The sequence below is a fragment of the Eubacterium ramulus genome (assembly GCF_045002895.1).
Taxonomy (GTDB): domain Bacteria; phylum Bacillota; class Clostridia; order Lachnospirales; family Lachnospiraceae; genus Eubacterium_I; species Eubacterium_I ramulus.
Genome location: NZ_CP173382.1, coordinates 115,343 through 173,013, shown reverse-complemented (window position 1 = coordinate 173,013; position 57,671 = coordinate 115,343). Strand labels below are relative to the sequence as shown.

The window sequence follows — 57,671 nt, the reverse complement described above, 5'->3', positions numbered from 1 at the left end:
TGTGGTTCCCATTACATATCCGCCCGGAAGTATTTTATTCGGAAATCCGCCAAGTCCTGCCCAGAGCTGAACTTCACGGCCGTTCATGTCGATGAGAAGTGCTCCTTTTGCGGATGGAAAAACGGTGTAGCCGTTGAATGTTTTGTCTTTATCATAAATTAATGTTCCTGTTGGAAAAATACTTGGATATCCCATGATGTTGTCTCCTGTTCTTATCTGAATTCTTTTAGTAAAGCGGACATTCGCAATCCGCTTTCGCTACTTGCTCATGAACGCAGTCGCTTTGCGACCTGTCAGTGGGAGTTTTTAACTCACACTGACATAAGCATCCCCCTTACCCACCGCTTAGTGCTCTACGCACTTGAAGCGGGGGAATGCTTATTCTGCGTTCAAATCAGTTCGGTCTATAACTTCTTAATATTCTCCGCAATGATTAATTTGTGTGTAAATCCTACGGATTTTTCTCTGATTTCTCCGTCCTTAAAATACAGCAATGTCGGTACGGAACTAATCTCATATTCCTCTGCCAGAGACAGCTGATCCGGAATCAATACTTTTCCGAAGTATACTTCATTTCCTGCTTCCTCGGAAAGTTCCGTAATGCCTGCCTCCAGCTTCTTACAGTGCTTACAGGTTGCAGAATAGAATTCTACAACGGCGATGCTGTGTTCTTTTATTGCTTTGTCAAAATTTTCTCTCGTCAGTTCGTTTACCATACGGTTGTTTCCTTTCTATTTCTCCACCCTATATTCGGACTGGGTTATTTTTACTTTCTGATGATATATTGTATTGCTGAATTCGCTGCATTTGCGCCGTCTGCTGCCGCTGTGATGATCTGTCTGAGTTCTTTTGTTCTCACATCACCTGCCACGAAAAATCCCGGAACCGATGTCACTCCGTCTTCGCCGGCTTTGATGTAACCACTCTCATCCAATGCCACCAGGTTTTTGACTGCTTCTGTCTGTGGGATCATTCCGATCGCCACGAAAACGCCCTGGATATTCAATGCAGTTCCCGTATCCAACAGAAGGATTTCTGCTTTTCCATTACCGGTGATCTCCTGCACCTTCGCATTTCGGATAATCTCCACATTTTCTTTCTGCTCCAGTTTTGCAAGTGTGGATGCATCCCCACGAAATTCTGCTCTGCGGTGGATCAGATATACTTTGTTACAGATTTCTGAAAGCAGTAACGCATCATCCAGTGCACTGTTGCCTCCACCGATCACTGCTACATCTTTGCCGTGATAAAAGGCTCCATCACAGGATGCACAGTAGGAAATTCCTCTGTTTTCGAATTTCTCACTTCCCGGAACTGCAAGTTTCCGATGAGCGGCTCCCGCAGTGTAGATCACTGTTTTGCTGCTTTGTACTTCACCGCTTTCCAATGTGATGTCAAAGCTTTCTTCCGTTTTCTGAATACCGGTCACTTCGGCTTCCAAAAATTTGATTCCAAGTGCTTCAGCATGTTCCCGGATCTTTTCCCCTAATTCATAACCGTTGATTCCGTAAAAACCGGGATAGTTGTCAATGCGGCTGCTCTCTGCCATCTGACCGGTTCCTTCATATTCTTTTTCCACGATCAGTACATTCAGATTTGCCCGTTTTGCATAAATCGCTGCGCTCATACCCGCCGGTCCACTTCCGATGATCAGAACATCTGTCATTTGTTTTTCCTCCCGTTTTTATATCTCCTATTATTCATACTCATTTAATAGGTTTTGCATGTCATTGATACTATCACATCAAATAGGGGCTGTCTAATACACAAAAAAAATAGCCAGCTATAGCTTTTGGCTATAACTGGTTTGAAGTAGCTTAAAATTATTCCAGGTACTGTCGCAGTGCTGTTACATATTCCTGACCAAGTTTGCTCAAAATCAGATTTTTTCTGGTCACATACCCAATCTCCATCTGATTTTCTTCCTGCGAATCGTCAAACTGTCCATCATTCCGAAACGGTACTGCACGATAATCACTGCCGTTTAATTCTTCACAGATCAGACCGGAACACAGCGTATATCCATTCAGTCCAATCATCAGATTCAGCATAGTTGCACGGTCATTTGCATGAATGATCTGACCGTATTCATTGGTAGGAAGCAATTCCTCCGCCAGATAAAAAGAACTGTTATCGCCCTGCTCAAAAGACAGGCAGGGATATTTTTCCAATTGCTCCATTGTCAAAAATGGTTCATCTGCCAACGGATGTCCTTTCCATAAATATACATAGGCTTTGCAGGAAATCAATGGATGAAACTCCAGATTTGCTGATTTAAACAGTTTTTCCATAGATTTCCGGTTAAATTCACTCAGATACAACACACCGATTTCACTTTTCATAGTGCTTACTTCCTGAATAACTTCCATTGTCTTTGTCTCGCGGATTGCCAGTTCATATTTTGACATATCCAGTTTTTTCGCCACATCAACAAATGCCTTTACTGCAAAAGAATAGTGCTGGGTGGATACCGCAAATTTCTTTTTATAAGAACCGCCCTCTCCATAACGCTGCAGCAGCTGTTCATACTCCCGGTAAAGTTCCCGGGCATACGTCAGAAATTCCACACCATCATTCGTCAATGTCACACCACGTCCGGTACGGAAGAAAATGGTAATTCCTACTTCTTTTTCCAGTTCTTTTAATGCATTGGTCAGCGATGGCTGTGAAACATACAACTGCTCTGCTGCCTTATTTAATGATTTTGTTTCCGCAATGGTCAATATATATTTTAATTGTACAAATGTCATGCTCATTCCCTCTTTTAAAAAATATCATCGCTTCCATATTGTGTAATACTCTTATGACGATGTTAAGGGTTAGTCTAGCACCTTTATATCATACTGTAAAGATAGGATTTTAGCATTACCTATGATGCCCATTTATCGCCCATATAATGTTGTCAACGCTCTGATCCGATCTGCTAATTCTTTTGTCAGACATCCCTGCTTCATCCGCCACCGCCAGTTATTCCCGAGCGTAGATGGTGTATTGATCCTTGCCTCACTTCCAAGCCCCAGATAATCCTGCAATGGAATAATGCACAGATCTGCCACACTCGCCAGAGCCAGACGGATAAAATCCCAGTGAATTTCCGATTTTGATGTATTTGCATTATTCATATATTTCTGAGATAATTTCAGATCTTCCGGATCTAAAACTTTATACCAGCCGCAAAGGGTATCATTATCATGCGTTCCTGTATACACTACACAGTTTTTCTCATAATTATGTGGCAGATAATCACTCTCTTCTCTGGAGTCAAAAGCAAACTGAATCACTTTCATTCCCGGAAAACCCGAATCATGCAATAGCCGGCGTACACTGTCTGTTAAAAATCCAAGGTCTTCTGCAATTACATTTACATTTCCCAGAGCATCTTTCAAAGCCTGCATCAGGCTCATGCCCGGTCCCGGCTCCCAGTGTCCGTGTTCTGCCGTCTCATCCCCCACCGGAATGCTGTAATATTCGTCAAATCCGCGAAAATGATCAATACGGATGCAGTCATACAAGTTCAGACACTGTGCGATTCTCCGAATCCACCACGCATAACCGGTCTGGCGATGATACTCCCAGCGGTACAACGGATTACCCCATAACTATCCGGTCGCAGAAAATGCATCCGGTGGGCATCCTGCCACTGCCACAGGATTTAACTCCTCATCAAATTGAAACAGCTGTGGTTCTGCCCAGGCATCTGCGCTGTCCAGAGCCACATAAATCGGAATGTCCCCGATAATCTGAATGCCCGCCTGCGCCGCATACGCATGCAATTTTTTCCATTGACAGAAAAACAGATACTGCTGAAACTGATAAAACTGTATTTCATCATGCTGCCCATGCCATACCTGGTCCAGAGCTGCAAAATCGCGTCTTTTATATTTTTCTTCCCATTGAAGCCAGCTTGCTCCTTTATGCATATTTTTTATTACCATAAACAATGCATAATTTCCAAGCCACCAGTCATTTTCCTGACAAAAAGCAAAAAAATCATCTGACGGTTGCTTTAGGAAACGATCACAGGCCATACGCAAAATTTTATATCGGTTCTGGTATAGCTTTGCATAATCAATGGATTCCGGATTCTTTCCAAAATCAAAACTGTCACACTCCGCTTTCGTCAGAAGCTGCTGCTCCACAAGCTGCTCCAGATCGATGAAATACGGATTTCCGGCAAAAGATGAAAAAGACTGATACGGGGAATCCCCATAACTTGTCTGTCCAAGGGGCAGTACCTGCCAGTTTTTTTGACCTGACTCTTTTAAAAAATCTACAAATTGATAAGCCTCTTTTGAAAAACATCCTATGCCATATTTGGATGGAAGAGAAAATACCGGCATCAGAATTCCACTTGTTCTCATAGTTTATATCCTCACATTCTACTCATTTATACTTATAAAAAGTCCTTTTTGCTGCACTGTTGTAACAAAAAGGACTTTTGAGCGTTTGTTAACCTTTGACTGCTCCTGCAGCTACGCCTTTGATAATATATTTCTGACAGGTCAGATAAAATACAATGATCGGTAAAATTGCAAGTACAAGCATTGCCATCATTGCGCCCATATCAATGGATCCATAGCCACCGCGCAGATACTGAACTGCCATTGGTATGGTCGGTTTCTCACTGTCAAGTACCAGTGTCGGAAGCAGGTAATCATTCCAGATCCACATTGCATTTAAGATCGCAACTGTGATCATGGTTGGACGGAGCATCGGAACTATTACTTTAAAATAAGTCTGAACCGGTGTACAACCATCGATCATTGCTGCTTCTTCCAGGGAAATCGGAATCGCCTTGATAAATCCACAGAACATAAATAGCGACAACCCGGCACCAAATCCCAGGTAAACCGGTATGATACCAAACATATTGCCAAGGTGAAGAAAATCTGTCACTTTAGACAGTGTAAACATAACCATCTGGAATGGAACGATCATTGCAAATACAAACAGATAATACAATACTGTGGATAATTTGCATGTAACTCTTGTGATCCACCATGCGGCCATGGATGTCAGCAGCACGATCACGATTACAGAGCAGATGGTAATAAAAGCAGATCTTCCGGCTGCTACCAGAAGTCCTGTTTTCTGAATACCATTCACATAATTGTACATTCCGGAAAAAGTATCCGAATTTGGCAATGCGAACGGTGCATCACTGATATAAAGTTTGTTTTTAAAAGAATTCATCAATACAAGGAAAATCGGGAACAGGAAAGCCACAGCTAAAAGTGTCATCACAATCGTGATCACAATACCGGTACCTTTTGATACTGCCGGATTTTCAATGATCTCATTTTTGTTTTGTTTTCTCTTTTTCAGCATTAGTTCTCAACCTCCTTACGTCTTGTAAAGTATAACTGTGTCAGTGAGATTGCTGCTACGATAATAAAGAAAATAACCGCTTTTGCCTGACCGACACCTTCCCAGCCGTTCCTGTTGTAGAATGTCGTATAAATATCGTATGCCAGCATTGCGGTTTTCTTTGCCGGTCCGCCTGCTGTTAATGCCAGGTTCTGATCGAACAGTTTGAAGCAGTTCGTAAGTGTCAGGAACAGACAGATGGTAACAGATGGCATTGTCATCGGAATAATAATCTTGTACAATGTCTGGAATTTATTGGCACCATCAATTTCAGCTGCCTCAATCAATTCTGTCGGTATATTTTGAATACCGGCAATGTAAATGATCATCATATATCCGATCAGCTGCCAGTTTGTCAGAATGACCATGCCCCAGAAACCATATTTCGGATCTGCTGTGATCGTTACATTAAAATGTGCCAGCACGCCGTTGATCAGTAATTGCCAGATATAGCCAAGTACAATTCCTCCGATAAGGTTTGGCATAAAGAAAATGGTTCGAAAAATATTGGTTCCTTTTAATCCCCGTGTCAGTCCATATGCCAGGGCAAAGGAAATCACATTAATTGTGATTACGGATACAACCGTAAATTTCACGGTAAATAACAGTGCATTCATAAAATCTTTGTTCGAAAATGCCTTTACATAGTTTGCAATTCCAACCCAGTGTGCATTTGTAACTGTCGTAAATTTACAGAATGAAAGCACGATTCCCATAATAAATGGGACAATAAAAAACAGGGTAAATGCAATCAATGTAGGTAATACAAAAAGAGCAAAATATTTTTTATATGTCTTTTGCATAAATCTCCCTCCCTACGGATACAAATGTTTTCTTCCTACAACAGAAGAGGAGACGGCCGATGACCGCCTCCTTCCCTTTGAGAATTCTATGTAATATGACTACTCAGCTGTTGCTTCTTTTTCAGATGCCCATTCAGCCACTGTATCGGATACTACAGCATCCCATTTTTTGTTACCGTTTGCATACTCAAGAAGAGATGCACCATAATCATCTTTGAATGTCTGGCTTGGGAATGTTGTAAAGTTCCACGGTACCGTTGTAAGGGAATCCTCCTTCATGTATCTTACTACTTCCTGTGCTAACGGGTCAGAAGAAATCTCATCATCGCCAAATGTGCTGAACGGTGTGATAAACTGAAGATTATTTGTTACCATCTCTTTTCCTTCATCAGAACTGAACACCCATTTCAGGAAATCCAGGGATGCTTTCTGATCTGCCTCAGATGCATTGCTGTTTACACACATGTAGTTTTCTGTACCGATGCACAGTCCCTGTGTCTCTTCGCCTTCTACGCCTGTATAGATCGGCATAAATTTCACGTTTTCTTCTTTTACTACGTTACCACTTACTTTGCTGATCTGAGACCATGCCCAGTTACCATTCTGAACCATAGCAGCTTTTCCTAATGCAAACTCTGCCATAGAATCATCTACTGTCTTGGAACCAACCATTGTAGGCTCAACCGTGGAGTTGTTCAGATACAGGTCAAAAATATTTTTAAAGTTCTCATTATATTTGAAAGAAATCTCGTCCTCATCTTTTACATCTGCATCTTTGTACTCATAGTAAATTGGAAGATTCATCAGATGTGTCTGCCATCTCCAGTCTTCACCTGGTGCAAAGGATGTGGAAGCAAATACACCATCAATGCCAAGATCAGCTTTGTGCGCTGTCATATCTTCTACAACAGCCTTTAATGTATCAAAGTTTTTGATATCATCCATGGATGTTGCTTTTGCGCCCGGAAGTGCAAAGTACTTATCCATGATTTCTTTGTTATAGATAATGCCGTAACCTTCTTCTGCAAACGGAATGCCGTATACGCCATCCCCTTCTGTGATCGCAAGGTCTTTATCTACCAGCATATTGTAAAATTCAGTATCTTTCAGATCTGCACAATACTCTTTCCAGGACTGATATCCAACCGGTCCGTTGATCTGGAATAACGTAGGTGCATCGCTTTTTGCCATCTCTGATTTCAATGTCTGCTCATACTGATTGGATGCTGCTGTCTTTACTTTTACCGGAATACCTGTCTCCTCCGTATATTTTGCTGCAATTTCTTCCCACTGATCTGCAATCTCCGGTTTGAAATTCAGATAATATACAGAACCTTCTGCACTGCTTCCTTCTTTCTCAGCTCCTGCGGAAGATGTATCTCCGCCTTTCGCTCCACCGCAGCCTGCTAACATACCGGTTACTGTCAATGCGGACAGACACACTGCTAAAAATTTTTTCATTTTCATAAAAAACCCCCTCTTTCTTTTTCATTATCGTATCAAGTGCGTACCTCTTTGATACTTATAATTTTATAGAAAGAGAGTCATATTTAATACAAAAGATTTTCCAGAATCATGTTCTTTTTCCACGATTCTGTAAAAATATCAAAATAAGAGGTTGGTTCTTCTCCTGTAATGATCTTCATAAAAGCCAGTGTCTCCATATCTGTCATATCCTGCGGTAACTCCCGATGTGAATACGGTACATAGTCTTCATTAACATAAGACACATCTGCCTCTTCAATCAGCCGTACTGCCTGAATCCGTGAAGCATAGGCAGCCCAGTAAACAGGATCTCTGTCTCCATCAAGGAATCTGCGGCAACTGTCATAATAAGCCGATTCCAGAGAATTCATGGAATCTGTCTGTCGCGGATAATGCAAAGCCAGCCAGATATGATCTGTTGTTGTAAACACAGCATTGCTGAAATCACAGTTTGCCACAAGCGGACGTGCCGTGATATCAACCCCACGTTTCTGGTACAGGTCAATTTCTTCGCTTCCATCGTGACGGTATCGCGCATTGTCAAAAAGTGCGGTCATAATCTTCATGACAATCTCTGGATGCTCATATCCTTTTCGCACCACGATACAGGGAGATGTTTTTCCATATATGTAAGAATGAACTTCTCCATACTCATCAGCGATCACATATGGTTTCCACTCTGCCCCCGGATTTGCCTCCACCGCTTCTATCAGCGGATTATTCGGTGCCCACCACCAGCCAAAAAAAGCTCCACAGCGGTTATCACGTATCAGTTCTCCGATTTCTCCCGGTGTCCGCATCATATAATCCTGATCCAGAATACCATTTTCATACCATCCATGAAGATATTCCAGTGCCTGCCTGGTCTCTTCCGTTAATGATCCATAGACATAACTGTCATCCCCATCCTGTAGCCATATACCCGGATATGCATGAAATGCGGCAAAAACAGGATCTACAGAAAAATTTGAAGAACCGTCTCCATACAGTGTTGCCGCACAGGGCAGCCCGATATTTCCATTTCCTCCCGGATCATTTTCCCGGAATGCCTGGATGATCTGCTCCACATCAGCAAGCGTCGAAGGTTCCGGAAGTCCCAATTCTTTCCGCCAGTCTTCCCTCACCCAGAACAGGTTGCATCCATAATAAACCTGCGTGGAAGGAAGTGCCATCAATTTTCCATCAATGGTCACAGATTCCAGTAATTCTTTTCCATAACTACTGTACATGGATTTGATCCTACTGGAAGTTGCCTCCTGATAGGAATCTGATAAATCTTCAATCATGCCATATTCTGCCAGTTCCTCTACCTCCTCCGGACCAGATACCAACATCACATCCGGCAGATTATTTTCAGCAATCATCCGCTGAATATACAGATAATAATTTTCATCCCCCGACACTTCCAGAACATCTTCATTTTGTACGTTAAGTGTTTTTTTCAAATATCGTGTATAGGCATTATCCTCATAAGTATCGCCATCCGGCATACCGGAATTGCCGGAAGCCGTCATTTTTGCCAGTGTATAGGTCACTGTCTCCGGATAGGGTATCAGTGGTGATCTCTCTGCCTTCTCCCAGGAGGTGGCTGCCTTTTCATTCGCTTCCTGTTCTGCCACACCACTGTCAATTTCAAATGATATCACACCGAGAAGTACACATATCATTCCGATGGCGATAGCCTGTGCTCCTCTTTTGCTATGACTCATTGCTTTCTCCCTTCTGTACCTTTGGGAAATGCAGTAATACCTCCGTACCTTTTCCCTGTTCACTTTTGATCTGAATGGTATAAGCTTCCCCGAAGCTCAGTTTCATTCTGTCGTTTACGTTTTTGACACCATATCCCGTCGCATGATATTCCAAAACATGTGCAAGCGTATCTGTATCCATTCCAACACCATTGTCACGGATACTGACATAAATCAGATCAGTCTGCGGATCCTCCCAGATACGGAACCAGATCTGATGATCCGGATCCTCCTTAATATCAAGGCCATGCTCTAACGCATTTTCTACGAACGGCTGGAAAATAAGTGAAGGAAGTTCATAATCCAGCAATTTTTCATCTACATCATAATGCACGTTAAAATCATTATCATGCATCCAGAGTTGCAGCTGTACATAAGCCTGAATATTCTGAAGTGCCAGCCGCAAACTGATCCAGGTTCTTCCTTTATTTAAAGTTGTCCGGTAAAATGCAGAAAGTGCAAGCGTCACCTGACTGATTTCCTCTTCGCCGGCTTCAATCGCTTTCCAGTTGATCATCGACAGGGAATTATACAGGAAATGTGGATTGATCTGAGCCTGCAGTGCTTTCATTTCAAATTCTTTCCGGGCAATCTGAGTTTCATAATTTTCCCGGATCAGTTCCTGGATCCGCCGCATCATATGATTATAGCTGTTGATCAGGATTCCCATCTCGTCCTCACGGTTGCTGTGAACCGTTGCCTGAATGTTCGTTTCATCCATAGACTGGATTTCTTCTGTCAGTTCTTCTAATGGTCTGGACAAATATTTTGCAAATCTTCTTCCCAGCAGAATAATGCAGATCAGACAGGCACTCACCTGCACAGCGATCATTAGAAATGCTCTTCCGGAAAATGGACTTATATTGGATTTCTTTTGAAAATAAATAACTGTCGCATCCATCTGATTCAGATCCTGCTGCACCCATAAATAATCCTTTTTATTCTCTCTAAAACTTACATACATTCCATTTTTATCTGTACATTTTTTCCCCGAAAAATTCCATATTTCATCGTTCTGCGTCTGCACATGAACACCATACTGTTCCACTGCAAGCTGGTTTAATGATTCAAATAATGTCGGAATATCCGTGCGTACTGCCACATAACTTTCAATTCCGGAATAACTTGGGATTTTGTATATTGAAATCAGGTCTAATGTGTTCTCGTCAAACACCCATTCCTTATCCCTGATTCCATCCCGATACCAGGACTCTTTATACAGATCCTTCAGCGGATGCGTTTCATTTCCGAAAGACTGCCGAATGCCCTCGGAGTAGATTGTAACAGATTCCATGATCAGATTCTGATACTTCAACGCGCCGATGGTATTAGATACTTCCTGATACAGTTCATAACGCTGTGTCTTCTTTGTCGGATCGCACTCCAGAAAATTGATGACATCCTGGTTGTATACAAAATAATTCATCATCTGCTGGCAGGTATACATCTGATAATCTACAATCCCACAAGCCTGCTGCAGTGTATTCATCATATCTTTTTCCCTGTACTTGAGCACGGTGCGATAGGAATTAATTCCAAGTGAAATGCCCAGTACCAAAACCGGGAGCATGCCGACCAGACACAGAATGGTCAGCATCTTTTTTCGAATGGATAGTTTATGAAAGAACTGTTTCAGTCTGCGCATCTGTCATTCCACCCTTTCGATACTGTTCCGGACTGCATCCACAATACTCACGGAAATTTTTACAAAAATAAGATACATTTGAAAAACCAGTTTCTTTACATATCTGCACAATCTTCATAGAGGTATCGGAAAGCAGTTTTTTTGCCTGTTCCATCCGGTAATTCCGAATAAAACGGCTGACCGTATCCCCGGTTTCTTTCTTAAATATATAACTGAAATATCCCGGTGACAAATACACCAGTTCGGATAATTTTTCTACACTGATATCCTCACTGTAATGTTCATAAATATAACTTTTTGCCTGTGCAACTTCATTTCTGGCACCATCCTTACTGGCTGCCAGACGTTCTTCCATATTCTGGATGAGTGTTTCCACAAGACTTATCACTTCCTGCACAGATTGCATTTCGTATACTTTCTGAACCGCTGTTTCCAGTTTTTTTCTATCCTGATGCTGATGCGTGAAAAATTCTTTTACCAGATTGGAAAACAAAAATCTCGTGTAAATCTGCGAATAGCTGCCCAGATCTCCCATACCATTTTTCAAAAGGTGAAAATGTTCCCACAGATGAGTCATATCATCCAGGCGGATATTTTCTATCATCCGGCTAATCGTTTCATCCAGGAACTGCTCACTCCCGGTATCTTCCGATACATGATCCGGTAAAAATACTCTTGTTTCCTTCTGATAAAATTTATTTTCTATCAGACTTTCAAGCATCTGAAAACGATCCGGCAGTTCACTTCGATCCGTAACCGGCTGACCGACTGCCACATAAAAACGATTTCCAAACGTGTGATTCATCCATTCAGCTAAATCTGTTGCAAAAACTTTCTGTTCACATACGCCAAAAAGGACACAGAGTTCCTGATTCTGTGCCAAATTTAAAAAAGATAATTTCTGCTTGCTATATTCTGTCAGTTTTTGAATAAAAACTTCTTCTGATTCTTCAAAAAAATTATCTTCACTCTCAATTAAAAACAAACCTCTGATCTGATCCCAACGGTCAATATTGATCTTTCCACTGATTTTATTTAACAGATCGGCATTTCCCTGACAAAGGTATCTGAAAAGAAAATAATTTTCCAGAGAATCCTGATTCCACTGACTGCGCTGCGCTTCGTTTCTCCGCTCGGTAATTTTCTCCACCAGAAGATTCAGTGTGTTTTCGAACTCGGCAGGATCCACCGGCTTCAGCACATAGTTTGAAACGCCGGAAGCCATTGCCTTTTTCGCATATTCAAATTCACCATATCCGGAAAAAATTACCATTTCCAGATCCGGCTGTAATTTGTGAGCCACAGAAACCAGCTCAATCCCATCCATAAACGGCATTTTTATATCTGTCAGCATAATATCCACTGTCCGATGCTGCAAAATTTCGCAGGCCGCCTTTCCGTTGGCGGCCTCCAAAATTTCCATCTCTTCACTGCGCCGGTTCAGCAGAAAACGAATCCCCTTCCGCTCCAGTTTTTCATCATCTACTACCAGAATTGTCAACATACATTAATCCCCCAATTTCCATATATCCCGATTGTATTCCCGGATGGTACGATCAGAAGAAAAGAACCCCGCATTACTGATATTCGCCAGCATTTTCTTTGCCCATGTTTTTCGGTCTGTATAATCTTCCAGTGCCCGCTCTTTTGTTCGGATATAATCTTCCAGATCCAGGAATGTCATAAACCAATCTTTCTTTTTCAGTTCACTGCTTAAACGCTCTAAATTTTCTTTCTTTCCAATTTCCATCATCTGTGGACCGGTGATAAATTCCACAGCCTTTTGAATCATCGGATTTTTTGTATAATAATCGGATGGTCTGTAATCACTTTTTTCATAATGTGCAATTACTTCATCACTCTTTGCACCAAAGATATAGATATTGTCATCTCCGACAAACTGATGGATTTCCACATTTGCACCATCTTCTGTCCCAAGTGTCACTGCTCCGTTCAGCATAAATTTCATGTTTCCGGTTCCGCTTGCCTCTTTGGATGCAAGTGAAATCTGTTCTGAAATATCACATGCCGGGATTAGTTTTTCTGCTAATGTAACGTTATAATTTTCTACCATAATCACATTCAGATACGGGCTCACTTCCGGATCCTGATTGATCAGTTCCTGCAGACAGAGGATCAGATGAATGATATCTTTGGCGATCACATAAGCCGGTGCCGCTTTTGCGCCAAAAATCACCGTAATCGGAGTCTTGGGCAATTTTCCGCTTTTTATTTCCAGATATTTATAAATCACATACAAAGCGTTCATCTGCTGTCGTTTATACTCATGAAGCCGTTTGATCTGAATGTCAAACACTGAATTCTCATTCAGTTCTATTCCCTGTGTCCGTTTCAGATACTCTGACAATTGATGTTTATTTTCTTTTTTTATCTGTAAAAGATGCTGCAGTGATTGTTCATCCGATGCAAACTTCTCCAGCTTCTTTAACTCTGCTGCATCTTTTTTGTATCCATCACCAATCCACTCCGTGATCTGATCTGCAAGCAATGGATTACAATGGAGCAGCCAGCGGCGAAACGTAATTCCGTTTGTCTTATTATTAAATTTCTCCGGATAAAGCTGATAAAAATGATGAAGTTCTGTCTTTTTCAGTATTTCTGTATGCAAAGCTGCAACGCCATTTACGCTGAATCCGTAATGGATATCGATGTGTGCCATATGAACCACATCGTTACGGTCAATGACAGCCACAGTTTCATCCGCATATTTTCGTCGTACTTTATCATCTAAAATTTCAATAATCGGCACCAGCTGTGGTACGATTTCCTGCAAATAATGCAATGGCCATTTTTCCAATGCTTCCGCTAAAATTGTATGGTTGGTATATGCACAGGTGCGGCTTACCACATCAATCGCATCATCCACAGAAAGTCCCCGCGCAATTAATAAACGGATCAGCTCCGGGATGATCATCGTCGGATGTGTATCATTAATCTGGATGACCGCATAATCCGGCAAATCATAGAGGTTACATCCCCGCGCTTCACATTCTTTCAAAATCAGCTGTGCGCCATTACTTACCATGAAATACTGCTGATAAATACGAAGCTTGCGGCCATCTTCATCACTGTCATCCGGATAGAGGAATAAGGTCAGATTTTTGGCAATTTCTTTTTTATCGAAAGAAATCCCATCCTGTACAATGCTCTCATCCACAGAATCTATATCAAAAAGCTGTAATTTATTGGTACGGTTACCATATCCGGTTACCAGAATTTCGTACATGACAGACTGCAATGTCATATTTCCAAAAGACACCGGAAAACCGACATCCGTACGTTTTAACCAGCCACTCCGGTCCATCCACGGATTTTTTGTTTCTTTCTGCATGTGATCTGCAAATTTCTGCTGAAATAATCCAAGATGATAATTCAGTCCAATACCGGCTCCGTTATAACCAAGTGTTGCAATCGAATCCAAGAAACAGGCTGCCAGCCGGCCAAGTCCTCCGTTTCCAAGAGATGGCTCTGCCTCTATTTCCTCGATTTCACAGATATCTTTTCCATTTGCAGCAAGCATTTTGCGGACATCCTCATATATTCCGAGATTGATCATATTATTAGACAAAAGTTTTCCGATCAAAAACTCTGCAGATACATAATATACTTTCTTTTTCCCTGCATTAGATTCCTTCTGTTCTGCCATATCCTGCACAACAGCCATCAGTGCCTGGTAAATCTCCTGATTACTGCTTTCTGAAATTGCTTTTCCTAATTTTTCCGATACTAACATTTCCAGTTTCATAATAAAATTCCTTCCCGACCTTATAGTCTATTCTTTCAAAAAAATCTGATACGCAGGAACCATTTGATTCATTGTATCATATTTTTTCCTGTTCGTGCGTTTCTGCTTATATTTTATACGGCATTGTTATTTTTTTCTTGCAGCATAATATCCTTTTATAGTACAATTCTATCAAAAACAGAATGGAGTCCAGCATGAAACAGCCAAAACCAGAACAATACCACGAAAAAAAGCGTCATACGGAAGATCAATTTCCGTATAACACTTATCTGTGCACGATACCGGATGATTTTGCGGAAGTACCTGTTCACTGGCATGAAGAAGCAGAACTTATCGTCATTCAGAAGGGATCTGGCACAGTTCTTGTAGACCTGACGCACTATCATGTCACAGCCGGAGATATCATTATTGTTCTTCCGGAACACCTGCATGCCATCAGGGAAATTTCAGGTCAGAAAATGGAATATGAAAATATCATTTTTCGTCCGGAATTACTTTCCTCCGATAACCACGACGTCTGTTTTGAAAAATTTTTGTATCCATTGTTCTCAGGGCAAATTCACACAGTCGTCCACATTCATCCACGTCTGTCCTACTATCCGAAAATTCACGATCTGATCCGGACAATGGATCAATTATGCAGTAAAAAACCTGCCGGATATCAACTTGCGCTCAAAGGCTCTCTGTTTCTTTTCATCTTCCAGCTTCTTTCTCTGGACGAAAAAAAAGAATTATCCAACATACAGCAACGGTCACTGGACAAGTTGAAATTCATCATCACTTTCACGAATGAACACCTGGAAGAATCTATTTCCATTCGCCAGATTGCCTCTGCCTGTTATTTCAGTGAATCACACTTCATGAAATTTTTTAAGACACATATGGGCATCAGCTATATCCATTATCTGAATGATGTCCGACTGGCACATGCCAGAAATCTGCTGGTTTCAACAAATCTGTCTATTCTGGAAATCGCACAGAAATCCGGTTTTGAAAATGCTTCTTATTTCAATCGGAAGTTCAAAGACAAATATGGCATTACTCCACGCCAGGCAAGATAAAAAAAATCGCTTAAGCCTCACGGTCTAAGCGATTTTTCTGTCAGGAAAGTTTTTTTACATCCCCATCTTTATCTTCCAGTATTGATCTATACTCATATCGCGGAATAAAATTCCGCCTATCACATTTTTTATAATATTCCATAAAAATACGATCCATAACCATTGGAATCTGACTTTCATCCGGTTCAAACAAAACAATCAGATACTGCGTAGCACTGTATCTGGTACAGATATCCACTTTTCTGATTTTCTGCTGGATGGACTGTTCCATACACGCCAGAGCTTCTTCGATGCTTTCAATATGTATAGCACCCTCAGGTAGTATGTCCATAGTTATCATTACCAGATAGCACTGATAGTTGTGCCGTTCTCCCAGGCTGTTTATATATTCGTAGAGCATAGAAAATTCACGATAATTCAATGCCCCACTATGATTACCACTTTCTCGTAGAGCTTTTGCAATCATTCCCAGATCTTTTCCTGTACCGCACTCTGCAATAAGCTCTTTTTCTATCTGATCATAGAAGAATAAATCTCCCTTTCCGTTCTGTTTTACATAATACAGTGCCTTATCAGCCTTCGTATAAGACTCCTCAAAAGGAGCACCTTTAGCTGTTTCACAAATACCTGCTGAAATAGATGCATAACGGATTTCAGGATCTTTTTCTTTGTTTTCATTGAACTGTCTCAGAATTCCACTGACAATTTCTGTCAGTTCCTCCCGGCCGCATTCCGGCATAAACATCAGGAATTCATCTCCGCCCAGGCGACAGACCACTGCCTGATGCGTATATTCTGATAACAAGGTTCCAAGTAGTTTCAATGCCCGGTCACCGGCTTTATGCCCATAGATATCATTAATTTTTTTCAGGTTATCCATATCCAGAAATACCAGAAATCCACCGTAGCGCTGCATAAACTGTGCTGCCAGTTTTTCACCCCGGTTCCGCATCGGAAGACCTGTCAGGAAATCAAATCCTTCACTGTCTTCCAGCGTACACATGGTGCTTATGACATTCGTAATAAATTTTTCAATTTCTGTTTCTGCTTCCGTCAATCCATATTCCGCATTCGTACCGGCATACTCGTCCTCAATCACCAGGCGCCCTTCGTCCAGTAACCGCAAAAACGTATCCGTTATCTCCGGATCAAACTGAACACCTCGGTTTTTCTGAAACTGCTCATAAATCGCTTCCGGTTTCAGCATATTGCGATAAATGCGTCTTGACCGCATTGCATCATAACTGTCAGCGACAGCTATAATTCTTGCCTCTATTGGGATTTCCTCCCCTTTCCGTCCATCCGGATAGCCAGTTCCATCATAACATTCATGATGGGATCTGGCGACCTCCACCACATGTTTTACCAGCGTGATATTCTTCAAAATTTCCGCACCAATAATTGTATGCTCTTTGATTACTGCATATTCCTCATCCGTCAGTCTGGCCGGTTTGTTCAAAATTGCATCCGGAATACCTATGTTTCCAATATCATGCAAATGCGCAGCATTGCGAAGGTGGAAAATATCTTTCTGCTTCCATCCAAGCTCCTTTGCGATCAGTGCCGAATATTCCGCCACACGATGAGAATGTCCACGGGTGTATTCATCTTTCGCCTCAATGGTTGTTACCAGTGTCTGGATCATCTGCAGAGACATGGTTTCCATCTGCTTTCTGCGCTTTCTTATTTCCTGTTGCTGACGTGTGCGCTCCAAATCCCGGACCTGACTGATGGTTCTGACCAGATTTACAAAAAACAGCACCAGCACTCCAATTCCAATGAAAATTCCTGAAATGGAAACCACAAAATACACCGCTAACGATTCAACTACCACAGATGCGACTGCCACAAACAATCCGACCAGAATATAACGATTTTTTCTGATATAACCGTGATACAGGTCGTAACAGACAGTTCCCGTCACAAGAATCAGTATTGCTGCCAGAATTCCCTGCGACACCGGAAGTGTCTGTATAAAATCGGCCATACCGGTCAGATGCAACATACAACACACCACAAAATCCAGGATTGCCACACACTCCATCCAACGCAGCAGTTTCCAATGCCGTTTATTCTGTATACTATCAATATAGTAAATAATTGGCAGCGGTCCAAGCATGATCATAAGAAAGCACAGCTGTGACAATGCAGAAGCATTCGGAACCAAAAGCTGCCGCAGTTTGGACTCTCCCAGCATCCATGCCGCGGCCAGCAGAATACACCATCCCAAATATTCCATATCAAATTTCAAATGATACACGATTCCAAGTGCAATACTGAATATAACCGTCACTGCCCCGGCAAATAACAGAAAAAATGCAATTATCATTGTAATTCCATATTTTTCAAAAATGTTTTCCCAAAGTTCTGACTTATCGCCACAGTATATTTCATTCACAACACCGGCATATTTTCCGGTATGGGTTGTCAGTTCAATTCTGACTTCTTTTCCGGCATCAGCTGCTGATGTCGGACAAAATACATACTGACTGGCAGAATTTTTTCCGACTATCCGTGTATCGGATGTGTCATATTCTATCCGGAGTTTTCCATCCACATAAAACCGGATATCCTGAAGGGAAGAACGTATCATCAGGTTCTGTTCTCTGTAAGTTTCCGGAAGCTGCAAAGTAAGCACCATTGTCTCATTTTCTGCAACATCATACTTCCCCGGAACAGTAATCGGCTCACTGCTCCCATCCGGTTTTTCCCATAAAATTTGTCCCTGATACACATAATCCGCCCGAGACATTCCACTGCTTTGCTCGCTATTCCCCAGTAATTGCGCTGCAATAAACCAGAAAAAAACGATAAACATCAATATATAAAAAATACGCTTTCCACGTTTATCTGTTTTACCCGTATGTTTCACCAAATCTCTTCTCCCAATCACAAATTCATTAAAGCGGACATTCGCAATCCGCTTTCGCTATTTGCTCATGTTCCCGGATTACTCCTTTGCTGCACATTTGTGCAATCTTCGCATCATTATATCAATTTTTCGTCAAAAGTACGATATTTTCCGCATGCTTAGTGAACGGGAACATATCATAAGGATAAGCTCCCATCGCTTTATACCCATGCCTGGTCAGATATTTCAAATCCCTTGCCTGTGTCTGCGGATCACAGGAAATATATACAATCTTTTTGGGTGCCAGCGTCACAACAGATTTCATAAACTGCTCGGTGCTGCCACTTCTTGGCGGATCCATAAACACTACATCCGCTTTCTCTCCCAGGGCTGCCATTTTCTCCATAAAACGTCCGGCATCCTCCTGATAAAAACGGATATTTTTCATCTGATTATGCTTTGCATTTTTCACGGCATCCCGCACTGCATCCGGATTCAGCTCCACACCGATAACTTCTTTCGCGGATTTTGCGGCCACCATACCGATAGTACCGATCCCACAATATGCATCAATCACACGTTCTGTTCCGCTCAAACCCGCCAGTTCCATTGCTTTTCCATACAATTTCTCTGTCTGAACCGGATTGATCTGATAAAAAGATTTTGATGAAATACGGAATTTTAAACCACATAGCACATCTTCAATATATCCTTTTCCGTAAATTGTAGTCTCCCGATCTCCAAGCACCATACTGGTGCGTTTATCATTCACGTTCAGTATAACCGTTGTAATCTCTGGATGCAATTTGCGCAATGCCTTCACAAAATTATTTTTGGATGGCATCACCGGAGATCCCAACACAAGAACCACCATGATCTCACCTGTGGAAAATCCCCGCCGAATCAGCACATGACGCAACAGGCCATAACCGGTATCCTCATTGTAAATTTTTATTTTGAAAGACTTTAATAAGCCACGGATATCATTGATAATGGCATCTGCCTTTTCATCTTCAATCTGACAGGCTTCCACCGGAACCACCCGGTGCGTTCCCTCTTCATAAACTCCGGAAATGATGGTACCGTCCTTTTTCCGTGCAAACACGGCATGCACTTTGTTACGATAATGATACGGATCTTTCATGCCGGTAATCTCGGTAGTTTTACAAAATGACTGCATCAGCTGCCGGACTGCTTTTTGCTTATCCTGCAGCTGCTTTTCATAGGGAATACCCTGATACTGGCATCCTCCGCATTTCTTAGCAGCCTTACAGGCTGCGATTCTATTTTTCTTTTCTTCCTTCATAATACGCTACTTAAATTCTCCCTGTTTTCTGACGCACATCATATCAGAAATGTATCTCTTCTGCAAGTTTCTGCATCTGATAATCTGCATCTGCCATGATATCTGCACACTTTTTCAACCGTGCATGCATTTCCGGTGTGATCGCCTTGTCCTTTTTATAGCGTAGCTGATGCTCGGTACTTGCCCAGAAATTCATGGCAATGGTACGCATCTGCACTTCCACCGGAACCTGGCGCATTCCATCGGAAAAAAATACATTAATTTTTACAATCAGATGCAGACTGCGATAACCATTCTCCTTCGGTTCCCGGATATAATCTTTCACCTGCACCAGTTCCACATCTGTCTGACTGAGCAGCATCCGTGCCACTTCGTATACATCTGTAATAAATGGACAAATCACACGAATTCCTGCAATATCAAAAATATTGTTTGTCAGACAGCTTAATGTCATAGGAAGACCTTTCCGCTCCATCTTCTTTGCAATACTCTCCGCGGATTTGATGCGGCTTTTAATATTCTCAATGGGATTACGATCATTGCTCTGCTCAAACTCTCTATTCAGAATCTGTAATTTTGTGGTAAGCTGACGAATTCCGGCTTCATAGATCAGCATCATCTGCTTGTATTGTTTTGCCAGATCCAGCTGATCCGCTGCCAGCGGCAGACAACTCCCGGCAGCTTTACCCGTTTGTTCGTTTTCTTTTTCATGTACTGTTTCTTCTGTATTTGTTACATTCTCATCCATTTCTGAATAATTCTCCTTACCCTCTATTCCCATACTTAGAGTAAAGCGGACATTCGCAATCCGCTTTCACTACTTGCTCATGAATGCAGTCGCTTTGCGACCTGTCAGTGGGAGTTTTTAACTTCCACTAACATAAGCATTCCCCTTACCCACTGTTTAGTGCTCTACGCACTTGAGCGGAGGAATGCTTATTCTGCGTTCATTTATGGATATTGTATCATATACCCTTGTCTTTTCCATGAAAAAACTATAAAAACTTTCTAAAGCCCAGCAATACAAATAACATTTTCTGTAATGTCTTTGGTCTATGGAATTCATAAATCGCATTTCCATTATTCGGCAAATAACAAAGTGTTTTTTCTACCTTAATAACTCCATTCTCAAAATCAATGCAATCCCATGTCAATCCAAGGATTTCACCCATACGCATGTCAGTTCCAAGTGCAACAATAAAAAATGCATATGTCTGACCGCCTTTGGATGTTTCAAGAAGAATATCAATTTCCTTATTACTTAAAATTCTTTTCTCTTCTTTTTCCTCATTATCAATAATTGTATTAATTCCAAATGCAATATTTTTATTAAGCAGTTCGGTTTCCACCGCACGATTCAACATATCAACCAATAATGATTTGCAATCTGCCCGCATCGTATCAGTTGCTAATTGATTAAAAGCATCTTGCAGTATAACCAAATTTAACTGACTCAGTTTGCGTCATCCAAGTTCTTTTCCTTTTAAGGATTTTCCCACTATTATCTCCTTCCAGCAGATAATAGATAGTGTTCAGTTACTGACTTAATTATATCAAATTCTGAACCTATCTGCCACCGCCTTTCTCTATTTTCATATTCTTGTTTTTTCAATCCATCGATCCTGGTTCACAAATTCCAGGATCTCTGGATTTGTTATTCCTTTACTCTGAATCTCATGTTTTAATTGCCGGTAATCAGTATTGCTCCATGCAAATACTTTATATTCACGATTGCCGATCCACTCCAGCAAGTGTATCACTGCTTCTTCCAGCATCGGAGCATATTTAATCTGATCATTGGTGATACCTGTCATCTGAGAAATGAAATGATCTAAAACACCATATTTAGGCTGCACATACTGGCATATAGTAGCATGACTTCCTCCGGCATTCCAAAACCGGCTTTTTATACGTATCAGCTGTTGAAAAATATCAGCGGTGATCTGCTTTACCGTGAAAAAAACTATTTTGTTGTCAAAGATGACCGCACGTCATCCACGGTTTATACCATTGTTGTTATGAATTATAATGATGAAATTGAACATCTGTACACCCGCAGCGCAGATGTGTATAAGACCAATGAAACCATCAATGCTTTCATGGATGAATTGAACGTAGATTTTACCCTGCCGGTTTCCGCCGGTCATTATATGATCGCCAAATATGCATTTTCCAATCAGAACTCTGTCTTTATACATATGGCACATCTGCAGTTTCCTGACCTATGTCCGCTGCCGGAGCACTGGCTTCAGCTGCTGAATACCCTGCCCCAGACACAGGTCAGTATCGAACAGGCTGATACTGAATTGAATATCAGTGCCTCTATTCACGGGGCCGGGATAAATGTGATTGTAATAAAAGAAATTCTTGTTAGGGTGGCTTGGAACAAGTTGAAACGAACTCCAACAAGAACCTGAAAATTTTACAATGATTCTTTCGTTGGAGTTCGTTTCAGCTTTGTTCCCGAAGCCCTAAATCTGTTCCACCGTCAGCGCCCCCGCAAAACAGGTCCGCACACAGGCTGGTTCTCTGCCTTCTCGCAGACGCTCTATACAGCCGTCGCACTTTTCCATTTTTCCCTGCACATCAAACCGAATCATCTGCAATGGACAGGCATTCTCGCAGACATGACAGCCAACGCAGAGTTCTTTGTCTGTCAGAATCAGTCCGGTCTTTTCATCACGGTAAATGGCATGTACCGGACAGACTTCCATACATTTTCCGCAATGGGTACAGCCCGGACAGATATTTTTCTCGAATCCTTCTTTCTGAACTTTTCGAATGGCACGGAAGCTTTTCGCATCCGCCTCATCTACCTCATGATGTGCATCCAGACAGGCTATATGGCAGGCATAACACCCCACACACTTTTCCGCATTAAATTTTATCTTAATACTCATGCCCCAGCCACCACCTTTTCTACCTTGCAAAAATAGCTTTTGTATCCCGGAAATCCGGAAATCGGATCCAGATAATCCTTTGAGATCAGGTCATTTGCTTCCCCCTTTGGATTGCCATGATAAATATGTATCACACCCGGGCGTCCATTGCTGCATAATACCGCCGTTCCACACATGCTTCCAGCCGGTGAAGTCACTTTCACCTGTTCGCCTTCCTCAACGCCTAATGCAGCAGCATCTTCTGGATGCAGTTCCACCAGCGGCGCCTGCTCCAGATTTGCCAACCATGGCATACGATACGTTCTGGAATGGAAAAACTGCGGCTTTCTCGAACCGGTATTTAAAATGTATGGATATTCTATCTGATCCACACCAGACATTTGCCGATAATCCCGATACTCCGGCAGTCCACTGTATCCATGACTATCACGGTAACGTTCCAGCACCTGCGATACAAACTCCACTTTTCCGGACGGCGTAGCAAACCCATTCTTTTCATAGGTTTTAAATTCCGGCGGAATAATCACTTTTCCCTTTACTCCTTCCGGATGCTCCCGCAGTTCCTGAATCGTCAGACCGGATGGCTGCAAAATATAATCCATGTAGTGCTCATAGCCCTGACCAAGTGCCTCATCCGTCAGATGCATCGCATTCAGCATTCCAATCATGATCTCCACATCATTTTTTGCGTCTCCCAGCGGCGGAATTGCCTGCTCCGACAGGAAAAACATACCGCCACGGCCATTTACAACCACATCCCGCTCAAAGGTGGAGGCCGCAGGCAGCACCAGATCTGCCATCTTACTGGAATCTGACAAAAACAGATCCGTATTCACATAAAAATCAAGCGTTCCAAGTGCTTTTTGCAGGTGCTCCGGCTCCGGCCACATCCGGCAGTTTAATCCAAAACCAACCACTGCTTTGATCGGATACGGCTGTGCTTCCAGAATGTTATCCGCCAGTCGGCTGCACTGCGCTTCCTCGCAAGGCAGATCAAACCAGGCCGGAAACTCTTTTTCTCCAATTGCTTCTATCGCATTCAACCGTTTCACATTTCCCATGTACTCATTACACGGAGAAGCCGGTCCCGGTCGGGATGGATTTCCACCCGGAATATCATAATTTCCGGTCAATGCGATCAGACACATCACCGCACGATAATTTTGCATTCCATTGATATGATGCACCACCGGTGACGCGGAAAACATCACCGCCGCAGGGCTGTTTTTCGCGTAAATTCGTGCCGCCTGGCGAATCAGATCCGCATCCAAACCCGTAATCTCCGCCGCCTTTTCCGGTTTAAACTGCTGCACATACGCGCGATATTCCTCAAATCCATATACATATTTTTCTACAAATTCATGGTCATACAGATTCTCTTCAATGATCACCTGTCCCATGGACAATGCCAGCGCTCCGTCCGTACCAGGAATCAGTTTTAGGTGCAGATCAGCCGCCTGACTGGTCACCGTCTCCCGTGGATCCACGGAAATAATATTGACACCGCGCTCCTTCAGTGACTGATACATCGGCGCCATGGAAATATTAGAATAATACAGGTTGTTACTCCATACCAGAACCGTTTTCGCATGCATCATATCCGGAAAACAGATATTATTTCCATAAATTGACCGCCAGGCCATGGCAGCCGACTGAAAACAGGTGCTGGACTCCGTACAGTAATTCGGAGAACCATATGCATTTGCCAGACGCAGCAGCGCCGGACGGTACCACTTCGGATATCCCGCATAAAATACCGTCGATTGCGACCCATATTTTTCCCGGATGCGCAGTAAATTGTTTGCAATCATCGCGTACGCTTCCTCCCAGGAAATACGTTCAAACTCGCCGCTGCCTCTTTCGCCCACGCGTTTCATCGGATATAAAATCCGGTCTTTATTGTATACATACTGCCTGGATGCAGCTCCCTTGGAGCACAAACCGCCCTGCTGTCCCGGCCAGTCTCGGCTGCCTTCCACAGAAAGCAGTTTTCCGTCCTGCACGTAGGCATCGATGGGACATCCTGCGGAACAGATATTGCAGCGGACTTTTTTAATTTCAGTTTTTTTCGTCATACTATTATGTCTTCCTCCTTTAGTCCATATTTCTTATCTGTGACTTTCATTCTCTACAGAATCACTACATAGTTTTGTCTATAGCTTCTATACAATCAATCTTTTCACAGAATTAAATTCTTATCATTATATAGGCTATATTCTGCGCTCTTGAATTAATCCAAACCTTCCGCTGTCATCTCAGCCCGAATCTCATCTTCCGAAGCTGCCATTGCATGGATTGTCATTTCCAACAGTTTGTCCAGTTCCCAGCCAAGCTGCTCCGCTCCGCGGGCGATTACTTCTCGGGAACATCCAACTGCAAATCCTTTTGCTTTGTATTTTTTCTTGAGTGATTTCAGTTCCATATCTTTTGTACTTTTGGACGGACGCATTAATGCTGCTGCCCAGATCAGACCGGTAAGCTCATCTGCCGCAAAAAGTACTTTTTCCATTTCATGCTCTGGCTCCACATCGATCGTTGCACCACATTCCACCGTAATTCCATAGCCATGAGAACATACTGCATGAATGACATCCTCACCAACGCCTGCTTCCCTTAATAATTCCGGAGCTTTCAGGCAGTGCTCCGCCGGATACAGTTCAAAATCAATGTCATGCAGCAATCCTACGATGCCCCAGTACTCTGCATCTTCTCCGTTGCCAAGTTCGTTGGCGTACCATTTCATTACAGCTTCCACGGTCAGGGCATGCTGGATGTGAAAAGAATCCTTGTTGTATTTTTTTAACAGGTCGAAAGCCTGCTGATGGGTGATTGTTTGCATTACAAAATCCTCCTTTTACGTAACAATTCAAAATACGTTTTTTAGTATATTGGCATATCTTCTCTGATAATAATCCTATAAACAATATTCCACAACAGCTTTCACCTAATTTGCACATTCTTTCTGTTGACTTTTATGTGTAAATATTTTATCTCTCAAATTACATACTTAATTTATTTTCTTTTTACAATTTACTAGTAGATTTTTTCAAAAAAATGAGTATAATATAAATGAAAGTAAATATAAATTGCTCTTTCACACTTATAAACAAGTGTTTTTGGGTCGACGAGGCCACTAATGAAAAGATAATTTGACCGACGAGGTCTCTCTGGTTTACCAGAGTAGGGTATGGTTAGCGCCATACCCTTTTTATATATCACCAACCAAGGAGAATATGTTATTGAAAGAATACTACGAAAACTAACTTGATATATTGTCACCCACTTTTCTTTCTATCATATCTCCTCTGATAATAATCTAGCACACGGTACTCCACAACATCCCTCATCTGCTCTGCAAAAGCTTCTTTCTTAACCACATCCTTTAAATCATCATTCAATGCAATCGCATAACCTTCCTTTTTACAGAAAAATCCATCTCCGGATTTAATCAGAAAATTCACCGGCATCTGTATAATTTTCTTTAAATGTGCTTTGTCTGTGATATTCCTATATTTTTCATATGTCATGTCAGAATCAAAATCTCTCCAGTTTTCATTAGCATCAAAAAATGCTTTCCAGCAATCCACGATTTCTTCATTTGTCACTTCCATCCGAATATCGCTATCATTATAGATTGCCTGCAAAACCGGCATTTTGTAAACTTTCGTCATATTGGTATTTTCAATCAGTTTAATAAACTCATGGCACACAATGAAGATCTGGATTATTTCAGTTTATGCAGCACTCTGAATTCCACCCCGGAACTCATGAGCTTTAAATTATACAGTCTGACCAAGCGGGGACAGGCTTATCATATGCCTATGGAAATACAGAGTAATTTTCTTGCAAAATAAAAAACAATGCAGAGATGTATATTGCGATTAATATATACCTCTGCATTTGTATTTAAACACTGTTCTGTTGTAATCAAACTATTCTACTCATTTTCTTATTGCATCCCCATACCACAACTGATATAATCACAACATGAGTGCTGCCATAACGGTAGGCGGTTAGTCCTTCAACAGAGGGACTGCGACCCTCTGATTACATAGAAACCCGAAAGGGAATCCAATGGAAAGGAGGGCTAAGCCAGTGAGTATTATAGATTTCATTGCAGTAGTGAGCTTTGGCTTAACCTGCTTTAGTATCGGATACACATTCGGTAAGGATAATAATAAGACGCAAAAATAGCCGCCCAAGCCTAGTAAACTGAAGCGGCAATTTTTGACAATTCATATATTGGACTAACCGTCTATCGGTAGCACTCTTTTTGTATAATTATATTACCATGCATCCTCAAAAATGTCAAAAATATTCTTAACATATATTGCTATCACCTAATCCTCCAAACCGCTTCCCAGATTTGGGAAGCACTTTTGCAACTCTTAATTCAGTTTTTTATACAATCAATGTTTTCCTTTTCTTCGGTCTATTAGTTGTTGAATATAGCAGACTGTCACATCAATATACTTTATTTCCAAGACTATTTGTTTCTATTTTTTTACTATCCATTCTTCATCTCGAATGATGGTTCTCATACCTGGAGCGTAATCTACCATTTTACTCATTCCTCTTTCAATGCCTTTAATTTCTTTTTGTATTTCATTTTTTCTATTTGATGAACTAGCTTTCTTAAATCCTAATACCACTTTTATTTCCACAGCTTCCTATTGTTCTATAGCTTTTCATTGCTTTATTCGCATTATGAGTCATACTTGTATTGATTAATTATTCGATTAATTTCCTTTTTCATCTCATCTACCACTTCATCCGGTCCAACAATCTTTATATCCTCACCCAGTGAAAACACCCAACCAAGGAACTGCCTGCTGACATGCACATCTACATTCACTGTGAAATGTTCATCATCTGTCGGAATCAACATCACATTCTTTCCGAACCGATCAATGATAACACCTGCCAGACTGTTTTTTACCAGCAGCTTTACAGTCTGTTCTTTTCCACCAAACATTCCAAAACTTTTCTTCGCATAATCAGCCATATCCAGTTTTTTAAAGTGCTCTTTTCCGTCTCGGCTTTCATTTGATAATTTGATATGCAGCATCTTATCTACCCGGTAATGTTTAATCTGCTCTGCATCTGAATCATAACCTACCAGATAATAGTTTTCATCATCCCAAGACAATCCCCACGGACTGATGTGATACCATACCCCATTATGGCGAAGTTCCATTTCCTTCTTCACATTCCACTGATAATACTGGAATTTAATCTTCTTATTTTCCGAAATTGCTTTATGAATCGCATCCACAGTGTAATAGATGCTCTCATTCATTGTTTTAATTCTTCCAGAAACAAACACCTGCCGCTGCAATTTCTGTGCATCATATTTACTGACCAATGTTTCCAGCTTTTTAATCAGTGCATTTGATTTTTTCTCTGTAATAAATTTTGAAGACTGGATAGCATCTACCAAAAGTTTTAATTCCGGAAGTTCAAACGCGCGATTTACAACATGATAATGGTATCGATTCCCGACAGGTTCACCTTCTACATCTATTCCAAGAACACTCAAATCTCTCAGATCGTTATATACACTTTTCCGGTCTGCTGTTACGTCATATTTTGCCAAGCCGTCCATGATTTCTGGCATAGTGATATAATGCTCATCATCGGTTTGTTCCTGCATAATCTGAGCAAGCCGGTATAACTTGAACTTCTGATTACTTCCCTTCGGCACTTTTCCGGTCTCCTTTCACCAAATGATAACTCAAGTATACCATAGGCGGGAGACATATGGTGCATCTTTTCACACAAAACTTGTGTAAAGATTGTACATGTTGACGCCTTTATCTTCTTAAGTATCAGGCATCGTAATGGTTCCAGCCTCCTAATATTCCAGGATTGCTGTGACCGGTTTTATGTCCTTTGTCATCATAATGATTTGCTCCTGTCAGTGTGATAAATACTTTTGCCATTGTAAATGCTCCTTCCTTAGAAATCATATTCATCCGGATCAAGTCCGGCATCTTCCAGTGCTTCTCTTCGTTCATCTGCATCCATAAACTCCAACTCGTCCGGATCCAGTCCTGATAATTCCAACTCCGCCTGTACTTCAGAGTCGTCTTTCAACAGTTCATTTAGGAAGGTAAATTCCATTGCACTTTCCAGTGGACTGATATTTCCATTATGGTTCAGATCAAACATACTTTCGAATATTCCTTTCATCGCAGCTCCTCCTTTAATCGTTCATGTATTCATAGTAATCGGATTCGCTGGCAAACAAGATATATTTACCATTTACCAATCCCATGTAACCATCACCAGTGTTAAATCCTTTCATTGCCAGTTCCTCCATTTCTTTGAATTTTATGTTTTAATCTTCTTTGATGGTTACAGTGTATATCAATAGATGGGGTATAAAAATCCCTGCTCTTTTATACTTCTATGTCAGAAGGCTCAGAATAACTTTTTCTGAGCCTTTCCATCTTGTTGTTTTTAATTATAGGTAAATCTATTATGCAAGGCTTGCAGTTAATGATCCCTGTGCATCATTGTCAATGAGTGCAACCTTTTTGCCTTCTCTGGCTAATCCAATTCCAAGATTAACCGTTACATTTGTTTTCGCACATCCGCCTTTTTGGTTCGTAATCGCAATAACCTTACACATTTTTCCATCCTCTCTGTATCTCATTTTTCATAATTTATTGGCCACATAGTTAAGAACTCTTCTTTTAAAATCATGATATCTCAATAACATATAGCTTTGAACTCTGGATAAAAACAAAAACAGATTACTTTTAACTAATGAAGGTATAAAAAAAATCCGCTAAACCAGCGGATTTTTTTATTGAAATAACAAAATATCTGAACTAAGCACTATCTTTTTCTGCATAAAATCAGTGTCTCCACTACACCATTTACTACACCATTTTGATATCAAACTACACCATTTTGCGATAATTTACACCATTTTTGTCACTCTATATATCAGTGTCTAAAAGTGCCTCAACCCCAGTAAATACAAGGCTTTGCAGACTTTTTTCTCTACTATTTTTCATCCACAACCTGAAAAATGAAGAATTTCAGATAATAAGATTCCTCTGCTGCCCACAGAATCGGATGATCTGCCGCCTGTGTCCGAAATTCCACCTGACGCAGTCTCTTATGCGTAGCGCGCGCCGCCTCACGGATGGTCTTTGCCAATAATTCCTGTGTCATAAAATGAGAACAGGAACAGGTTGCCAGATAACCGCCGTCCTTCACAAGCTTCAGCCCTTTCATGTTAATCTCACGGTAGCCCTTGATCGCATTTTTTGTTGCCTGACGAGATTTTGTAAATGCCGGCGGATCCAGAATAACCACATCATATTTTTCTCCGGCTGCAGCCAGTTTCGGAAGTTCATCCAGTACATTTGCCGCACGGAATGTTACCGTATCACTCAGACTGTTACGTTTTGCATTTTCTGTCGCCTGTTCCACCGCAAATTCAGAAATATCCAAACCGGTCACTTCACTGGCTCCCGCTATTCCGGCATTCAATGCAAAAGTTCCCATATGAGTAAAGCAGTCCAACACACGTTTGCCCTTACACAATTTCTGAATCGCCAGACGATTGTATTTCTGATCCAGGAAAAATCCGGTTTTCTGGCCATTCACTACATCCACCATATAACGAACGCCATTTTCCGTAATTTCCACGTTTGTATCAAATTCTGCTCCAATGAAACCTTTTACCCTGCTCAGACCTTCTTTTTCCCGTTCCTTCGCATCACTACGCTCATAAACACCTCGAATCTGAATGCCATCTTTCTGCAAAATCTGCTTCATCAGATTAGCCAACTGTTCTTTATAACGCTCCATCCCAAGAGTCAGACATTCCATGACAAGCACATCTTCGTATTTGTCAATAACAATTCCCGGCAAAAAATCTGCTTCACCAAATACCAGACGGCAGGAAGAAGTATCCACCGTATCCTTTCGATAATTCCATGCATTCTGCAGACGCATCTGAAAAAATGACTCATCAATTTCCTGATTTACATGCCTCGTCAGAAGGCGCACACGAATTTTGGAATTCTGGTTGATATACCCTTTTCCCATCGGATAACCATCAAAATCATGTACGATCACAAGATCACCATTATGAAAACGTCCTGTGATCGTTTCGATCTCATTATTAAAAACCCAGGCTCCGCCTGCTTTAATCGTGCGCCCTTCTCCTTTTTTCAGTGTTACAATTGCCACATTCTCCTGTTTTATCATATTGCTTTCTATACTCCTGTTATTCTATTGCTTACCTTTTATCGCTTATTTTGTAAAGCGGACATTCGCACGAGAAGAAATGGTTGCTTCGCAATCGTGTTCGGTGCGTGCAAGAAAGCTGTGCTTTGGATAATTTTCTTCGTGTAAGTGTGCGATAGAAGACTTTCCTGCCCTCTCTCCTCACAGGCAGAGATGTCCATACTCAATCATATCCTGCTTAAATTTGCATATCATCTCATTCGTCAATGCAAAATTATCCGGGATTTCAAAAATTTCTTCCGGTGTCACCCATTTCGCCATGGCCAGCTCATCTTCCTGAATAATAATATCATCCGCTCCATCCAGCTCGCAGAAAAATCCAAACAGCAGACTCTCGGAATAAGGCCACGGCTGACTTTTGTAGTATCTCAGATTTTTCACATGCAGATGCGTCTCTTCATATACTTCCCGGGCAACAGTTTCCTCAATGGTTTCACCGATTTCTGCAAAACCTGCGATCAACGCATAATGATCTCGAAAACCGTTCTTATACCAGCTCACCAGAATCTTTCCCTCATGCATTACACCCACGATCACACAGGGGCAGATCTTTGGATATTCCATCTGACCACAGGCCGGACAACGCATCATCCGTTCCCGCCCATCCGGGATCATCCGGGTTCCGCAGCCACCACAAAACCGATGTGCCGCATACCATCCTGCCAGCTGGGCACCTACAAGTCCTGCATAGCACATATGCTGCGGAGCCGCCCCGCGCAGGTATCGCGTAGTTTCATAATGAAATACAATTTCTTCTTCCGAAAGCAATGTCTGCTCCGCTACAGAATTTTTTCTCTGATTTTCAACAGACCGACAAAGATGCATCAGATTCAATTCTTCCCGGTCTTTGTACTGATGCTGCTGATAGAGGAAAAAACGCTCCTCCCCAACAGCAAACAGATATACAAAACGATCTCCGTTCTGTACCTGCGATTTTATTTCCGCATATCGTGGAAAACAAATGGCATTCTGTACGCCACGCACCAATATTTTCCGTTCCTGCATACAGATCACCCAGTCATCCTTTTCCGGCTGTACATTATGCCACTCATTGTATAAATGCAATGGTGCGATATCCTGTATCATTTCTTTCGTTTACCTGCCTTGTTTTTCTTTTTGTCTGTTCTTATTTTACTTCTGTCTGTTTCTGATCAATATCCAAAGGTTCCTGCCAGAGATTCATCATCATCAATCCACTGCTGCACATGAATCATCCGGTATTCATCCTTAGAATCCCGGATATACACCCGGTCAATACCGGCATTAATGATCATACGCTTGCACATGGAACAACTGTTGGAATTTTTGACATATTCCCCCGTATCCACTTCTTTTCCAACCAGATATAACGTACTTCCGATCATTTTTCCTCTGGAAGCACTGATGATGGCATTCGCCTCTGCATGCACACTGCGGCAAAGTTCATAGCGTTCACCTCTTGGTACATTCATTTTCTGCCGGATACAGATGCCCAGATCAGAACAATTCTTTCTGCCTCTTGGTGCACCTACATAACCAGTAGAAATTACTTCATCATTTTTCACAATAACTGCGCCATAATGTCGACGCAGACAGGTTCCTCTCTGTCCGACAATCTCTGCCAGATCCAGATAATAATTAATTTTATCCCGACGTTCCAACACTTACTCCTCCTTCGTCCCCCTGCTGTTCTTCTGATTCTTCCCCTTCCGGTCTCTTATAGACTTATAGCAAATCACCTGAATACAAGTTCAGGTTTTGGTCATATCTTACAAATAGTTTGCAGCAACTGCATCAATCCCTTGCGGATTCTTCTCAGCCCATTTTTTATAATCCATGCCGGAAGCAGCCACCGTCTGTCCCAGTTCTACCAAAAACTGTGGTATCACCGCTTCTTCCATAGTTCCGATCTCACGACCCATCCGTTCCTCGCCCTGACGTTCCTCACCATTGGCGAACAGCACAAACGCATTTTTCATCTGATCATCCACACGCTTCACTGCTCCCCGAAAACCGATCACACCGGTCTGATGTGTACCACAGGAAGACGGACAGCCGGAAATGTGTATCTGCGGCAGCGCACCATTCGGAATCTCTGCTTTACGAACAGCTTGCACGCACGCATGCAGTAATGCCTGGGAATCACGCAGACCCACCTGACAGATGGACGCACCAATACAGCTGACACTTGTCTCAAAAACAGTCTCTGCACTGTCCGGTGTTGCTTCCAGCACTTTTTCAACTTCAGTTCCGGTCAGATTGATAATATATGCTGTTTCATCCGGCGCAAGACGGATCTCCACATCCTCCATATTCCGAATCACATCAGAGAGCGCACACAGTTCTTCTACGTTCGGCTGACCACCGATCGGATGCCAGATAACCGTATACAGAGCCTCGCTTTGCTTCTGTGGTAAAATACGCGCGCCGGAAATTCGGACACCATCGCCTTTTTTCATCACAGGTTCAGTTTTCACACAAATTTTCAGATCTTCTCCGGAAGCCAGCACCTCCTCCAGTTTTTTCTGATATGCTTTCACATAATTTTCTGCACCCCCACAGATTTCCTGCATATAACGGGTTCTTGCTTTTCCACGATTCTCATAATTTCCATATGCCCGGAAAGTCAGCCACATTGCCTTGATGTAATACAAGATCATTTCCGGTTCCACTGCTTCTGCTACCTTTACACCAAATCTCGCATGATTGCCAAGACCACCGGCACTGTACACATCAAACTTCCCTTCTTTTGTTGCCACAAAACCAAGATCACGGTACGTTGCATGTGGAATATTTTTCGGAGAATTAGAAAAACATACCTTTAATTTACGCGGCATTTTTTCTGCATTAATAAATGACATCAAATATTCTCCAGCTGCTTCTGCCCATGGACGCACATCAAAATACTCATCCGCTTCCACACCGGACAACGGAGAACACATCACATTTCGTGGAAAATCTCCACCGCCACCCATAGTCACAATTCCAACATCCAGTGCATCTTCCATAATCCGGCACAGTTCCTCCTGCTGCAGATCATGAAGCTGGATTGTCTCGCAAGTAGTAAAATGTGCTTTTTTCACATTGTACTTGCGAATTGCTTCTGCGATAAATGCCAGTTTTTCCTTCGTCACACGACCAGCCGGCATACGCAGACGCAGCATACTTGCTTTCCCATCTTTCTGAGCATAGCTTCCATATCGTCCGGAATAGCCCTTGTAATCTCCTTTGCTCATCTCACCATTGTAAAACGCTTTTGTTTTTTCCCTAAAATCCGGCATATCAGCCTTCCATGACTGTGCATCTATTTTATTCATAATATTACATTACCTCGCTTTCATTCATCTTCTCTGTAATCAATCCAATCTGACAGAAAACCGGATAGAGATAACTTGCCCCAAACGTTCCGATTTTCTTTGGTCCGCTGACCACCACACCCTCTGCCTGTTTCTCCAGGACGCGTCTGGCGGATAGCAGGATTGTCGCCTGCGTGATCGACTTTTCTTTGCGATTCACAAACATCTCATGCCCTTTTATAATATAGGTAAACGGTATTCCCTTTACCGTACAAAAATATGTCTGTTCCAGTTCGCATAAGACCTGCCACAGAAACTCTGAGGACAAATTTTCCGGGCAATGTCGTATCTCAGATAAATGCATGTTCCATGCATCCATTGCCTTATTCCCTTTTCCCAAATTCACTGTATCCTTGTTTTTCATATTTGGATATATTCCAGACCATATCTCTGCACTCATAGATTTCTCTTTTCCTTCGACGAATTCTAATTTTCTTTTTATTCTAACATGATTTACAAAGGTTGTAAAATCAGAGATACTAACGCAACAAAAATGCACCAAAGCACATTTTTCCATTTGCTTTGATGCATTTCATCTTAAATCAGATATGATGTTGATGAAGATATTTTTCTCTCGTCGCCATTCCCCCACGAATGTGACGCTCCGATTTGTTAACATCCAGAACCACTCTTGTCTTTACAGCAAGAGCCGGACTGATCTGTCTGAGGCGTTCGGTGATGTCTTTATGTACCGTCGACTTACTAATTCCATACTTTTTTGCCGCCTGACGCACCGTTGCATTATTGTCTATGATATATCGTGCAATTTCCATTGCCCGTTCCTCGATATAACCTTTCACGAAAACTCCCCACATAGTTTGCTTTTTTACAATCTATGCAGGGAGTTTTTGATGTATGTCTGTATCATTCTAGCAAACGATTATCTTCCACAACACTTTTTATATTTTTTACCGGAGCCACAGGGGCAGGGATCGTTTCTTCCGATTTTTGGCTCTGTCCCCACATATGGCGTCTGCATTTCCAGCCCATTCATATAATTCCAGGCATCTCCTTCCTCTGCTCCTACCAATATCTCCGAATCATCCGCAACATATTTTCTCTGCCAACGGGATTCATTGTATGAAGCTTAATTGGATAAAAACGTTCATTCTCCGCCAGCCAATCCAATAATTTAATCCCATCCCCACCATCATAAGCATAATCTCCTAAATCATGATCACAATCAATTAATAAAATGGGTTCCTCCGCTTATTCAATTGTTCTCTTTGCAATATTAACACTTTTGCACCATACATATCCTTCTGGAGCAGGTCGTATATCATCCAGCCATATCTTCATACATTTTCCTTTATACATAGTCATCTTTTTTCATCTGCTTTCCATTCTATATCCAAATATGATCTATAATGACTACTATTATCATAAATTATTTTTTCTACAGATTCCAGACCAAATTTCTTCATTATTTCATTAATGTATTCTTCACCTATATTTGGATTCATATATAGAATACACAGATTTTTTGAAGTAATTTCAACCCGACCACGAGGATAATAATTATATGGATACCGACATTTTTGAGGCTTTATTTTCTTCCAAATTTTTCTATGCACATAAGAATCTCCCGACTTTGAAATCCCATATTCATATTTTTGCTCATCAAATGGAACTGCCCAGATTTCTCCGTCTATTAGCCAGAACACTCCTTTATGTGGTCTTGCTAACATTTTCGTTTTCCTTTGACATAATCATCCCAATCCAATTCATCTTTTGAAACAATCTTTGCCTTATATAGCGGTGATAAATATTGATACACTTTTCTATGATTAAAGAAATAATCTCCATGTTTTAACGCACCAGTTTCAATCTCTCCTTCCGAATTCACATATTCACATTGTATTCCACAACAATCATCTCCTACTTCTTTGAGCCGACAATAAAAAGCACCCGGTGCATATGGTCTGCAGTCTATAACCAGGACATCACCTGGCTGATATGGAACAGGCAAGTTTAAATCGGGACATACCGAATGAAACTGTCCCTCTGCTATCCTTCCTAACGATCCTTTTAAATAATTTGACGATAACTTTTCATGAATAAAATATTGAATCTCTCCATCTTTATTCATGATGTATGCGTACATCGGTGATAAAAATTCGTTTTCCTTGCTCTCGTTCTTGCCACTAAAATATAATTCAACCCGCCAATATAAAGTTTCCCATGTAGAATCCGGATCATTCCAGTAATATTCCTGTACTGCCTTTTTCATGTCTTCAAAAGATGTCATAATATATGGGCCATCCATAATATCACTTTTATTATCATCATTATAACCCATCAACTGTATAAGAAAAATCTTTTCACTTTCCATCGTTAAATATTGCACTGCCTGATCCATACACTCGCAGCATAATTTCAGATAATCCATATCCTGTTGCTTTATGTCTGATGTTGCTCTCAGCTTATACAATAATCCCTGTTTTCTTTTTAAACCGACTGGTGCTCCGGCAATAATTGACACATAGTCTCTCAACTTCAGTCGTTCTGCATGTTCCATTAAATATACATGCAATTCCGGTGATTCAATTAAATCCAAAATCTCTTGTTTTAATTCTATCGTCATATAAATCTATTCACCACTTTCTCTTATCACATCATTTTCAATTCCATATCTCTCAAGTGCATCGTACACCTTGTGATACACCATCTGATTCGGATAATATCTATAATCAGCAAATATCTTGATACCGTCTTTATAGAAATATTCATGGATAGCCGCCGCACATCCTGAACTTCTGCTTTCGCCATATTCACATTGACAGATGATATCTTTTCCTTCTTTTTTTGCATTGAAAATAAATTCTGCAAGATCATCTACTTCTGGAAAATATGTCTCGTAAGTCAAATGATATTTCGGCAATACTGCCAGATCAATGTCATGCAGTGCTACCTGAAATACACAATTCGTTTTCGCCGAATAGTCTACCGGCCTGTATTCTGCATCACGGAATTTTCCTGGCGGATCATAGAAACTGATTACCACTGCATTTTCCGGGAAATCTTTTTCTAATAATTTTTCTATTGATTTTCTTGAATAAATGGATATTTTCAACTTGTTTCACTCCTATCTATGCTTGATAAGTAATAGGATATATTATTGTATGGGGCAAAAATGGCTCATTTCTGAGCATATAAAAAACAGTGCCAAAACACTGTTTTTACTTCGTATATTCTATAAGTAAATCATTTGCATATTAAAGGTCTGATTTCACTCAATCTATTTTCTAATGTCGTTTTCAAGTTAGGTATATCATATGGCTCTTGTTCTTCTGAATTTATAGCTTCTTTATTCTCTTTATCATCATCTTTAAAAGTCTTTATAAATGACTCTGCAGCCATAATTTTCTGCATTTTAGACCAAACAATAAAATCCAATTGTAATGGTGTAATTGAATTTTCCTTGCAATATTGCTTTATAACATGAGCATAAAATTCGTATGGATATTCTTCTTTTATACAACTTTTTTCCCACGTCCTTTGCATAGAACTCCACGATCCTATTGACTCCGCTTTTAACTTCTTCTTTTCACCTTTTGTAAATAAATTCTCTGGCAATTTTTTATAATTTTCAGGATAACTCTCGGCATTTGAAAAATCATCTTCCTTAAATTTCCTTTTGAACCATTCCAGACTAAAACTATCTAACGGCATATGACATTTATCAAATTTCTTTTTATATTTTTCTCCACCTCTACATCTATCGCATATGCAATATAAATATTTAAATGCCATATTTATTATTTTTTGCGCCTGACCATATGTAATTTCATCCACAAGATACTTCTTATAGGAATCTATTAACGCTTTACACCAACCTGAATATTTATCATCAAACTTTTCATCACCATCAAAATAATTGCAAAGTTCTTTTGCGACATCTGTTAACGGTTCTCTCATAGGATTTTCCTCTGTATTAGGTCTCTTTTTATCCCACACTTTTTTTCTTTTTAATAACTCATCTCCTTCTTCTCTTGCCTTAGTACTCCAATGAATTGTCCGACAAGCATCCAAGTACCCTTGATACAGAGCATCTTTATAAACTTTTTCACATTCCCAATCTGCTTCAGTCTTATCTGAAAAGTATTCACAGCACGGCTCTTTTTTTATTGTTCCAATAAAATCATCTACCGAATCTTTTATTTCTTTTTCAATCTCTTCTTTTATTTCTTCTTTAGTTTTCTCCATCTTCCGTATCTCCTTCCAAAACTCTCACAAGTTCTCCCCACACTTTCACCATCGCATAGGTATCCAGTTCGCAATATTTCAATAAATTATGCCTTGCCTTCTTCTGCTCCTCCGCTGGCATATCTTTTATCCTCGGAAATATCGTCATTGCCTCTGAGTCATTGTGTACACCTTCCAGATTATGATAATTCAATTCCGGATCATCCGGGAATATCGCCGGCATCTTCGGCTTTCTCTTCCAGCTTGTATTTATCCATCCACAACATCTTCGGACATTGCCACAATCTGCAATATTTCGACTTTGAAAAATGATTCTTCATCTCTTATGCCTTTTTTTAATCTTCATATGCTTCCCACGCTTTTTTCAAGTCATCCCTTAATTTATCTCTTAATCTCTTCGGCTGCAATATCACCACATCCGGCGCATAATTTTTTGCGAACTGCTCCGCTGCACGTTCATTTACATGCACGCTCACCGATACATGCGTATCCGTTTCTTCTGAAAAATTCACCCCTTTTCCAAATAAATCAATCACATCGGATATCATTGCTTTTACGATTCTAAATTTAACAAACACATTTTCACTGGAATACATATACACATGCTCTTTCATATATTCATTCAGATTCATTGGCTGATGTCCGGACCATTTCAAAGTTTCAAATGGCTTACCTTTTTCCTCAAGAATCTGTATGTTTCGAATCCTGTCTACACGGTAATTCGAGATATCATCATATTTATCATAGTTGCAGATCAGATAATACTTTCCCTCCTGCACAGCCATTTGATATGGCGTAATGATATATTCCCGTACACTACCATCTTCCCGTTTTTTCAAATGCATTTTCTTATCTGTATGGTATTCTGCATATTCAAATAAAACCTTCTTCTTTTTACGGATTGCATCGTCTAATATAGCAATATTGTAAAACACCTGTTTATTATCTGTCCGTTCAACCGGCAATGGATAAATATACTGCGAGCAAGATTTAAAATATATATTAGATAACGACTCTAATTTTTTAATCAGCTCTTTTGCCTGGCTATAAGGTATATGTTTTGAAAACAACATGCTGTCTATTAATAGGCGCAATTCTTCATTCGTGAATTTCTGCTTCAGGTAAAAATCCGTCCATAACAAATCGTCTTCCGAGATTTCTTTATCCGCAAAATCCGAGGTGCCTTTATATGATACAAAATCTTTTTTTCTGAAAATATCTTTCCGTGATACTTCTCGATATTCAATATTGCTTCCATATTCAATCAGATTTAAGAGATTTCTTTTCACGGCTTTCCTGTCAACCGTCATTTCATACTCTCTTCTCAAAATATCCTGTATCTCTTTCTGGCTCAGTCTATGTTCTTCATCCGTATATTTCTGCAAGATATCTAAAATATACAAAATCACCAATTTTTTTGGATGTATATCACTCATACTTTTTGCTCCCTGTTCTGTGCAGTTCATATAATATCATTGTATGCCTACACTTCACAGATTTCAATGGGCATAAAAAGACCGAACAGTAAAATATCATTCAACATCTCATCTCTTGTACATAATTTTCGACTCTATAATCTTGTATAATCCGGCATAACAGGAAATCCGTTTTTATCGTATTGAATTTTATTATTTTCTTCATAAGTATCTGTCCATACCTGAACAGCCACTTCATATCCTGTTGCTATTTTGATATTATTTTTATCAACAATTGATGTAGTCCAATGGTATTGACTTTCACTCGTCAGTATATAGATTAACTCTTCTTTTTGTTTTGTTGACAATCTTATAGGATTCTTTTCCGGAACATACTCCGGTTTATCCAATCGAATGAATGCACAATTTTTCAAATCCCACATATTATCTAAGAATACATGCAGATATGGTATTGTTGTCTCCGTATCATGTTGCTCTATCGCAACCTCAATACTTGATCTTTTGCATAATTCTGGATTTATAAGTGCCAGACAAAGATCGTCCTGTTCACTTTTCGTATTATTTCCCATGTATCATTCCTCCACTACAAATTTGTACTAACTTTATCTTAATGGTTCTGATGGGGCAAAAAAGGTACACAGATTGTTTATTACTTATTCCAAATTCCTTTTTCTTAATTACCCACATCAGCTTGTCTATATTTTGTTCTATGTTATTGCGTCCACATGTACCGTCGACTTACTAATTCCATACTTTTTTGCGCCTGCCGCACCGTTGCATTGTTGTCTATGATATATCGTGCAATTTCCATTGCCCGTTCCTCGATATAACCTTTCACAAAAACTCCCCGCACAGTTTGCTTTTTTACAATCTATGCGGGGAGATTTTTATGTATGTCTACATTGAAGGTTTCTTAATCAAACCTGGGCATTTGTGCCAATGTGTCTGTTATTTGTCGCAACTCATTTGTTCTTTTTTTGATAGCAACACCCAAACTGCAATTTATAAACGAACTCTCCTTGACCTCTTTTTCGTGCCAATCATCTCCAAACATTTTCATTTTTTCTATAAATTGATTTACTTCCAACTTTGTCATTTTTTCTTTTCTCCTTAACCGTTTTCCTGTCATAGTTTATCTTTTATATGGTTTACCAATATCATAAAATCACACTGCATCTTCAATACTTTGCTTATTATATTTCACACCCTTATATAAAATCGTCAATTCATCCAGGTAATCATAAAACGCATCACTTCCAACTTTCAGAGCACTTCCTTTGAACTCGACACCAGATAATGCCTCACAGTATGCAAATGCAACTGGTTCTGATACAGCATCTGTTTTCTTCAATTCAGCACTACTATTATTGTTTGTGGCAGATGTACTTTCATCTGCCACATTATTATCCTTCCCCGTTCCACACCCTATTGCCAGACACAGCATACATGCTGCCATACAGATAATGACTAATTTTCTTCTCATCGTATAAACCTCCATATTATCTTTTCGTATTCCGTTGACATTGTTTTTTAATACAGAAATATTTTCTTCAGTACCTATCCATGTTCAACTGGTATGTATCATTATATAGTTTTTGATAAATCCCTGTATTCACGATTCGTGATGTTCCTCCATCAATTCATCCAACAGCACATGATAATGTTGCGCTATTACATAAGCGGTCAACAAATCTGGTAAGCGATATCCGCTTTCATAATTTGCTACCGTAGTTGCTCCATATCCAAGGAATTCTCCCAACATTGCCTGCGTTTCATTATTCTCCTCGCGTAATCTGCGAATGTTCTCACCTACAATTTTGTTCCATGGGTTTGTCTGCTGTTTCATAAACAAGTCCTTTCTGCCGGTTTCGGCAATACCTTTTTATTTGTTTCATAAAAGGACTTGTAAATTTCGCGAATTTATTGCATAGAAAAAACCTTTGCATCATTTTTTGACGCAAAGGTTTTCATGCAACAATCTAAAATCATTATACTTATCCTAAAACTGTTCTATTTGCAAGAGCATATGCAATCGTTAAGATGAGATCATCGATTGGATTGCCTGGCATCAAATCAATTGGTGAAATCCAATAAATGATGAGACCAATCAAAAGAATTATCTTTATTTTCTTACTCATAGTTTTTATCTCCTTTCTGGTATTCATGTTTTTCAAATGCTAATCCATAAATTTAACTTCAACTTCCTTGTCGCCTACTACATCATCCAACAAGTTATGAATTAAAGTTTCTAAATTTTCATCTCCATTGGCAAACAAACCTTGCAGATCAATTGCTTCATTTTCTGCTATGTCATTCTCTGCTTCTTCAATTGCTTTTGCTACATCCTCCTTTGTGGTCCAATTAAAAATTGCTTTCTTCTCATCAACATATTTGATAGAACTTGGATCTACATGCGGAGTGTCCAACAGTTTTGTATGTGGGACAGAAACAATTACTTTATCATTTTTGATATCCACTTTTATCGCTTCTACATCTATACCTACTTTAATGGTTGCATTATACTCCATAACAAATCCTTTTTTTGTGATAAATGGAATACTTCCTTCTTCTAATGGTACCTTGCCTGAATATGTAAGTTTCTGTGTTGCTAATTCCCCAATATTCTCTAATTTTCCTGTAACATAACCGACGGAAACTTCTGGTTCTTTATGAGTTATGTTGTAAATTGCTGTATGTGTTGACCAACCAACAATGCATCCAATCACCAGTCCAATAACAATCCAAACACAAACATCTTTTGCTTTGCTACGTATTTTATTTAACTTGTTATTTGTTTTCATCTCAGATTCTCCTCTATATGTGTGCTAATTTCTTGCTTACTTTTTCCATTGATATTTTGATTTCTACAAATTTTCTTTCATGTTATTCGCATTCCTCCCTGACACCGCTTTCCTTTGCTCCATTTTCTAAGTTACAAATATTTTCTTTCATGATTGCCGTCACACCAATTTCTTCTAAAAATTTTGTATGTTCCTGCTTTTTTCCTATAAGTTTCAGTGAAATGATTCTTTCTTTAACATTCATCTGTTTTGTTTCCTCTCTTGTTTTTATGCTTAAATGATAACGAAATTTTCTCTTCAAAAACAGGAATGTTTCAGCATAATAAGCCCGTTATTTCACCAAAATGAGCAAAATAATAGCGCCTTTTCTTTTCCGAAAAAGACGCCATAACATTATATTATTTTCGATTTTTACTTGCCTCATATTTTTCCATATTAATAGTTCCATTTGCAACCATCTGCTCCGACCAAAGCTGCAATGCTTCCACTGTAATAGAAATTTTTTCCAACGCATTCTGGATATCCACAAAATCATTTATCTCTGAATCATCAATGGTCCCATCAGCAGTTATGCCTATTAATCTACGCTGATTATCTTGAACGGTGTTCAAAGAATCTACCAGACGCAATACAATTTGGGAAAGGTTCTGTATTTTAACTTCCGGAACATACTGTCGTCCAATTGGACATTGATTGGAACAATAATAATTACATAATTCCGGTGATTTGTATTTTTCAGACATTACTAACACTTCATCCGGATGTGGTTCGCATCTCTCATTTTCTATTTTTTCAATACGCTCAGGTGCAATTGTCTCCAGCAAATCACTTGCTGTTTCCCTTGTTAATCCTAATTTTTCCCTCTGTTTGAAATATATATTTTTATTTTCTTTTGAAGATACTCTTGGCACTATTCTAATCCTCCCCATATACCTTTTCAGACATTATCTTATCATTTTTCCACAGAAATAGCGATCCACAATCTTCCAAATTTAATTTTTAGTAAATTGCAAATATCTAACCCACTCCATACTCAAAAACAAAAGCAAGCCCATCACGAACATCTCCTCTGAGACATCCGTTCAAGCCTGCTTTCTTCCACACCTTATTTAATGAAATATATCACATTCACATTCCGTTCTATATTGTTACAACCGCATGTACCGTCGACTTACTAATTCCATATTTTTTTGCCGCCTGACGCACCGTTGCATTGTTGTCTATGATATATCGTGCAATTTCCATTGCCCGTTCCTCGATATAACCTTTCACGAAAACTCCCCACATAGTTTGCTTTTTTACAATCTATGCGGGGAGCTTTTGATGTATGTCTGCATTAAAGTTTTCTTAAACAGACTTTTCAACTCTCACATGTGTTCGGCTTGAATTATTTCTTCAGCTCAAAAATCACAATTTTCTCCCGCGGATCATTCCCCGGAAACAAATCTTTGCAATCAATTTCATCTACAAACATCAACTCATCCACTGTCATCATATAAGAAATGTATTCATCTGTCGGATAATAAAAAAACAGTTGCATCTCACGCAGATTTGCATAATAAGAATCAAGAATGCGACCCACTACGCGCTTCAGAAGTTCCAACGAAAATGGATTAAAAAAGTAACATCGGTCTACAGTTTCCGGCACTTTAAATGTTTCAGCATTTGCCTGCACAAAATCCACACGATCTGAAACTACCGAATCCGCTTTGTTTTCCATGGCTCGTCCAAAAATCCGTTCATCATACTCGACACCTATGGAATTACATCTGGTCTGATATGCCAGAAAAAAGTCCACACGACCTTTTCCACAGCCATAGTCAATCACTGTATTTCCTTTGCGGATACAACCGGAATTTGCCAGCCGCTCCAACACACAATACGGTGTCGGTTCATAAGGAAATCTATGTTCATCAGAGTGGGAATCATCCCGCCCCATTGTTCGAATATGTAATAGTTTGTCCCATCTTGTCTCGTTTTTATCTTCTCTCATGAGTTTTTCACCTTTTTTGCTTTGTCGTCTTATTCCACAAAATAAACGAACTCTGAAACTCTAAAAAATCTCCCAGAAACTGCATACCTTCCTGCCATATCTGCTCCGGGAGACTTTCTATTTTCTGAATGGAATTCATTTATCATATCCTGTCTCTTCTTTTAATTTACGAACTGCTGCCTGATCCGGTGTCTCTCCCGAATCAATCAGCCCACATGGAAGTTCTGTCTGCCAGGAACGGATTGAATAACAATACTCTCTTAAGGTAATAATATTTTCCCCATGAAACAGAAGTATACTGACTCTCTCAAGCATATCAAGGTAATCATACGGTCTTACATTTCCATTAACACGCACCTCATCCTATACGACATAGAAACATCCTAATTTTATCTTCTCTGACTTTATTGTCTCAACCGCAAATGCTTTCTTGTTATGCTGAGCTCGCTTCTTACCATCTTTTCCCACGCGTCCATAATCATAAACACAATAAATTACATTCGAATTCTGCTGGATTTCTGCAATCAGATTTCCTTTTCCGATAACATGGTTTGTTGCTGAATGAACTACCCATTGTCTAAAGCCAATGGGCTTCCTGCTTCGCAGACCTCGTAACCTACTATCTCCACAGGCGTTAATTCGGACAGTCCCTGTCCTATATTGTTATTCCTTTTATGCTATTTGTCTTAATCCTTCTTCCAGTATATTCTTTGCCGCATTGATATCTCTGTCATGATTTGTTCCACAGACAGGACATATCCATTCCCTTACTGATAGATTTTTCGTCTCTGTATTTTGGTATCCACAGGCTGAACACAGCTGACTACTAGCATAAAATGTATTTATCTTGATATATTTTCTGCCATTCCACTTTGCCTTATATTCTAACTGTCTTGTAAGCTCATACCATGATACATCACTTATAGACTTTGCCAAACGGTGATTTTTTACCATGTTTTTTATCTGCAAATCTTCCGAAACTATCACTTGGTTTTCGCTGATAATCTCATGGGACATCTTGTGCAGATAATCTTTTCTGGTATTTGTTATTTTTTCATGGCATAATGCTATCTTTTTCTTTGTTTTGTAGTAATTTTGACTTCTTTTCTCTTTATGGGCTAACTGCCTTTGCAGTTTTACCAGTTTCTTTTCGTATTTTCTGATGATTTTTGGATTTTCGTATTTCTTTCCAGCAGAAGTAATACATAACTCCTTAATACCTAAATCTATTCCTGTATTTTGATTTACATGTGGCAGTTCCACATGTTCTGTTTCCACTAAAATTGATACATAATATTTTCCACTCGGAATTTGTGATATCGTTGCCGATTTTATCTGCCCGCTAAAATTTCTATGCAGTTTTGCTTTTACATTTTTTAATTTAGGCAGTTTTACTCTATTTTCCTCGAAATCTACTGCTATATTGCCATTCGTAAAATTTGTTGTATATGACTTATGATTATCGTGTTTACTCTTAAACTTTGGATAACCTGCATGTTCCTTAAAAAATTTCTGATATGCAGCATCCATGTTGTAAATCGCATTTGTCAGAGCAAATTTATCCACTTCTTTCAGCCATTCATATTCTTTCTTTAATTGTCTGTTGCAGTAATTGTTACAGTCAGTTTTACTAACTGATTTTTTCTCTTTCTCATATACTTCTTTCCGGTATGCCAGTGTCTGATTATATACAAAACGGCAACAACCAAATGTTTTTGCAATTTGTATTTTCTGCTCATTATTAGGATATATTCTGTATTTATATCCCTTTAACATCCACTGTCACCCTCTTTCTCAACCTTGATTTTCTATATATCTTTTCAGCATTTCTTCCGATACCTTTCCTACACTACATGCAAAATATCCATCTGTCCAAAAGTCCACAGACTGTACTGAACGATGTTATCAATTTGTTATCATGATTGTGTTATCAATCAAAAACTCTCATAATATCCCGAAACCGATTAATCACACGATAAATCTCTACATACTCGTTTCCTACCTTGTAGATAATCACATAATCTTCCCATATCGCATATTTATAGTCCGTCCGAAAACTGACTCGCTTTGAAAGATCTGAACCCATTCCCGGAAACATCTGAAGGTTCTCAAATTTACCGTAAATTTCCTTTATAGTCTTTGCTGCATATTCTTCGTTATCTTCAGCAATATAATCCCGGATATTTTTCAAATCCTTTACAACAATCGGATTAATCCGCAATTTTAACATCTTATTCCCCCACAAGTGCTTTCAGTTCTTCCAGATCCAGCCACCCCTCACCATCTTTCACTGCTTCTTCGGCTTCCTGCAGCTTCAGCAGAAGCTTTTTCTCTGCACGATCGCGCTCATAGTCTTCAATATCCATAATTACAAAACGTCCTCTGCCATTCTTTGTCAGATATACTGGTTCTCCTTTATGACAGTTCTTCAGAACTTCATTATAATTTCTCAAATCAGACACTGGTAAAATATTTGCCATATTCTTTCAGCTCCTTTCCTTGATAAAACGGACATTCGCATTCGATTCTCGCTCATGAACACAACCTACTGTGCGGTCCATATTCATATTGTTTCTGTTACTTTTATTATATACAAAAAGCTGTAAAATTCAACGTAGATTTTTACAGCTTTTCTATCTCTATATATTTTTTTACTACCTATTTTAAGTATTCCTTAAAAATGGATTCTAGTTCTTTACTTAAACTCGCAAAGTCTGGTTTGATTTTGATTATTTCAGTGCAGTTATCTATACCGTTTTGTATTGATAACTCATACTTTTTCCACACGTTATTCTTCGTTTCACATATTTTTAGTACCAATCCAGTACCATTGCTATATTGTCATTATTGTGTGTAGTTCCGGTGGCTTGCAGGTTTGTTTACTATTCACAGAATAAATTTCTGTCGGTTTGCAAGTCCACCTATGGAAATTATAATCTCCAAGCGATATTTCTGCAAGGAAAAATTTTGTGGTACTAATCGTTAGTACCACGATTGTTTTCTATGTACTGAGCGAAATCAATTACCTTTGCTGGCTTTCTCTTAGCAGCAATCCCTAGTCGTTCCATGTCTAATTTAAAAAGTTCACTCGGATATCCATACGCATCAAATCCCTCTGGCTGGCAGATATCTCTGTTCAGATACTCACTAAATTCCCATTGATACTTTGCTTCTTTCTCCAGCTTCTTACCAAAATACTGTGCATCCATTACCATTCTGTTAATGCCACCAACCGATTTCCTACCATGAGTTTTTGTTACAGTTGTATCGCCTGACATTTTAAAATACTGCCCTATCTGTTCCTCGGAATATCCCATTTCCTGCATCACGACATGAATCACACTGCGGATATACATTGTATAGTAATTCCAGTTTCTTGGTTCAATATCTGTCATTGCTATTGTATAACGATTACTGGCATTCACAATAAACAAGACATTTCTTCCTTTTATTTTCGTCAAATGTGTGTCCCAGCAGAACACAAGTGAAGCACCTTTGCTTTCTTCAATCTTTGTTGTTTTTAGTCAATCTTGAACTGCTTTTGTTGCACCAATCTCCATATGTATCACCTGCTCATCTCAAGTATTCTTTTTACTTCATTCTGTAATTCATCACTAAAGTCTGATAAATCATTATATGTAATTACTTTCAGTCTAATAAGACGAACAATATCCCATATTACCTCTGATTTTTTCAGTTCCATGACAACTCCCGGATGACGTTTATCTTCTTTTATCCGTTTTTCAAGTTCCCAGAATTTCTCTGATACAGGCTTTTTATCATCATTCAGAAAATTTGCATACTCTTTAACAAGACCTTCCATTTAATTTTCCTGCCAGCCTGATAATCTTTCTCGAAATAGCTTCCAATCTTTTTTACTTATGTCCATGATTTTGAACCTCCTCAGTCTCATGTTAGTCTCAACAAACGATTTCAAAAATGAGACTGTCTTGAGACTACAACTTTATAATTTACCTGCAAATCCCGGTTTTATCACATTTTGATATATCATAGAGTCTCACTCAGTCTCAAATCTAGTGAGACTTCGTTGAGACTAACTTCGGAATATTCTTGAGTAAAAGTTTGGGTGTCACATTGAGTGCCATATTTACTGTCATTCACTTACTTAATTTTCCATTTACCACCATTATCTGGACCTTTTCGTTCTATGATACCTTTATCCTTTAATTCTGATATATATCGTAAGCGTCAAATAAAACAGTGTATAGAAAAATAACCGTCAGCCTTTTATACTAAAAGGTCAACGGTTATCGACAGAATTCTTTTACAAGAGGATTCCAAGGCAGATAATCATCCAGATATTCAGGATGTTCAAGAAAAGCACTCCCCGGCATGTCGGACAGGATATATTTTATATATTTCATCGGGGCAAGCCCATTCGCTTTCGCTGTCTCTACCAGTGTATAGATTCCTGCACTGGCTTCCGCCCCTTTCGGACTGCCGGAGAACAGCCAGTTCTTTCTGCCGATCACAAAGGGACGGATACAGTTTTCCGCAAGCGAATTACTGATGGAACAATTCCCGTCTTCCAGATAATTCCAAAAACCTTCACGGTTATTTAAGGCGTAATGAAAAGCTTTTGAAAGTTTGGATTTCGGCAGCTCTCCGATGGCACTTTTTTCTGCCCATGACCAAAAAGCCTCGAGAAGCGGTTTCTCGCGGATAAGACGTTCTTTTTTCTTCTGATCAGGAGGGAGCGCCTCCAACTCTGACTCTATGTTAAAGAGTTGATTCAGACGGAGGATTGCTTCCGCAGGTTTTGATGCTTCCGAATTATGGATGTCTTTTGGGAGCGCATCCACGAAAGCCCGGCGCAGATGCGTATAGCAAAGACATCTTTTTACTCCTGAAACTGCATTGTATCCGGAGTAAGCGTCTGTATGGATATAACCTTCATATTCCCTCAGAAACGCTTCCGGATATTTCCCGCTTCGTCCCGGCTGGTACTCGAAGTAGCGGATGGGATTTACAGCATCTCTGATGCTGCAGTAAACCCACATATAGGAATCGGACGTATTTTTCCGTCCCGGTTCTTTCAGCACCTGTACATGTGTTTCATCGATATGAAGGTATCTCTGTTTCAGAAGTTCCAGCTTCAGACGGTGGACGATGTGTACAAGCCAGTCCCGATAGACAACCAGAAGCCAGTTTGACATAGTCGCTCTGCTTAAACGTAATCCCAAAGCCTCCCATTCTTTTTCCTGTCTGTACAGCGGGATGCTTAATTCAAACTTCTGGTGGATGAGCCAGGTGATGGTAGATGCAGATGCCAGAGAATGCAGGACGGGAGGATATGGCACCGGAGCCTTCTCCATATAAGGAGTTCCGTTTTTCCGGCATGACCTGCATTCATACGTTTCCTGGTAATGGTCAATCACCTTGAGTTTTGCAGGGATAAACTGTACTTCTGTGCGGACGAATTCTTCCCCTACTTTCACCATCGTACTCCCGCAGTTATCGCATATCTGTTCCCTTTCATCTATGGTATGGAGTACTTTGCTGTGAGGGAGATTTTTTACCAGTTCTTCTCGCTGACCGGTGTACTTCCTTTTACGTAGGTGCTTCTCTATCTCAACAAGCTCCGGTTCGTGTGCATCAGGATCCGCACAGGTTTCGATTTCATTAAAAAGAGACATCTGCCCCTCGATTTCGAGAGTAGATGTCTTCTCGGATTTTGTTCCATAAAGTTTACGGGTCAGGAAATCAACCTGCTCTTTCAGGAGCCGGACCTGCTGTTCCAGTTCTTTGATATGATTTTTATACTCCTGTTCCGTAGCTGACATAACCTGAAAACCCTTTCGCTTCGATAGGATTATTATACCATAGAATCGTCAGATTTCACAGCATTTCTAAGGATTTTCAGTATTTTCAGATTTATGCGGGAGCCATTTCTGAACCGCCTTTGGCTGCTCCGGGTTCAAACCTTCCAGAAGCCAGCGCAGCTGCTGATCAGAAATCTGTTTTGCTTCTTCGCCGGTCCGCGGCCATTGGAGACGTCCGTTTTCGTACCGTTTGTATAAAAGGCAGAAACCGTCTCCCTCGTAATGGACTGCTTTGATCCGGTCAGCCCTCTTTCCACAGAACAGGAATAAGGAATTGCTGTAAGGATCCAGTTTGAAGTTGTACTGGATGATATCCAGCAAGCCATTGAGCTGCTTCCTCATATCGGTGTAGCCGCATCGGATATAGATTTTCTCCACATGGGAAAGATCTCCTAACATGACTGCACGGCTTTCAGAATGTTTTCCAGCATCTGGGCAGATGTGCCTTCATAAAGTTCCACTGTTATGGATCCGATATGAAGTATGGCTGCAGGAGTGGAACGGGAAATGTTTCTGTCCGGAAGTGAAAGCTCCGCAAACTCAGCCGGGGATTCCGTTAAAGCAGTTGACTGTTGGTCTGTACACATGTGGATGCCGTTTTTCTTGCGGGGCAGTTCTTCCAGGGCAAGCTTTCGAATTTTGGAAAGCCAGTAATAATAACTTTTCAAAGAGATATCGTGTTGTTCACACCAGATCTGATTTGTCAGTCCTGAGGCCCTGCATTGCCGTATTACATCCAGCCAGTATTGAAGTTTCACCTGTTTGTCTGGAGTCAAAGAAGAAAGATCCATAAGCCTGCTCCTTAGATTAGATTTAGAGTTTTTAGAGTCAACTCCCAAAACTCTAATCAATAGTTTACATGCAACAGCCAGAAATTTCGATACACCCTCTTATTGGACGCTTACTATATATCTAGCAATTGTTCTATCTGTGACATCTAAGGCTATTCTTAATTCATCAATAGAAATATTCGGATTTTCGGAAATCATTTTTAGGATCTCACATACTTTAGTAAGCTTCTTCTTAGAATACTCTGGCATTAACTGCTTCATTTTTTCTTCCGAAATTTCTATGACATTTTCTATGACATTTTCTATGACATTTTCTATGACATTTTCATTCACCTGTGTTGCATAATTAGTGCCATAATTCAGATTATACAAAGTCAATGTAAAATCATCATTATCTGCATCAAAGACTGGCATCTTGGTCTCATCAAATTCTACTTGTCCCTCATAATCTGCCAATATCTTCTTAAATCCTCTACCTCTACGCTCCATATATTTTAAACGGCTGAATATATCAGCTAATATCGGATTTCTTCGCTTTGACGGAATTTTCAATAGATTTTTCCCCTCAAGAGATATTCCACTTACCATTCCACCCGGTGAATATATTTCAATTCTATCATCGAACATATCTATATGGACTTCACTACCTATCTCCAGATAATTTCTATGAATCAATGCATTTACTACACCTTCAAGCACTGCTCTATCCGGATAATCAGGCATTTCAATTCTGCCGTCACCAACCTTACGCCATGCTTTCTTGGAATTATTTCTCACAAAATCAGTTCCTGCCTGCAACAATGTGACAAGACTGCCAGTATATTCCTTATCATCAAGTGCATCCACTATTCCTGATGCTTTAGTAAGTCCATTCCATCTTGTACAAAACAATCTGGAATGACGTACCGGTGATTCATCTGCCAAAAGTGCTCCAGCATTCGTTAGATTTCCTTTTTCATCAATCAGCCCAAAAGATTCATAATCTGTATCTTCAAATGTATTCCCCGTTCTCTGTTTATATACTGATTTTAATTTTGTAAAGGACATATTGTTAAAATCATATCTTGACTTCAGACTATCATAACTTTCACCACTTCCGCGAAGTACCAACTCTCTTAACTGCGAAGGTGTCGCCGGAACACTTTCATTTCCTATACGCATAAATGCAATAAGTTGCCCATCACCCTCATAATAGTATGGAGTCTGCTGCCCTTTCATAACTTCTACAATAACGAATGTCTTGTCATTATCTTTTTCAAATGAAAGCTTAAACTCTGGTATCAGATTAAGGTGTGTTTTAATTATCTCACTAATTTTTTCTGCATCTCCTTCAGCATCCGAAAGACCAACCAACGCATCATCATTTACATAATTTCCACTGGCTTTCTGATAAACTGTTGCCAGAATGTTGCCATGGGTTAAGTATATCATATAAAAATAAGAACGCAAATAATTGTTTTATAAATACAGAAACACACCATAGAAAAATACTTATGTTCTTGGTTATTTATCATTAAATGTAAGTGTTTTGTTAATGCAGGCAATATTATTTTCGACTAATGATAAAATAAGATTGTCTATATTAATATGCTTTTTATAGAATAAATCAACAAAAGTAGTGTACATGCCGCTACTAATAGGTATGTTTAAATTCATATCTCGTATGGTTGCTTCTAAAACAATAGGTTTATGTATAATGGAAAGGATTTGCTGGATGGAATCCGGAAATCGCACTAACAAATAGGAATGAATTTTTGGAATATATTAGTATTCTTTGTGAAGATAATAATAACGTTGTTTGTTTTATCAGTAGAGACAAGAATAAACTTAATTCTGGTAAGGAACATTTTGACAAGAGAGGTTACAACAAGTTCAAATACAAATTAAGGGATGATGCAAGAGAATATGTTATGCAGAATAGAAATAGAAACAATTATTTTGTTTTTATTGGCAATAAAGAAGTAGATTTTCGTCTGGCAGTTAATACAAAATCTTTATTTATTGTGCCTACATGGATTCCTATTGAAGAAAAGGCTGCTTATTATGGGGTTTGTGTAGACACTCCTACTCAGCTTTATAAATTCATTTTAACTTTAAATAACAATAATAATTGGTACTCTCAGTTACAAATTGATGACAGGTCTATCTGTATTTCATTAATGGATGCTAGAACTTACGCAGGTTCTCCTTCTTTGTCAGAAAAACAAATGCTTATTAATTTTCAGCAATTGCTTAAAAATGGACAAAGTAGAAGCTACTATGCGATATTGATGTATCATTTTTTAGCAAACATGACAAGTACGCCACTTTTTGATGATGTTGAATTATTTGGAATAATTCCAAGTTCTAATTGTTTCGTAAATGCAGACTTATTTAGGTTTATGGAACAAGTAAGATATATTAAAAACAAAAGGCTCCCACAATCAGTATACAGACAACCACTAGAAGAACAAAACCTATTAATTAGGCACACACCAAAACAACAAATGCATGGCGGAAGCCAAATTGGTAGATCTAGTATTGGTGGAACACTTGAATTTGCTTCATTATGTATAAATCCTGCATTTGAAGCAAAGATTAAAAATTTAAAGAGAGAACGTAAATTCAATGTAGTAATTTTTGATGATTACATGGATCATGGTAATGGATTTAATGCTGTTAGATGTTTATTAGAATCCTTGGGAGCTAATAAGATTATTTTTGTATCCATGGGTATTTTCAGAAAACAATTCCAGCGAAAAGATTATATTATTTCTGGAAATATATATGGTGCAGGATATACTTATACTCTTGAATCACAACAGGTATTAACAAATTATGTTATAAACGATTCAGCAAAAATGGAAGTAGAACATTTGTATGATATTTTCAACAAATAAAGAATAGAGGAATGATTTTGTGACTAGATATGTTATAGCCCTATCAGAATTAGGCATAAAAAATAACAATTTAATATCGCTGTTATTAGAACATTCTCTTGAAATTGAAGATATGTTTGATGAATCGAGACATGTGTTTGATAATAATCTTGATTTGATGATTTACTTTGATATGTTCAATAATGAAGCAAAGGTTTCTGAAGCACTGTCCAAAGCAGATACCATTCTTTATCGTAATAAGGAACTGGGGGTAAAAACTACTTATTACACAGCTTCAACTTATCCTATAGAATTAGCAAAAATAGATAATCCGCCAGCAATCATCTATTATAAAGGTGCTGAGTTTAATGAGATTTCTGATAAAACTATTGCTTGTGTAGGAACAAGAAAACCTACAAGGCTTTCTTATAATGCAGCTAATTATTTGATTCCTCAGTGGGTGAAAGAAGATTGTTCTATTATCTCTGGGCTTGCCTGTGGTGTAGATAAAATATCACATCAGGCATGTATAACTGCTGGTGGTAAAACTATTGCTGTATTAGCCCATGGACTTGATATGATTTATCCCAAAGAGAATCTTTCTTTAGCAGACAGAATTCTTGAATCAGGTGGTATTCTTATGTCAGAATATCCTGTCGGAACTAAGGTGGATAAATTTAGATTTGTTAACAGAAATCGTTTGATTGTGGGTATGTCTAGAGCGGTTGTTATCTATGAATGTGATGCTCAGGGGGGAACAGTACACAACGTAGAACATGCTATTAAACAACATAAGCCAATCTTCTGTCCTGCTCTTGGCGAAGAAATTACTGAAATCCAAACAGGAACAAAGCAGCTTATTGACGAGAAAATTGCTACTGTTATCAAACAAGGAAGAGATATTTCTGGTGTATTGGAAGCTGTGGGAACGTCAATCACTAAAGATAGAATGAGTAATCTACAAATAAAATTGAATTATTTACATTCTCTTCTTTTACTAATAAATCTAAGTTGCAAAATAATATCTTTTTCAATAAAGTTACCCCCTTTCCTTTTGTTATTTTCCATGTTTATTAATTTAGAAACATTATTTCTCCCAATAGTTCAAATAAACTATCGGTGTATATCCCAATATTCTAACTTCTTTTTTCCATGCATCTAGTCTATTTTTTAACATTATCATTTTCAAGCTAGATATATCTGGCTTACCATTTACATCTGGTAAATGTGTGCGGCGTTTTAAAACAATCCAAACAGCTACACTTTCTACCTTAGGCATATCAGGAAATAAATGATGTTTATACATTCTTGTAGAACTGATAGACTGCTCAACAACATAGCTCAATTTAGCAGATGAATTTCCAATCTTAACAGCATACATTGTTCCATCTTTATATAAATCCATTAATTCAATTTTTCCAGCACCTGTTTCATCATCATCTCTGTCATGATTCTCAAATCCAAACTGTTCTGATAATATATTATTAAATACACGTTCTGCATAATATTTATCTTTTATTTTTCTCTTTATTTCCTCAGTTGTTAACCCCTCATACTCCACACCATCTTTTTCTTCACGATATTTCCTATTTACATAATCAGATAATTTCTTATTTGAAAAATCATATTTTGGATCATAAATAACCTCTAATTCTGCTATTGAATCTTGTAAATATTGTACATAATCATCATTAAATGAATACCATTCACCTTTCAAAAGCAAACATCTCTTATCATCGTCAGTAAAATCTATCAGTCTCTTCATCACATCAGTGCATACGGGCTCTCCATTTTTATTACTCACGACTTTTAAATCCAAAAAATTATTTTTTATTTTCAAGCCATTTTCGTCCATAAACTTTAAGATATTATCTTTTGTTAATTCTTGTATGTCTTTATGCTTTTTTCCATATTTCAATGTAAAGGAAGCATCATTACTATTAAAAATTTCAGTTGCTCCAATAATATCCAATTCTGATATGTTAATACATTCAATATTCTCTTCAATTTTTTCAATCAATCGATGGTCTAATTCTTGAATGATTTTTTCATCTTTTATTTTGCTAAATACAGGAATTTTATGAAGTTCTTCTCTCGCTCTTACAGATTCAACATACTCTATGAATCTTAAAATACAATCAACACTATTTTCAGACAATTGAGTTTTTATAGAATGCCCTATTTCAACTAGCTCCCCGTGGAGAGTAAATTCCTTTTCGATGGTCATTTTTGCTTTTATTTTTGCATAAGACTCCCCACTATCAAAGGATAGCTCTCGATAATTAAGATATACATTAATCATTTTATTTCTTTGAGCATTCGGAGCCGTTAATGTCGTTGTTTTTATTTGTTTGAAGCTAATTCTTCTTGCAAAATCAAAAGCAAAATCAATATCACAGTATTTATCAACAGCAAAATAAGATAACCCATATGTCACTGCATATGTAACCGTCCCCCCTTCAATCACCAAAACTGCTCTCGGGGAAGCCATTACTCCCTCTATCTCATAATCATATTCATCCAATATCCATTGCCACTCGAGAGGTTTTCTTTCTTCTGGAATATTAACATATGTGCCTACAGTATAAACAATTTTTTCATTTTCCATTGAGTTATAATCTTGTTCTCCAATAAACTCAAATTTTTCAGTAAGTTTATTCAGAAAATCATCTTTTTTATTTTCGTCTATTTTATATAAATTTATTTGTCCCATGTTTGTACCTCATTTATTACCGTATGCTAATTGTCATATTCTTACACTATTATATCATTTTCTTTCACAAAGAAAATAGCTATATTTCATACCGCTTATTTTCAAAGTTAAAAAATATATAGAGTGACAAAAAATTTTCGTCTAAAAAAAGCAACAAAATTCCTTATTGTTTCCAATGTATTCTTCTGCTATAATCATCCCATGGTGCTACCATTCACGGTAGGTGGTTAGTCCTTCTCCAGAGGGACTGTGACCCTCTGTTTACATAGAAATCCCCAGACTATCTGCGGAAATCTTGCTAAAAGGAGGGGATGCTAATGTTGACTCTCGAAGGTCTGATTGCTGTTATCAGCTTATGCCTAACAGCCTTTGGACTTGGTTACGCAATAGGATGCAATCACACAAAAAAATAACCGCCCCAGCCTCGCAAACTGAACGGTTATTTTCTTAACTAATCATTATGTGGGCTAACCGTCTATCGGTAGCACCTTTTCT

Annotated in this window: 61 protein-coding genes and 7 pseudogenes (1 of these 68 cut by a window edge); 5 read left to right on the top strand and 63 right to left on the bottom strand. The window is 39.4% G+C overall.

The features are described from left to right. From ACIRUQ_RS00945 to ACIRUQ_RS00890, 12 genes and pseudogenes are all read right to left on the bottom strand, one after another. On the bottom strand, window positions 1–195 hold the 5' end (the start) of the coding sequence (locus ACIRUQ_RS00945; protein ID WP_055290394.1) for an aryl-sulfate sulfotransferase. The gene continues 1,299 nt to the left of window position 1, outside the view; the window shows 195 of its 1,494 coding nt (coding positions 1–195); its start codon is at window positions 193–195; the stop codon falls past the left edge of the window. Window positions 196–404: 209 nt separating this feature from the next. Further along, on the bottom strand, window positions 405–716 hold the full coding sequence (locus tag ACIRUQ_RS00940; RefSeq protein ID WP_022035754.1) for a co-chaperone YbbN: 312 nt from the start codon (window positions 714–716) through the stop codon (window positions 405–407). Between the two features lie 50 nt (window positions 717–766). Beyond that, window positions 767–1,666 (bottom strand): NAD(P)/FAD-dependent oxidoreductase, encoded by a 900-nt coding sequence (locus ACIRUQ_RS00935; RefSeq protein WP_055290395.1) that lies wholly within the window; start codon window positions 1,664–1,666, stop codon window positions 767–769. A 157-nt stretch (window positions 1,667–1,823) separates the two neighbouring features. Next, a complete protein-coding gene (locus ACIRUQ_RS00930) occupies window positions 1,824–2,750 on the bottom strand; it encodes a LysR family transcriptional regulator (RefSeq protein WP_055290396.1) in 927 nt (308 codons plus the stop codon). Between the two features lie 132 nt (window positions 2,751–2,882). Further along, window positions 2,883–4,361, bottom strand: a pseudogene (gene malQ, locus ACIRUQ_RS00925) (4-alpha-glucanotransferase). Window positions 4,362–4,449: 88 nt separating this feature from the next. Next, window positions 4,450–5,328, bottom strand: coding sequence for a carbohydrate ABC transporter permease (locus ACIRUQ_RS00920; RefSeq protein ID WP_021737521.1), 879 nt, complete (start codon window positions 5,326–5,328; stop codon window positions 4,450–4,452). Beyond that, on the bottom strand, window positions 5,328–6,170 hold the full coding sequence (locus ACIRUQ_RS00915) for a carbohydrate ABC transporter permease (protein ID WP_021737522.1): 843 nt from the start codon (window positions 6,168–6,170) through the stop codon (window positions 5,328–5,330). Before ACIRUQ_RS00915 ends, ACIRUQ_RS00920 begins: the two co-directional genes overlap by 1 nt. A gap of 99 nt (window positions 6,171–6,269) precedes the next feature. Beyond that, window positions 6,270–7,631, bottom strand: a complete 1,362-nt coding sequence (locus tag ACIRUQ_RS00910) for an ABC transporter substrate-binding protein (protein WP_404856517.1) — start codon at window positions 7,629–7,631, stop codon at window positions 6,270–6,272. An 89-nt stretch (window positions 7,632–7,720) separates the two neighbouring features. Further along, window positions 7,721–9,364: a hypothetical protein gene (locus tag ACIRUQ_RS00905; protein WP_055290398.1), complete on the bottom strand. Its 1,644-nt coding sequence runs from the start codon at window positions 9,362–9,364 to the stop codon at window positions 7,721–7,723. Next, window positions 9,354–11,048 (bottom strand): sensor histidine kinase, encoded by a 1,695-nt coding sequence (locus tag ACIRUQ_RS00900; protein ID WP_055290399.1) that lies wholly within the window; start codon window positions 11,046–11,048, stop codon window positions 9,354–9,356. The genes ACIRUQ_RS00905 and ACIRUQ_RS00900 overlap by 11 nt, the downstream gene beginning before the upstream one ends. After that, a complete protein-coding gene (locus tag ACIRUQ_RS00895; protein WP_055290400.1) occupies window positions 11,020–12,552 on the bottom strand; it encodes a response regulator in 1,533 nt (510 codons plus the stop codon). Before ACIRUQ_RS00895 ends, ACIRUQ_RS00900 begins: the two co-directional genes overlap by 29 nt. Window positions 12,553–12,555: 3 nt before the next feature. Then, complete coding sequence (locus tag ACIRUQ_RS00890; protein WP_156330976.1) at window positions 12,556–14,814, bottom strand: glycogen/starch/alpha-glucan phosphorylase; 2,259 nt, start codon at window positions 14,812–14,814, stop codon at window positions 12,556–12,558. A gap of 194 nt (window positions 14,815–15,008) precedes the next feature. Between ACIRUQ_RS00890 and ACIRUQ_RS00885 the strand changes: the two genes are divergently transcribed. After that, complete coding sequence (locus ACIRUQ_RS00885; protein ID WP_055290402.1) at window positions 15,009–15,875, top strand: AraC family transcriptional regulator; 867 nt, start codon at window positions 15,009–15,011, stop codon at window positions 15,873–15,875. A 40-nt stretch (window positions 15,876–15,915) separates the two neighbouring features. Here the strand turns inward: ACIRUQ_RS00885 and ACIRUQ_RS00880 are convergent, their stop codons facing one another. The 5 genes from ACIRUQ_RS00880 to ACIRUQ_RS00860 form a co-directional block, all read right to left on the bottom strand. Then, on the bottom strand, window positions 15,916–18,609 hold the full coding sequence (locus tag ACIRUQ_RS00880; RefSeq protein WP_404856516.1) for an HD domain-containing phosphohydrolase: 2,694 nt from the start codon (window positions 18,607–18,609) through the stop codon (window positions 15,916–15,918). 259 nt (window positions 18,610–18,868) lie between these two features. After that, complete coding sequence (rlmD, locus tag ACIRUQ_RS00875; RefSeq protein ID WP_055290403.1) at window positions 18,869–20,032, bottom strand: 23S rRNA (uracil(1939)-C(5))-methyltransferase RlmD; 1,164 nt, start codon at window positions 20,030–20,032, stop codon at window positions 18,869–18,871. A 43-nt stretch (window positions 20,033–20,075) separates the two neighbouring features. Further along, the gene (locus tag ACIRUQ_RS00870) at window positions 20,076–20,780 is read right to left on the bottom strand and encodes a GTP pyrophosphokinase family protein (RefSeq protein WP_022035742.1); all 705 of its coding nucleotides are present in this window, start codon (window positions 20,778–20,780) and stop codon (window positions 20,076–20,078) included. Window positions 20,781–21,027: 247 nt separating this feature from the next. Further along, entirely contained in the window at window positions 21,028–21,474 is a 447-nt protein-coding gene (locus ACIRUQ_RS00865) for a tyrosine-type recombinase/integrase (RefSeq protein ID WP_156330977.1), read from the bottom strand. Between the two features lie 150 nt (window positions 21,475–21,624). After that, window positions 21,625–21,888, bottom strand: coding sequence for a hypothetical protein (locus tag ACIRUQ_RS00860; RefSeq protein ID WP_021737534.1), 264 nt, complete (start codon window positions 21,886–21,888; stop codon window positions 21,625–21,627). 18 nt (window positions 21,889–21,906) lie between these two features. Between ACIRUQ_RS00860 and ACIRUQ_RS00855 the strand changes: the two genes are divergently transcribed. Beyond that, on the top strand, window positions 21,907–22,449 hold the full coding sequence (locus ACIRUQ_RS00855) for a hypothetical protein (protein ID WP_055290405.1): 543 nt from the start codon (window positions 21,907–21,909) through the stop codon (window positions 22,447–22,449). A gap of 54 nt (window positions 22,450–22,503) precedes the next feature. Here ACIRUQ_RS00855 and ACIRUQ_RS00850 read toward each other — a convergent pair whose 3' ends face one another. From ACIRUQ_RS00850 to ACIRUQ_RS00835, 4 genes are all read right to left on the bottom strand, one after another. Then, window positions 22,504–22,932 carry a 4Fe-4S dicluster domain-containing protein gene (locus tag ACIRUQ_RS00850; protein ID WP_021737536.1) on the bottom strand — a complete coding sequence of 143 codons (429 nt, stop codon included), beginning with the start codon at window positions 22,930–22,932 and terminating at the stop codon, window positions 22,504–22,506. Further along, the gene (locus ACIRUQ_RS00845; protein WP_022035737.1) at window positions 22,929–25,007 is read right to left on the bottom strand and encodes a molybdopterin-dependent oxidoreductase; all 2,079 of its coding nucleotides are present in this window, start codon (window positions 25,005–25,007) and stop codon (window positions 22,929–22,931) included. The genes ACIRUQ_RS00850 and ACIRUQ_RS00845 overlap by 4 nt, the downstream gene beginning before the upstream one ends. 155 nt (window positions 25,008–25,162) lie before the next feature. Continuing rightward, window positions 25,163–25,771: an HD domain-containing protein gene (locus ACIRUQ_RS00840; protein WP_055290406.1), complete on the bottom strand. Its 609-nt coding sequence runs from the start codon at window positions 25,769–25,771 to the stop codon at window positions 25,163–25,165. 436 nt (window positions 25,772–26,207) lie between these two features. Beyond that, a complete protein-coding gene (locus ACIRUQ_RS00835) occupies window positions 26,208–26,603 on the bottom strand; it encodes a hypothetical protein (protein ID WP_156330978.1) in 396 nt (131 codons plus the stop codon). Between the two features lie 30 nt (window positions 26,604–26,633). On the opposite strand from ACIRUQ_RS00835, the gene ACIRUQ_RS00830 reads away from it, so the two are divergent. Next, the gene (locus ACIRUQ_RS00830; RefSeq protein WP_021737541.1) at window positions 26,634–26,786 is read left to right on the top strand and encodes a hypothetical protein; all 153 of its coding nucleotides are present in this window, start codon (window positions 26,634–26,636) and stop codon (window positions 26,784–26,786) included. A gap of 642 nt (window positions 26,787–27,428) precedes the next feature. Here ACIRUQ_RS00830 and ACIRUQ_RS00825 read toward each other — a convergent pair. The 41 genes and pseudogenes from ACIRUQ_RS00825 to ACIRUQ_RS00625 all read right to left on the bottom strand — a co-directional run bounded on the left by ACIRUQ_RS00825 (window position 27,429) and on the right by ACIRUQ_RS00625 (window position 53,036). After that, window positions 27,429–27,596 carry a hypothetical protein gene (locus ACIRUQ_RS00825; RefSeq protein ID WP_154315108.1) on the bottom strand — a complete coding sequence of 56 codons (168 nt, stop codon included), beginning with the start codon at window positions 27,594–27,596 and terminating at the stop codon, window positions 27,429–27,431. Between the two features lie 41 nt (window positions 27,597–27,637). Further along, window positions 27,638–28,636 (bottom strand): YafY family protein, encoded by a 999-nt coding sequence (locus tag ACIRUQ_RS00820; RefSeq protein ID WP_055290408.1) that lies wholly within the window; start codon window positions 28,634–28,636, stop codon window positions 27,638–27,640. Window positions 28,637–28,890: 254 nt separating this feature from the next. Further along, the gene (locus ACIRUQ_RS00815) at window positions 28,891–29,124 is read right to left on the bottom strand and encodes a hypothetical protein (RefSeq protein WP_055290409.1); all 234 of its coding nucleotides are present in this window, start codon (window positions 29,122–29,124) and stop codon (window positions 28,891–28,893) included. Between the two features lie 295 nt (window positions 29,125–29,419). Continuing rightward, window positions 29,420–29,566 (bottom strand): annotated as a pseudogene (locus ACIRUQ_RS00810) (ParA family protein); the annotation flags it as partial. A 380-nt stretch (window positions 29,567–29,946) separates the two neighbouring features. Continuing rightward, complete coding sequence (locus tag ACIRUQ_RS00805; RefSeq protein ID WP_021740450.1) at window positions 29,947–31,161, bottom strand: class I SAM-dependent rRNA methyltransferase; 1,215 nt, start codon at window positions 31,159–31,161, stop codon at window positions 29,947–29,949. A gap of 180 nt (window positions 31,162–31,341) precedes the next feature. Then, window positions 31,342–32,286: an NAD(+) diphosphatase gene (gene nudC / locus ACIRUQ_RS00800; RefSeq protein ID WP_055290410.1), complete on the bottom strand. Its 945-nt coding sequence runs from the start codon at window positions 32,284–32,286 to the stop codon at window positions 31,342–31,344. 65 nt (window positions 32,287–32,351) lie between these two features. Then, on the bottom strand, window positions 32,352–32,840 hold the full coding sequence (locus tag ACIRUQ_RS00795) for a deaminase (RefSeq protein ID WP_055290411.1): 489 nt from the start codon (window positions 32,838–32,840) through the stop codon (window positions 32,352–32,354). 108 nt (window positions 32,841–32,948) lie between these two features. Continuing rightward, window positions 32,949–34,496 (bottom strand): nitrite/sulfite reductase, encoded by a 1,548-nt coding sequence (locus ACIRUQ_RS00790; RefSeq protein WP_055290412.1) that lies wholly within the window; start codon window positions 34,494–34,496, stop codon window positions 32,949–32,951. 4 nt (window positions 34,497–34,500) lie between these two features. Then, on the bottom strand, window positions 34,501–34,935 hold the full coding sequence (locus ACIRUQ_RS00785; protein WP_055290413.1) for a hypothetical protein: 435 nt from the start codon (window positions 34,933–34,935) through the stop codon (window positions 34,501–34,503). A gap of 142 nt (window positions 34,936–35,077) precedes the next feature. Beyond that, complete coding sequence (gene spoIIID, locus ACIRUQ_RS00780; RefSeq protein WP_022035013.1) at window positions 35,078–35,335, bottom strand: sporulation transcriptional regulator SpoIIID; 258 nt, start codon at window positions 35,333–35,335, stop codon at window positions 35,078–35,080. A gap of 80 nt (window positions 35,336–35,415) precedes the next feature. Further along, a pseudogene (locus tag ACIRUQ_RS00775) lies at window positions 35,416–35,499 on the bottom strand (SEC-C metal-binding domain-containing protein); the annotation flags it as partial. A 59-nt stretch (window positions 35,500–35,558) separates the two neighbouring features. Then, window positions 35,559–35,834: pseudogene (locus ACIRUQ_RS00770) on the bottom strand (cyclic-phosphate processing receiver domain-containing protein). A gap of 20 nt (window positions 35,835–35,854) precedes the next feature. Beyond that, complete coding sequence (locus ACIRUQ_RS00765; protein ID WP_055290414.1) at window positions 35,855–36,223, bottom strand: hypothetical protein; 369 nt, start codon at window positions 36,221–36,223, stop codon at window positions 35,855–35,857. Further along, window positions 36,217–37,119, bottom strand: a complete 903-nt coding sequence (locus tag ACIRUQ_RS00760; RefSeq protein WP_055290415.1) for a hypothetical protein — start codon at window positions 37,117–37,119, stop codon at window positions 36,217–36,219. Before ACIRUQ_RS00760 ends, ACIRUQ_RS00765 begins: the two co-directional genes overlap by 7 nt. Window positions 37,120–37,125: 6 nt before the next feature. Beyond that, a complete protein-coding gene (locus ACIRUQ_RS00755) occupies window positions 37,126–37,608 on the bottom strand; it encodes a hypothetical protein (RefSeq protein WP_055290416.1) in 483 nt (160 codons plus the stop codon). A 131-nt stretch (window positions 37,609–37,739) separates the two neighbouring features. Continuing rightward, on the bottom strand, window positions 37,740–38,741 hold the full coding sequence (locus ACIRUQ_RS00750; protein WP_055290417.1) for a hypothetical protein: 1,002 nt from the start codon (window positions 38,739–38,741) through the stop codon (window positions 37,740–37,742). Continuing rightward, window positions 38,728–38,964, bottom strand: coding sequence for a hypothetical protein (locus ACIRUQ_RS00745; protein ID WP_055290418.1), 237 nt, complete (start codon window positions 38,962–38,964; stop codon window positions 38,728–38,730). The genes ACIRUQ_RS00750 and ACIRUQ_RS00745 overlap by 14 nt, the downstream gene beginning before the upstream one ends. A gap of 112 nt (window positions 38,965–39,076) precedes the next feature. After that, window positions 39,077–40,177 carry a YafY family protein gene (locus tag ACIRUQ_RS00740; RefSeq protein ID WP_055290419.1) on the bottom strand — a complete coding sequence of 367 codons (1,101 nt, stop codon included), beginning with the start codon at window positions 40,175–40,177 and terminating at the stop codon, window positions 39,077–39,079. Window positions 40,178–40,311: 134 nt separating this feature from the next. Continuing rightward, complete coding sequence (locus ACIRUQ_RS00735; protein ID WP_055290420.1) at window positions 40,312–40,746, bottom strand: hypothetical protein; 435 nt, start codon at window positions 40,744–40,746, stop codon at window positions 40,312–40,314. 150 nt (window positions 40,747–40,896) lie between these two features. After that, window positions 40,897–41,015: pseudogene (locus ACIRUQ_RS00730) on the bottom strand (sporulation transcriptional regulator SpoIIID); the annotation flags it as partial. A 75-nt stretch (window positions 41,016–41,090) separates the two neighbouring features. Next, complete coding sequence (locus ACIRUQ_RS00725; RefSeq protein WP_055290421.1) at window positions 41,091–41,273, bottom strand: hypothetical protein; 183 nt, start codon at window positions 41,271–41,273, stop codon at window positions 41,091–41,093. A gap of 69 nt (window positions 41,274–41,342) precedes the next feature. Beyond that, window positions 41,343–41,660: a hypothetical protein gene (locus ACIRUQ_RS00720; RefSeq protein ID WP_055290422.1), complete on the bottom strand. Its 318-nt coding sequence runs from the start codon at window positions 41,658–41,660 to the stop codon at window positions 41,343–41,345. 129 nt (window positions 41,661–41,789) lie between these two features. Continuing rightward, window positions 41,790–42,023, bottom strand: a complete 234-nt coding sequence (locus ACIRUQ_RS00715; protein ID WP_055290423.1) for a helix-turn-helix transcriptional regulator — start codon at window positions 42,021–42,023, stop codon at window positions 41,790–41,792. Between the two features lie 148 nt (window positions 42,024–42,171). After that, window positions 42,172–42,315 carry a hypothetical protein gene (locus ACIRUQ_RS00710; RefSeq protein ID WP_172679894.1) on the bottom strand — a complete coding sequence of 48 codons (144 nt, stop codon included), beginning with the start codon at window positions 42,313–42,315 and terminating at the stop codon, window positions 42,172–42,174. A 39-nt stretch (window positions 42,316–42,354) separates the two neighbouring features. Then, complete coding sequence (locus ACIRUQ_RS00705; RefSeq protein WP_055290424.1) at window positions 42,355–42,978, bottom strand: DUF4230 domain-containing protein; 624 nt, start codon at window positions 42,976–42,978, stop codon at window positions 42,355–42,357. An 82-nt stretch (window positions 42,979–43,060) separates the two neighbouring features. After that, window positions 43,061–43,222, bottom strand: a complete 162-nt coding sequence (locus ACIRUQ_RS00700) for a hypothetical protein (protein ID WP_156330979.1) — start codon at window positions 43,220–43,222, stop codon at window positions 43,061–43,063. A gap of 154 nt (window positions 43,223–43,376) precedes the next feature. Next, a complete protein-coding gene (locus tag ACIRUQ_RS00695) occupies window positions 43,377–43,802 on the bottom strand; it encodes an XRE family transcriptional regulator (protein ID WP_404856515.1) in 426 nt (141 codons plus the stop codon). A gap of 322 nt (window positions 43,803–44,124) precedes the next feature. After that, window positions 44,125–44,250 (bottom strand): annotated as a pseudogene (locus ACIRUQ_RS00690) (sporulation transcriptional regulator SpoIIID); the annotation flags it as partial. Between the two features lie 115 nt (window positions 44,251–44,365). Next, window positions 44,366–44,971: a cyclopropane-fatty-acyl-phospholipid synthase family protein gene (locus ACIRUQ_RS00685; protein WP_021740443.1), complete on the bottom strand. Its 606-nt coding sequence runs from the start codon at window positions 44,969–44,971 to the stop codon at window positions 44,366–44,368. Between the two features lie 135 nt (window positions 44,972–45,106). Further along, a complete protein-coding gene (locus ACIRUQ_RS00680) occupies window positions 45,107–45,328 on the bottom strand; it encodes an NUDIX domain-containing protein (protein ID WP_022035011.1) in 222 nt (73 codons plus the stop codon). A 57-nt stretch (window positions 45,329–45,385) separates the two neighbouring features. Further along, a pseudogene (locus ACIRUQ_RS00675) lies at window positions 45,386–45,538 on the bottom strand (mannose-6-phosphate isomerase); the annotation flags it as partial. 105 nt (window positions 45,539–45,643) lie between these two features. Continuing rightward, entirely contained in the window at window positions 45,644–46,747 is a 1,104-nt protein-coding gene (tnpB, locus tag ACIRUQ_RS00670; RefSeq protein WP_404856514.1) for an IS200/IS605 family element RNA-guided endonuclease TnpB, read from the bottom strand. Between the two features lie 18 nt (window positions 46,748–46,765). Then, the gene (locus tag ACIRUQ_RS00665; protein ID WP_341438614.1) at window positions 46,766–46,855 is read right to left on the bottom strand and encodes a transposase; all 90 of its coding nucleotides are present in this window, start codon (window positions 46,853–46,855) and stop codon (window positions 46,766–46,768) included. A gap of 46 nt (window positions 46,856–46,901) precedes the next feature. Beyond that, on the bottom strand, window positions 46,902–47,201 hold the full coding sequence (locus tag ACIRUQ_RS00660) for a type II toxin-antitoxin system RelE/ParE family toxin (RefSeq protein WP_055291372.1): 300 nt from the start codon (window positions 47,199–47,201) through the stop codon (window positions 46,902–46,904). A 1-nt stretch (window position 47,202) separates the two neighbouring features. Continuing rightward, window positions 47,203–47,451, bottom strand: a complete 249-nt coding sequence (locus ACIRUQ_RS00655; protein ID WP_055291374.1) for a type II toxin-antitoxin system prevent-host-death family antitoxin — start codon at window positions 47,449–47,451, stop codon at window positions 47,203–47,205. 495 nt (window positions 47,452–47,946) lie between these two features. Continuing rightward, window positions 47,947–48,453 carry a DUF6933 domain-containing protein gene (locus ACIRUQ_RS00650; protein ID WP_404856513.1) on the bottom strand — a complete coding sequence of 169 codons (507 nt, stop codon included), beginning with the start codon at window positions 48,451–48,453 and terminating at the stop codon, window positions 47,947–47,949. Window positions 48,454–48,536: 83 nt separating this feature from the next. Further along, window positions 48,537–48,794 carry a hypothetical protein gene (locus tag ACIRUQ_RS00645; RefSeq protein ID WP_070104002.1) on the bottom strand — a complete coding sequence of 86 codons (258 nt, stop codon included), beginning with the start codon at window positions 48,792–48,794 and terminating at the stop codon, window positions 48,537–48,539. A 445-nt stretch (window positions 48,795–49,239) separates the two neighbouring features. Then, the gene (locus ACIRUQ_RS00640; RefSeq protein WP_021739594.1) at window positions 49,240–50,775 is read right to left on the bottom strand and encodes an IS66-like element ISRob1 family transposase; all 1,536 of its coding nucleotides are present in this window, start codon (window positions 50,773–50,775) and stop codon (window positions 49,240–49,242) included. A 66-nt stretch (window positions 50,776–50,841) separates the two neighbouring features. Next, the gene (gene tnpB / locus ACIRUQ_RS00635; protein WP_158526524.1) at window positions 50,842–51,192 is read right to left on the bottom strand and encodes an IS66 family insertion sequence element accessory protein TnpB; all 351 of its coding nucleotides are present in this window, start codon (window positions 51,190–51,192) and stop codon (window positions 50,842–50,844) included. A 14-nt stretch (window positions 51,193–51,206) separates the two neighbouring features. After that, window positions 51,207–51,605 carry an IS66 family insertion sequence element accessory protein TnpA gene (tnpA, locus tag ACIRUQ_RS00630; RefSeq protein ID WP_005422927.1) on the bottom strand — a complete coding sequence of 133 codons (399 nt, stop codon included), beginning with the start codon at window positions 51,603–51,605 and terminating at the stop codon, window positions 51,207–51,209. A gap of 99 nt (window positions 51,606–51,704) precedes the next feature. Beyond that, the gene (locus ACIRUQ_RS00625) at window positions 51,705–53,036 is read right to left on the bottom strand and encodes an ATP-binding protein (protein WP_242853598.1); all 1,332 of its coding nucleotides are present in this window, start codon (window positions 53,034–53,036) and stop codon (window positions 51,705–51,707) included. 323 nt (window positions 53,037–53,359) lie between these two features. Between ACIRUQ_RS00625 and ACIRUQ_RS00620 the strand changes: the two genes are divergently transcribed. Then, entirely contained in the window at window positions 53,360–54,484 is a 1,125-nt protein-coding gene (locus ACIRUQ_RS00620; protein ID WP_055290152.1) for a hypothetical protein, read from the top strand. A gap of 19 nt (window positions 54,485–54,503) precedes the next feature. Beyond that, entirely contained in the window at window positions 54,504–55,625 is a 1,122-nt protein-coding gene (locus ACIRUQ_RS00615; protein WP_055290153.1) for a DNA-processing protein DprA, read from the top strand. Here ACIRUQ_RS00615 and ACIRUQ_RS00610 read toward each other — a convergent pair. Beyond that, the gene (locus ACIRUQ_RS00610; protein WP_055290154.1) at window positions 55,551–57,176 is read right to left on the bottom strand and encodes a DUF6119 family protein; all 1,626 of its coding nucleotides are present in this window, start codon (window positions 57,174–57,176) and stop codon (window positions 55,551–55,553) included. The two genes, ACIRUQ_RS00615 and ACIRUQ_RS00610, sit on opposite strands and share 75 nt — an antisense overlap. Between the last annotated feature and the right edge of the window lie 495 nt (window positions 57,177–57,671).

What these genes read in the sequence shown, in the direction of transcription:
- ACIRUQ_RS00940 (WP_022035754.1), bottom strand. Translation starts at nt 716, where the DNA reads ATGGTAAACGAACTGACGAGAGAAAATTTTGACAAAGCAATAAAAGAA.
- ACIRUQ_RS00935 (WP_055290395.1), bottom strand. Translation starts at nt 1,666, where the DNA reads ATGACAGATGTTCTGATCATCGGAAGTGGACCGGCGGGTATGAGCGCA.
- ACIRUQ_RS00930 (WP_055290396.1), bottom strand. Translation starts at nt 2,750, where the DNA reads ATGACATTTGTACAATTAAAATATATATTGACCATTGCGGAAACAAAA.
- ACIRUQ_RS00920 (WP_021737521.1), bottom strand. Translation starts at nt 5,328, where the DNA reads ATGCTGAAAAAGAGAAAACAAAACAAAAATGAGATCATTGAAAATCCG.
- ACIRUQ_RS00915 (WP_021737522.1), bottom strand. Translation starts at nt 6,170, where the DNA reads ATGCAAAAGACATATAAAAAATATTTTGCTCTTTTTGTATTACCTACA.
- ACIRUQ_RS00910 (WP_404856517.1), bottom strand. Translation starts at nt 7,631, where the DNA reads ATGAAAAAATTTTTAGCAGTGTGTCTGTCCGCATTGACAGTAACCGGT.
- ACIRUQ_RS00905 (WP_055290398.1), bottom strand. Translation starts at nt 9,364, where the DNA reads ATGAGTCATAGCAAAAGAGGAGCACAGGCTATCGCCATCGGAATGATA.
- ACIRUQ_RS00900 (WP_055290399.1), bottom strand. Translation starts at nt 11,048, where the DNA reads ATGCGCAGACTGAAACAGTTCTTTCATAAACTATCCATTCGAAAAAAG.
- ACIRUQ_RS00895 (WP_055290400.1), bottom strand. Translation starts at nt 12,552, where the DNA reads ATGTTGACAATTCTGGTAGTAGATGATGAAAAACTGGAGCGGAAGGGG.
- ACIRUQ_RS00890 (WP_156330976.1), bottom strand. Translation starts at nt 14,814, where the DNA reads ATGAAACTGGAAATGTTAGTATCGGAAAAATTAGGAAAAGCAATTTCA.
- ACIRUQ_RS00885 (WP_055290402.1), top strand. Translation starts at nt 15,009, where the DNA reads ATGAAACAGCCAAAACCAGAACAATACCACGAAAAAAAGCGTCATACG.
- rlmD (WP_055290403.1), bottom strand. Translation starts at nt 20,032, where the DNA reads ATGAAGGAAGAAAAGAAAAATAGAATCGCAGCCTGTAAGGCTGCTAAG.
- ACIRUQ_RS00870 (WP_022035742.1), bottom strand. Translation starts at nt 20,780, where the DNA reads ATGGATGAGAATGTAACAAATACAGAAGAAACAGTACATGAAAAAGAA.
- ACIRUQ_RS00855 (WP_055290405.1), top strand. Translation starts at nt 21,907, where the DNA reads ATGACTTCCTCCGGCATTCCAAAACCGGCTTTTTATACGTATCAGCTG.
- ACIRUQ_RS00850 (WP_021737536.1), bottom strand. Translation starts at nt 22,932, where the DNA reads ATGAGTATTAAGATAAAATTTAATGCGGAAAAGTGTGTGGGGTGTTAT.
- ACIRUQ_RS00845 (WP_022035737.1), bottom strand. Translation starts at nt 25,007, where the DNA reads ATGACGAAAAAAACTGAAATTAAAAAAGTCCGCTGCAATATCTGTTCC.
- ACIRUQ_RS00840 (WP_055290406.1), bottom strand. Translation starts at nt 25,771, where the DNA reads ATGCAAACAATCACCCATCAGCAGGCTTTCGACCTGTTAAAAAAATAC.
- ACIRUQ_RS00835 (WP_156330978.1), bottom strand. Translation starts at nt 26,603, where the DNA reads ATGACGAAAGTTTACAAAATGCCGGTTTTGCAGGCAATCTATAATGAT.
- ACIRUQ_RS00830 (WP_021737541.1), top strand. Translation starts at nt 26,634, where the DNA reads ATGGCACACAATGAAGATCTGGATTATTTCAGTTTATGCAGCACTCTG.
- ACIRUQ_RS00815 (WP_055290409.1), bottom strand. Translation starts at nt 29,124, where the DNA reads ATGAAAGGAATATTCGAAAGTATGTTTGATCTGAACCATAATGGAAAT.
- ACIRUQ_RS00805 (WP_021740450.1), bottom strand. Translation starts at nt 31,161, where the DNA reads ATGATAAAACAGGAGAATGTGGCAATTGTAACACTGAAAAAAGGAGAA.
- nudC (WP_055290410.1), bottom strand. Translation starts at nt 32,286, where the DNA reads ATGATACAGGATATCGCACCATTGCATTTATACAATGAGTGGCATAAT.
- ACIRUQ_RS00790 (WP_055290412.1), bottom strand. Translation starts at nt 34,496, where the DNA reads ATGAATAAAATAGATGCACAGTCATGGAAGGCTGATATGCCGGATTTT.
- ACIRUQ_RS00785 (WP_055290413.1), bottom strand. Translation starts at nt 34,935, where the DNA reads ATGAGTGCAGAGATATGGTCTGGAATATATCCAAATATGAAAAACAAG.
- ACIRUQ_RS00765 (WP_055290414.1), bottom strand. Translation starts at nt 36,223, where the DNA reads ATGTTAGCAAGACCACATAAAGGAGTGTTCTGGCTAATAGACGGAGAA.
- ACIRUQ_RS00760 (WP_055290415.1), bottom strand. Translation starts at nt 37,119, where the DNA reads ATGACGATAGAATTAAAACAAGAGATTTTGGATTTAATTGAATCACCG.
- ACIRUQ_RS00750 (WP_055290417.1), bottom strand. Translation starts at nt 38,741, where the DNA reads ATGGAGAAAACTAAAGAAGAAATAAAAGAAGAGATTGAAAAAGAAATA.
- ACIRUQ_RS00745 (WP_055290418.1), bottom strand. Translation starts at nt 38,964, where the DNA reads ATGCCGGCGATATTCCCGGATGATCCGGAATTGAATTATCATAATCTG.
- ACIRUQ_RS00740 (WP_055290419.1), bottom strand. Translation starts at nt 40,177, where the DNA reads ATGAGTGATATACATCCAAAAAAATTGGTGATTTTGTATATTTTAGAT.
- ACIRUQ_RS00735 (WP_055290420.1), bottom strand. Translation starts at nt 40,746, where the DNA reads ATGGGAAATAATACGAAAAGTGAACAGGACGATCTTTGTCTGGCACTT.
- ACIRUQ_RS00725 (WP_055290421.1), bottom strand. Translation starts at nt 41,273, where the DNA reads ATGACAAAGTTGGAAGTAAATCAATTTATAGAAAAAATGAAAATGTTT.
- ACIRUQ_RS00720 (WP_055290422.1), bottom strand. Translation starts at nt 41,660, where the DNA reads ATGAGAAGAAAATTAGTCATTATCTGTATGGCAGCATGTATGCTGTGT.
- ACIRUQ_RS00715 (WP_055290423.1), bottom strand. Translation starts at nt 42,023, where the DNA reads ATGAAACAGCAGACAAACCCATGGAACAAAATTGTAGGTGAGAACATT.
- ACIRUQ_RS00710 (WP_172679894.1), bottom strand. Translation starts at nt 42,315, where the DNA reads ATGAGTAAGAAAATAAAGATAATTCTTTTGATTGGTCTCATCATTTAT.
- ACIRUQ_RS00705 (WP_055290424.1), bottom strand. Translation starts at nt 42,978, where the DNA reads ATGAAAACAAATAACAAGTTAAATAAAATACGTAGCAAAGCAAAAGAT.
- ACIRUQ_RS00700 (WP_156330979.1), bottom strand. Translation starts at nt 43,222, where the DNA reads ATGAATGTTAAAGAAAGAATCATTTCACTGAAACTTATAGGAAAAAAG.
- ACIRUQ_RS00685 (WP_021740443.1), bottom strand. Translation starts at nt 44,971, where the DNA reads ATGAGAGAAGATAAAAACGAGACAAGATGGGACAAACTATTACATATT.
- tnpB (WP_404856514.1), bottom strand. Translation starts at nt 46,747, where the DNA reads ATGTTAAAGGGATATAAATACAGAATATATCCTAATAATGAGCAGAAA.
- ACIRUQ_RS00660 (WP_055291372.1), bottom strand. Translation starts at nt 47,201, where the DNA reads ATGTTAAAATTGCGGATTAATCCGATTGTTGTAAAGGATTTGAAAAAT.
- ACIRUQ_RS00655 (WP_055291374.1), bottom strand. Translation starts at nt 47,451, where the DNA reads ATGGCAAATATTTTACCAGTGTCTGATTTGAGAAATTATAATGAAGTT.
- ACIRUQ_RS00645 (WP_070104002.1), bottom strand. Translation starts at nt 48,794, where the DNA reads ATGGAAGGTCTTGTTAAAGAGTATGCAAATTTTCTGAATGATGATAAA.
- ACIRUQ_RS00640 (WP_021739594.1), bottom strand. Translation starts at nt 50,775, where the DNA reads ATGTCAGCTACGGAACAGGAGTATAAAAATCATATCAAAGAACTGGAA.
- tnpA (WP_005422927.1), bottom strand. Translation starts at nt 51,605, where the DNA reads ATGGATCTTTCTTCTTTGACTCCAGACAAACAGGTGAAACTTCAATAC.
- ACIRUQ_RS00625 (WP_242853598.1), bottom strand. Translation starts at nt 53,036, where the DNA reads ATGATATACTTAACCCATGGCAACATTCTGGCAACAGTTTATCAGAAA.
- ACIRUQ_RS00610 (WP_055290154.1), bottom strand. Translation starts at nt 57,176, where the DNA reads ATGGGACAAATAAATTTATATAAAATAGACGAAAATAAAAAAGATGAT.